Annotated in this window: 42 protein-coding genes and 1 tRNA gene (1 of these 43 running past the window's edge); 32 read left to right on the forward strand and 11 right to left on the reverse strand. The window is 59.3% G+C overall.

The features are described from left to right. The first annotated feature begins 412 nt into the window (after window positions 1-412). Window positions 413-1,351: an aldo/keto reductase gene (locus AACP59_RS06780; protein ID WP_297316631.1), complete on the forward strand. Its 939-nt coding sequence runs from the start codon at window positions 413-415 to the stop codon at window positions 1,349-1,351. 44 nt (window positions 1,352-1,395) lie between these two features. Next, entirely contained in the window at window positions 1,396-1,647 is a 252-nt protein-coding gene (locus AACP59_RS06785; RefSeq protein WP_297316632.1) for a hypothetical protein, read from the forward strand. Window positions 1,648-1,675: 28 nt separating this feature from the next. Here AACP59_RS06785 and AACP59_RS06790 read toward each other — a convergent pair whose 3' ends face one another. After that, a complete protein-coding gene (locus AACP59_RS06790) occupies window positions 1,676-2,521 on the reverse strand; it encodes a nitroreductase family protein (protein ID WP_339350434.1) in 846 nt (281 codons plus the stop codon). 252 nt (window positions 2,522-2,773) lie between these two features. Continuing rightward, a complete protein-coding gene (locus tag AACP59_RS06795; RefSeq protein ID WP_339350436.1) occupies window positions 2,774-3,136 on the reverse strand; it encodes a DUF4235 domain-containing protein in 363 nt (120 codons plus the stop codon). Between the two features lie 62 nt (window positions 3,137-3,198). On the opposite strand from AACP59_RS06795, the gene AACP59_RS06800 reads away from it, so the two are divergent. After that, complete coding sequence (locus AACP59_RS06800) at window positions 3,199-3,897, forward strand: histidine phosphatase family protein (protein ID WP_297316635.1); 699 nt, start codon at window positions 3,199-3,201, stop codon at window positions 3,895-3,897. 328 nt (window positions 3,898-4,225) lie between these two features. Continuing rightward, entirely contained in the window at window positions 4,226-6,679 is a 2,454-nt protein-coding gene (locus AACP59_RS06805; RefSeq protein ID WP_339350438.1) for a glycogen/starch/alpha-glucan phosphorylase, read from the forward strand. 55 nt (window positions 6,680-6,734) lie between these two features. Here the strand turns inward: AACP59_RS06805 and AACP59_RS06810 are convergent, their stop codons facing one another. Next, window positions 6,735-7,745, reverse strand: coding sequence for a LacI family DNA-binding transcriptional regulator (locus AACP59_RS06810; RefSeq protein WP_297316637.1), 1,011 nt, complete (start codon window positions 7,743-7,745; stop codon window positions 6,735-6,737). A 564-nt stretch (window positions 7,746-8,309) separates the two neighbouring features. Between AACP59_RS06810 and AACP59_RS06815 the strand changes: the two genes are divergently transcribed. The 18 genes from AACP59_RS06815 (at window position 8,310) to AACP59_RS06900 (ending at window position 31,532) form a co-directional block, all read left to right on the forward strand. Continuing rightward, window positions 8,310-9,659, forward strand: coding sequence for an ABC transporter substrate-binding protein (locus AACP59_RS06815; protein ID WP_339350440.1), 1,350 nt, complete (start codon window positions 8,310-8,312; stop codon window positions 9,657-9,659). A gap of 121 nt (window positions 9,660-9,780) precedes the next feature. Continuing rightward, window positions 9,781-10,635, forward strand: coding sequence for a carbohydrate ABC transporter permease (locus AACP59_RS06820; RefSeq protein ID WP_297316639.1), 855 nt, complete (start codon window positions 9,781-9,783; stop codon window positions 10,633-10,635). Continuing rightward, a complete protein-coding gene (locus tag AACP59_RS06825; RefSeq protein ID WP_297316640.1) occupies window positions 10,632-11,468 on the forward strand; it encodes a carbohydrate ABC transporter permease in 837 nt (278 codons plus the stop codon). Before AACP59_RS06820 ends, AACP59_RS06825 begins: the two co-directional genes overlap by 4 nt. A gap of 92 nt (window positions 11,469-11,560) precedes the next feature. Next, complete coding sequence (locus AACP59_RS06830; RefSeq protein ID WP_297316641.1) at window positions 11,561-12,160, forward strand: DUF624 domain-containing protein; 600 nt, start codon at window positions 11,561-11,563, stop codon at window positions 12,158-12,160. A gap of 83 nt (window positions 12,161-12,243) precedes the next feature. Continuing rightward, entirely contained in the window at window positions 12,244-13,287 is a 1,044-nt protein-coding gene (locus AACP59_RS06835) for a LacI family DNA-binding transcriptional regulator (protein WP_339350442.1), read from the forward strand. A 184-nt stretch (window positions 13,288-13,471) separates the two neighbouring features. Then, a complete protein-coding gene (locus AACP59_RS06840) occupies window positions 13,472-14,818 on the forward strand; it encodes a glycoside hydrolase family protein (RefSeq protein ID WP_297316643.1) in 1,347 nt (448 codons plus the stop codon). 182 nt (window positions 14,819-15,000) lie between these two features. Continuing rightward, on the forward strand, window positions 15,001-16,314 hold the full coding sequence (locus AACP59_RS06845; protein WP_297316644.1) for an ABC transporter substrate-binding protein: 1,314 nt from the start codon (window positions 15,001-15,003) through the stop codon (window positions 16,312-16,314). Between the two features lie 144 nt (window positions 16,315-16,458). After that, window positions 16,459-17,772 (forward strand): ABC transporter substrate-binding protein, encoded by a 1,314-nt coding sequence (locus AACP59_RS06850; protein WP_339350446.1) that lies wholly within the window; start codon window positions 16,459-16,461, stop codon window positions 17,770-17,772. A gap of 137 nt (window positions 17,773-17,909) precedes the next feature. Next, complete coding sequence (locus AACP59_RS06855) at window positions 17,910-18,764, forward strand: carbohydrate ABC transporter permease (RefSeq protein WP_297316639.1); 855 nt, start codon at window positions 17,910-17,912, stop codon at window positions 18,762-18,764. Further along, window positions 18,761-19,597, forward strand: coding sequence for a carbohydrate ABC transporter permease (locus AACP59_RS06860; RefSeq protein ID WP_297316640.1), 837 nt, complete (start codon window positions 18,761-18,763; stop codon window positions 19,595-19,597). Before AACP59_RS06855 ends, AACP59_RS06860 begins: the two co-directional genes overlap by 4 nt. 306 nt (window positions 19,598-19,903) lie before the next feature. Then, the gene (locus AACP59_RS06865; protein WP_370465994.1) at window positions 19,904-21,652 is read left to right on the forward strand and encodes a glycoside hydrolase family 13 protein; all 1,749 of its coding nucleotides are present in this window, start codon (window positions 19,904-19,906) and stop codon (window positions 21,650-21,652) included. 274 nt (window positions 21,653-21,926) lie between these two features. After that, window positions 21,927-24,047: a 4-alpha-glucanotransferase gene (gene malQ / locus AACP59_RS06870; RefSeq protein ID WP_339350450.1), complete on the forward strand. Its 2,121-nt coding sequence runs from the start codon at window positions 21,927-21,929 to the stop codon at window positions 24,045-24,047. Between the two features lie 263 nt (window positions 24,048-24,310). After that, entirely contained in the window at window positions 24,311-26,197 is a 1,887-nt protein-coding gene (gene dnaK / locus AACP59_RS06875; protein ID WP_297316648.1) for a molecular chaperone DnaK, read from the forward strand. A gap of 1 nt (window position 26,198) precedes the next feature. Beyond that, entirely contained in the window at window positions 26,199-26,990 is a 792-nt protein-coding gene (gene grpE / locus AACP59_RS06880; protein ID WP_339350452.1) for a nucleotide exchange factor GrpE, read from the forward strand. 143 nt (window positions 26,991-27,133) lie between these two features. Then, a complete protein-coding gene (locus AACP59_RS06885; protein WP_297316650.1) occupies window positions 27,134-28,153 on the forward strand; it encodes a DnaJ C-terminal domain-containing protein in 1,020 nt (339 codons plus the stop codon). Window positions 28,154-28,274: 121 nt separating this feature from the next. Then, a complete protein-coding gene (locus tag AACP59_RS06890) occupies window positions 28,275-28,844 on the forward strand; it encodes a heat shock protein transcriptional repressor HspR (protein WP_339350580.1) in 570 nt (189 codons plus the stop codon). Window positions 28,845-29,054: 210 nt separating this feature from the next. Continuing rightward, the gene (locus AACP59_RS06895) at window positions 29,055-30,692 is read left to right on the forward strand and encodes a DEAD/DEAH box helicase (RefSeq protein WP_339350582.1); all 1,638 of its coding nucleotides are present in this window, start codon (window positions 29,055-29,057) and stop codon (window positions 30,690-30,692) included. 183 nt (window positions 30,693-30,875) lie between these two features. Continuing rightward, window positions 30,876-31,532 carry a GntR family transcriptional regulator gene (locus AACP59_RS06900; RefSeq protein ID WP_339350455.1) on the forward strand — a complete coding sequence of 219 codons (657 nt, stop codon included), beginning with the start codon at window positions 30,876-30,878 and terminating at the stop codon, window positions 31,530-31,532. Window positions 31,533-31,544: 12 nt separating this feature from the next. Here AACP59_RS06900 and tkt read toward each other — a convergent pair whose 3' ends face one another. Beyond that, window positions 31,545-33,647 (reverse strand): transketolase, encoded by a 2,103-nt coding sequence (gene tkt, locus AACP59_RS06905; RefSeq protein WP_339350456.1) that lies wholly within the window; start codon window positions 33,645-33,647, stop codon window positions 31,545-31,547. Window positions 33,648-33,878: 231 nt separating this feature from the next. On the opposite strand from tkt, the gene AACP59_RS06910 reads away from it, so the two are divergent. The 4 genes from AACP59_RS06910 (at window position 33,879) to AACP59_RS06925 (ending at window position 40,043) form a co-directional block, all read left to right on the forward strand. After that, window positions 33,879-35,279: an MFS transporter gene (locus tag AACP59_RS06910; RefSeq protein WP_297316653.1), complete on the forward strand. Its 1,401-nt coding sequence runs from the start codon at window positions 33,879-33,881 to the stop codon at window positions 35,277-35,279. 110 nt (window positions 35,280-35,389) lie between these two features. Next, window positions 35,390-36,490 (forward strand): mandelate racemase/muconate lactonizing enzyme family protein, encoded by a 1,101-nt coding sequence (locus AACP59_RS06915; protein WP_297316654.1) that lies wholly within the window; start codon window positions 35,390-35,392, stop codon window positions 36,488-36,490. Between the two features lie 1,063 nt (window positions 36,491-37,553). Next, on the forward strand, window positions 37,554-38,711 hold the full coding sequence (locus AACP59_RS06920) for a hypothetical protein (protein ID WP_339350458.1): 1,158 nt from the start codon (window positions 37,554-37,556) through the stop codon (window positions 38,709-38,711). Between the two features lie 234 nt (window positions 38,712-38,945). Continuing rightward, the gene (locus AACP59_RS06925) at window positions 38,946-40,043 is read left to right on the forward strand and encodes a DUF4854 domain-containing protein (RefSeq protein ID WP_339350460.1); all 1,098 of its coding nucleotides are present in this window, start codon (window positions 38,946-38,948) and stop codon (window positions 40,041-40,043) included. A 132-nt stretch (window positions 40,044-40,175) separates the two neighbouring features. Here the strand turns inward: AACP59_RS06925 and AACP59_RS06930 are convergent. Together AACP59_RS06930 and AACP59_RS06935 are read right to left on the reverse strand one after the other, a co-directional pair. Further along, window positions 40,176-40,248, reverse strand: a tRNA-Ala gene (locus AACP59_RS06930). 190 nt (window positions 40,249-40,438) lie between these two features. Further along, window positions 40,439-41,146: a VTT domain-containing protein gene (locus tag AACP59_RS06935; protein WP_339350462.1), complete on the reverse strand. Its 708-nt coding sequence runs from the start codon at window positions 41,144-41,146 to the stop codon at window positions 40,439-40,441. 305 nt (window positions 41,147-41,451) lie between these two features. On the opposite strand from AACP59_RS06935, the gene AACP59_RS06940 reads away from it, so the two are divergent. Further along, a complete protein-coding gene (locus tag AACP59_RS06940; RefSeq protein WP_339350464.1) occupies window positions 41,452-42,891 on the forward strand; it encodes a glycoside hydrolase family 1 protein in 1,440 nt (479 codons plus the stop codon). A 94-nt stretch (window positions 42,892-42,985) separates the two neighbouring features. Here AACP59_RS06940 and AACP59_RS06945 read toward each other — a convergent pair whose 3' ends face one another. Next, a complete protein-coding gene (locus AACP59_RS06945) occupies window positions 42,986-44,548 on the reverse strand; it encodes a dolichyl-phosphate-mannose--protein mannosyltransferase (RefSeq protein ID WP_339350584.1) in 1,563 nt (520 codons plus the stop codon). Window positions 44,549-44,745: 197 nt separating this feature from the next. On the opposite strand from AACP59_RS06945, the gene rsmI reads away from it, so the two are divergent. Continuing rightward, window positions 44,746-45,720 carry a 16S rRNA (cytidine(1402)-2'-O)-methyltransferase gene (gene rsmI / locus AACP59_RS06950; protein ID WP_297316659.1) on the forward strand — a complete coding sequence of 325 codons (975 nt, stop codon included), beginning with the start codon at window positions 44,746-44,748 and terminating at the stop codon, window positions 45,718-45,720. Window positions 45,721-45,891: 171 nt separating this feature from the next. Here rsmI and AACP59_RS06955 read toward each other — a convergent pair whose 3' ends face one another. Then, the gene (locus tag AACP59_RS06955; protein WP_339350465.1) at window positions 45,892-46,161 is read right to left on the reverse strand and encodes a variant leucine-rich repeat-containing protein; all 270 of its coding nucleotides are present in this window, start codon (window positions 46,159-46,161) and stop codon (window positions 45,892-45,894) included. Window positions 46,162-46,319: 158 nt separating this feature from the next. Then, window positions 46,320-46,832: a hypothetical protein gene (locus tag AACP59_RS06960; RefSeq protein ID WP_297316661.1), complete on the reverse strand. Its 513-nt coding sequence runs from the start codon at window positions 46,830-46,832 to the stop codon at window positions 46,320-46,322. A 405-nt stretch (window positions 46,833-47,237) separates the two neighbouring features. Between AACP59_RS06960 and metG the strand changes: the two genes are divergently transcribed. The 4 genes from metG (at window position 47,238) to AACP59_RS06980 (ending at window position 55,124) form a co-directional block, all read left to right on the forward strand. Further along, window positions 47,238-49,142 (forward strand): methionine--tRNA ligase, encoded by a 1,905-nt coding sequence (metG, locus tag AACP59_RS06965; RefSeq protein ID WP_297316662.1) that lies wholly within the window; start codon window positions 47,238-47,240, stop codon window positions 49,140-49,142. A 300-nt stretch (window positions 49,143-49,442) separates the two neighbouring features. Next, window positions 49,443-52,463, forward strand: a complete 3,021-nt coding sequence (locus AACP59_RS06970) for an HAD-IA family hydrolase (protein ID WP_339350468.1) — start codon at window positions 49,443-49,445, stop codon at window positions 52,461-52,463. 192 nt (window positions 52,464-52,655) lie between these two features. Beyond that, window positions 52,656-53,696 (forward strand): glycoside hydrolase family 43 protein, encoded by a 1,041-nt coding sequence (locus AACP59_RS06975; protein WP_502260911.1) that lies wholly within the window; start codon window positions 52,656-52,658, stop codon window positions 53,694-53,696. A gap of 69 nt (window positions 53,697-53,765) precedes the next feature. Beyond that, a complete protein-coding gene (locus tag AACP59_RS06980) occupies window positions 53,766-55,124 on the forward strand; it encodes a glycoside hydrolase family 27 protein (RefSeq protein WP_339350586.1) in 1,359 nt (452 codons plus the stop codon). Window positions 55,125-55,133: 9 nt separating this feature from the next. Here the strand turns inward: AACP59_RS06980 and AACP59_RS06985 are convergent, their stop codons facing one another. Both AACP59_RS06985 and AACP59_RS06990 read right to left on the reverse strand, forming a co-directional pair. Continuing rightward, window positions 55,134-56,612 carry a family 43 glycosylhydrolase gene (locus tag AACP59_RS06985; RefSeq protein WP_339350472.1) on the reverse strand — a complete coding sequence of 493 codons (1,479 nt, stop codon included), beginning with the start codon at window positions 56,610-56,612 and terminating at the stop codon, window positions 55,134-55,136. Between the two features lie 78 nt (window positions 56,613-56,690). After that, window positions 56,691-57,671, reverse strand: partial view of a glycoside hydrolase family 43 protein gene (locus tag AACP59_RS06990; RefSeq protein ID WP_339350588.1) — the 3' portion only. It continues 537 nt past the right edge of the window; the window shows 981 of its 1,518 coding nt (coding positions 538-1,518); the start codon falls outside the window, past its right edge; its stop codon occupies window positions 56,691-56,693.

Here is a 57,671-nt window from a genome sequence, read left to right on the forward strand (position 1 = left end):
CCGCCACGCGCAATCACCCGACACGGGGAACAGCAACCCCTGCCGGGGGTACCTCCTGTCCCATCCCACACCGTCAACCCAGCCGCGACCCGGCGCAACGTCAGCGACCGGACCGACCACAACCACACCCATACACATAGCACCACCACAGGGACCAAGGACTCTTTGGCACCCACCCGAACCTCACACCTGAACAACCGGAAAACCATCCAACACCCCCTCTACCCTGCGGTCTCCACTCTTTCACGGATACCAACAGAGCACACTATTCATGCCGTCGCTGTAGATCTGAACTGATCAATCCCGGTCTCGAAGTTGGTACGGTTGTATTGTTTGGACAATTGAGAATCTGCGTCTCCGTATCATAGGGGTACGGCGATAGAATGATGGTGACTGGATTTAAGGACACAACATGAAATATATGAACATCGGCACCTCTGGTGTCAAAGCATCCCGTGTGGCTCTTGGAGTCATGCGCATCGATACCAAGTCGCCGGAAGAGGCTGCCACGATAGTGCGGACGGCCCTGGATGCAGGAATCGACTACTTCGATACGGCAGATTGCTACCATGGTGGTGAAAGCAGCAGGGTGTTGGGTCGGGCCCTGAAGGAACTCGGCATCGACCGGGCCAGTATCGGCATCCAGACCAAGGTAGGCATCTACCGCGATCCTGCCAGTGATCAGATCACACGGTACGACTTCTCTGCCAAGCACTTGATTCAGGCTGTGGACCAGGAACTGAAGAATCTGCAGACCGATTATGTCGACTACCTACTCCTGCACAGGCCGGATACCCTGGTTGAGCTGGACCAGTTGGCAGAGGCCTTCAACACGATGCAGACCTCGGGGAAGGTCCGGCACTTCGGGGTCAGCAATGTCAATCCTATGCAGGTAGAGCTCCTGCAAAGCGGAATCAGCCAGAAGTTGGATGTCAATCAGATTCAGTTCGGCCTAGGACATACGGGCATGGTTCAGCAGGAATTCCACGTCAACATGATTGACGATTCCAGCCTGGATCACGATGGCGGTCTGATTTCCTACTCCCGCCTGAAGCACATGACCATTCAGGCCTGGAGCCCCTTCCAGACGGGCTTCTTCGAGGGGGTCTTCATCGACAATCCCAAGTTCCCCGACCTGAATGATTGCCTGCAGAAAATCGCCGAGCAGCACGGCGTCAGCAAGAGCGCCATAGCCGTGGCATGGATTCTTCGCCACCCAGCCGGCATGCAGGTTCTGCTGGGGTCCATGACCCCCTCCCGCATTACCGAGATGGCAGCAGGTGCCGATGTGGATCTGACCGCCCAGGAATGGTACGACCTTTACCTTTCCGCCGGGAACGACCTTCCCTAAGACCATTCCGGTAGGTCGAGCGGCTCGGTTTCAAGGTAGTTCCCATGCACTATTTCACTCCCAAGCGATGCGCAAGCACGTCGAAGATCATGTATCATGACAAGGCAAAAGCGCTCCGTGCAGCTGATCAGAGCCTGATGGAGCGGGGTGCCCGGCTCTGGGTGTATCGGTGCCAGTACTGTGGTTTCTGGCATCTGACCAGCCATGAGCCGGGCTCTTACACCCGGGTGCCCCTCAATCAGCAGCTGAAACCCCATTCGAGGAGGAAGGGCTACAAGCCCCGGCATTTGAGATGAGGATGCCACTAGCAGGCCTGCCGCTTGGTTATCGGGTCATATCGAATCCCTGTGCCTGGATGGAGGGGAGCATCGGCTCGTGGTCCTCCTTGGGGTTGCAGGCCTTGTCCGCGATAATCCTGCTGAAAGTCTTGCGCGGAGCATCCATGTGGCGCAGGTCCCGGTAGTAAAGCTTGACCGTCTCGTCAAAGTCCTTTAGTGCCTGGTCCGGGGTGCCCGGGGTATCGGACCGGCCATAGGAGTCGAGGAATATCTGGGCCGGCCTGGGCATGCGGGGCTTCATGGGTGGATCCTGGGCAGGATGGCCTATGGCCAGGCCCAGTACCGGGTATACCAGGCGTGGCAGGTCAAGCAGGTCGATCATCCGATTCACATCATTGATGACGCTGCCGAGGATGACACATCCCAGACCCATGGAATTGGCCGCGGTTTCCATTGCATGCAGGGCGAGAACGGCATCGTTCTGGGACTGTAGGAAGACATACCCTGTGTTGAGTACGAACCCTCTGGAGTCGATATCGATACCTTCGCGCTTTGCCAGGTCCGCATTGCGGCGCTGGTCGGCCAGGAAGATGTAAAGGAGGGGAGCCTGGGCCACATAGTCCTGGTGGGCCATGTCTGCGATGGTCCTGGCCTTGGTCGGGTCAGAGATGCGGATGGCGGACCACTCGTTGAAGTACCTGCTGGTGGCGGCATGCTGGGCCGTCTCTTCAAGCAGGGCAACCGTGTCGGGATCGATTGTCTCATCGGTGAAGGCGCGGATGGTCCGACGGTTGAGCAGTGTGTTGATGGTTTCGTTGTGTATCGTGGCTTCTGGTTTGGCGGATCTGCCGCCCTTTCCGGGTCTGCCGGGGGATTGTGGTGAAGTGGTCATGGGTCCCATTGTGTCCATTGCAGCAGACGGGCACAAGACCCTGAAGGGTGTTCTTGCTGTGGGAGTAGTGACATATACCAACGCATGCCCTCCGTGCCGGCTGCTTCGGGGTGCGCAAAAGGATGTATGACGGGTTGATCCGTAAAGCCTGATTCATGGCCGTTGACCCGTAATCTTACTCATGACATCCGGGTCGGTGAAAGCCGGCTTGTGGCATGCTGGCTTATGCGAGCCCGCTGAGGGGCGTGGCCTCTACTTATGGCGCCGGTCGATCAAGGTCTGGGAACCCCGTTCGATCAGGGTTGATGCCAGTGTGGTCACGGCGGCCGAAAGGACGGCGAACAGCAAGCCAGCTGTGGCGCTCTCCTGGTCACCCTCTTCGGTGTCCACGCCACCGTTGCGTTTGCGCACCAGGCTGCTCCAGAAGGCTTGGAAGAGCTTGCCGGCCACCAGACCAGCGATGCTGGGGAGGGCAAACTTCGCAACCTTGTCCATGAGTGTTTCCGGATCCGACTCAATCGAAGAACGCATGCTGTTCACCTTTTCATCTATCCGGTGGAATACGCCGACCAGCTGGTCGGCTTGATTGCCCGGTTCCTGTCCTACCATGCTCATGAAGCCATTATTCCACGGATTTGGCTTAAAGGTGGCGCACTCGTGGGTGGTAAGATACCAGCATGATACATGCTGCGTCATCAGGCAAGGATGCCTCGAACGGCGGATATGCCGTGCTCCTGCGACACGGACAGACCGCATGGAGTGAGACGGGTCAGTACACGGGCAGGACGAATCTGTCCCTGACTGCAGAAGGCAGGAATCAGGCTAAAGCGGCAGGTGAGCGATTGCGCCTTGCCTTCCCGGATGGATTCGACCCTGAGTTTACCTTTGCCAGCCCCCTGCAGAGAGCCCAGGAAACGGCCCGGCTGGCTGGTTATGATCGGCTTGCCGATATGCCCGAGATCGTGGAATGGGATTACGGTCACGCTGAGGGACGTCGGCCTGCGGACGTGAGTGCCGAGATCGGGAGGGACTGGTGCCTGTGGGTTGACGGACCCCAGGCGCTGCGTGGCTGCCCGGCCCAGGATTGGAAGACCGAACTGCCGACTGGTAAGCGGATTAAGGTTCATGTCACCGAGGGAGAGACCCTGGACCAGGTGGCCCGACGCACCCGCAAGGTCGTGTCCCGTATCGAGCCTGTGGTCCGTGCAGGCGGACACGTTCTCCTGGTCGCCCATGCCCATGTTTTGCGTATCCTGGTCACCCAGTGGATGGACTTGGATCCGGACAAGGCCCAACTCCTCCGCATGGACACGGCCCATTACGGTGTGCTCGGCATCTACCAGGACAAGCGCGTCCTCAAGCAGTGGAATGTGTGAATCGTCGGTACCGACAGCACTCCCCGGTGCGCATAGGCTGTAGTGGCCATCGGCTCACGATACATGCAAACGGTGTCAGCTTGGTATATGTCCGAGCCTTATTGGAGATAATCAGCTTCTGTGTGATATTTTAGGGTGTCTATGATAACGTATGCAATACGGTAAGTCGTATGGCCACCATGCGGCGTCATCGGTGACGATAACGGAATAAGGCCGGTCTCCTTTCGGTATGGAATCAAGCCGAATCGCCCCTCGGGCGTACAGCTGACACAGTGTCGTGGGGAGGTTGATATGGCCGGATGTATGCAATATATGGAGGCAGCAGAAGATGGTTGATGCGACCCAGTCGGGCCTGTCGATGTCGGCAGAGGAGTTTGCCCAGGCAGTGCGTCAGAGAGTGACGAATGCCTATGGCACCGAGTGTTCCCAGGCACGCGTCGAGGACGTCTATCAGGCTGTTGCCGGCCTTGTCCGTGAGCAGCTGATGCGCTCCTGGGTCAGGAACAACCAGCGAATGGTCGAGGGTTCCACCAAGGCGGTTGGGTATTTGAGTGCCGAGTATCTGTTAGGCAAACAGCTCTCCAACGCCCTGTTGAATGCCGGCCTGACCGATCAATTCGATGAGGCCATGCAAATACTGGGTTTTGACCCCAGGAAGGTCATCGAAGCGGAGCATGAACCCGGTCTGGGCAATGGTGGCCTGGGGCGTTTGGCGGCCTGTTATGTAGATTCGCTGGCCTCCCTTGACGTACCGGCCTTTGGCTACGGAATTCGGTACGACTACGGCATATTCGAGCAGTCCTTCGACAGCCAGGGCCGACAGGTCGAGCGCCCTGACTACTGGCTGGAAGAGGAAGACGCCTGGGGTCATGAGAACCCGGGCAGGGTGCAGAGGATATCCTTCGGTGGCCGCGTGGTAAGCAAGGACGTCCGCCGGGTCTGGGAACCAGAATGGTCGGTCCGCGCCGTACCGGTCGACTACCCGGTTCCGGGATATGCATCCGGCAGGGTCAACACCCTGAGGCTGTGGGAGGCTCGGTCCTACGATGAATTCGATTTGGATGCGTTCAATAAGGCGGACTATCTCGGTGCCGTCAAGCCCCAGGTGGAGGCCGAAACCATCAGCAAGGTGCTCTATCCGGAGGATTCCACCACTGCGGGCAAGTTGTTGAGGCTCGAGCAGCAGTACTTCTTTGTGGCCGCCTCCATTGCGGATGCCATCGCCACTTTCTACCCGGGCGAGGAACATCCGGATCTCACGGGATTGTCCGATAAGATCTGCTTCCAATTGAATGACACGCATCCGGTCATCGGTATCGTTGAGCTGATGCGGGTATTGCTTGATGTCTATGGGTATGAATGGGGCCAGGCCTGGGAGATCACCCGGTCGACCTTCAACTACACTTGTCACACCCTTCTTCCCGAGGCCCTGGAGGAATGGCCGGCGGACCTCATCGCCCAGCTTCTTCCCCGTCATATGGAGATCATCGAAGACATCGATCGTCATTTTGTGGCGGAACTGCAGGCCAAGGGGGTTGGTGCCGATCAGATCGACAGGATGCGCATCGTCACCCCTGGTGATGGCCGCAAGGTCAGGATGGCCTACCTGGCCACTGTGGGTGGGCAGAAGGTCAACGGTGTGGCCGAACTGCACTCCCAGCTGCTCAGGGACATCACTCTGAAGGACTTCAACGCCGTCTACCCCCAGAAGTTCACCAATGTCACCAACGGGGTCACCCCTCGTCGGTTCATCCGCTTGGCCAACCCCCGACTGTCCGCGCTGATTACGGAAGGCCTGGGTACGGATCGGTGGATTTCCGACCTTGACAGGCTGGAGGGTCTGGAAAAGCTCGCTGATGATGCCTCCTTCGTGGATCGGTTCATGCAGGTCAAGAAGGCGAACAAGGTGGACTTCGCGGATCATGCCGAAAGGCGCTATGGATTCCGCCCGGATCCGTCGACCATGTTCGATGTCATGGTGAAGCGTCTGCATGAGTACAAAAGGCAGTCCCTGAAGATACTGTCGGTGATTGCGCAGTACAACGCCATCAGGAGTGGCGCGGTCGATTTGACCACGATGCAGCCTCGGACCGTGATTTTCGGCGCCAAGGCTGCTCCCGGCTATGCCATGGCCAAGCTGACCATTCAATTGATCAACAATGTGGCACGGGTCGTCAATGCCGATCCTCAGGTCAATGGCCTCCTGGGGGTCTACTTCCCCTGGAACTACAACATTGAGCTGGCCGAGCACCTGATACCCGCCACCGATCTGGATGAGCAGATATCGCAGGCGGGCAAGGAGGCGAGCGGCACCAGCAACATGAAGTTCGCCCTGAACGGTGCCCTCACCGTTGGTACGCTTGATGGCGCCAATGTAGAGATCCGCAACCAGGTCGGGGAAGACAACTTCTTCCTCTTCGGCATGGACGTATCGCAGGTGCAGGATCTGTACGACCGTGGGTATGATCCGCGGGCCTACTATGAAGCCGATTCACGGTTGAAGGATGCCGTGGACATGGTTGCATCGGGTGCTTTCTCGTACGGTGATACCAGCACGTACCGGGAACTGGTCCAGGACTGGTTGAACAAGGACTACTTCATGACCATGGCTGATTTCACCGCCTACATGGACATCCAGGATGACATCGAGCAAGCCTACAGGGACGATGGGGAATGGGCACGTAAGGCGATACTGAACATCGCCCGCTGCGGTACCTTCAGCTCCGATAGGGCCGTCGAGGATTACCTTGACCGGATCTGGATGACCGGACCACAGGACTGAACGGCATCGTGCGGGTGACATCCGGTTGCGACCGCATGTCACCCGCACGGGTTTCTTACGACCTGGGAGGTTTGGTCGTGTCCCTCAGCACCAGATGGGTCGGAAACATCTGGAAGCGAGTATGAGGTTCGCGGTCGGCGATAAGGTCCAGAACCTTTTCGGCCGCCGACTTGCCCATGGCGTATGGGTCCTGCCTGATGGTCGTCAGGCCCATCTGGCGGCTATAGGTGCTGTCGTCGAAGCCGATCATGGAGAGATCCTCCGGTACGTGTCTTCCGTAGCGGCGAATTCGGTAGAGGACGGGTATGGCCAGCTCGTCGGTCTGGAAGCAGACGGCCGAAGGGGCAGGGTCGAGGGCCAGCAGCTGGGAGAGTGCCGAGTTGGAAACGTCCTGGCCCGGAGGACACTGTATGGCTGTGACCTGATCGGTGATACCGGCATCCTTGCAGGCGTCCATGAACCCGGCAAGGCGTTCGTCGGCACGGTATTGGAAGGGTGAGCCGTGGCCGGCCCTGACGAACGCAATCCTGTGATGGCCGAGGCCTATGAGGTGGTTGACCGCCAGTTTCATGGAATCGTGGTCATTCACGTTGACCGCCGCGTTGAACCGGTCGGTGGCAGGTATGTTGATGCCTACGATCGGCACGTCCATATCTCCGAGTTTGGCTATCTCCTTCGGCTCGATGTTGAAGGAGCAGACGACGATGGCATCGGCGTTGCGTCGGACCGGCAGGTTGGTGAAGAAGCGGTTGCGCGCTTCAAAGGTGTTCATGGAGTAGATCGAGATGTCGTAGCCGGCATCCTGCAGAACGTCATTCAGGCCTTCGAAGACGTGGCTGTTGAACCATTTGGTGATGCTGTCGCTGATAAGCATGGCGATGCGCAGGGATTGCCCCGATTTCAAGGCCGCAGCCGACCGGGAAATCCTGAAGTCCAATTGCTCGGCCACTTCCAGCACCCGATCACGGGTGCGGCTCGACACCAACTGCGGACGGGTAAAGGACCTGGACACCGTGGAGACGGAAACCCCCGCCTTTTCGGCTACATCTTGGATTGTGGACTTCATCGACCCCCTCCGATCGGCAGGCACCTATGACGGCGGGAGAACACCTGAGACCTGAACATGGGCAAACCGACCATACCTATCCTCCCGACTACAGTGTGACAGCAAGATTTCAGCAAGGTGTCCGGTTCGGAGACAACGATAGCATCATCTTCCATACTATTGCCCTTGCAATTATATGATGACCGGCCTTTTGAGATCTGGTTCTGGATGCTATGTGGGCGTTTCACTGGTCTGCTCACGAGATGGTTACGTTTTCATTATTGAGACACACGGTGGGGTCCTTCTGGTTGGATCTGCTCTACAGTTGCAGGGATGGTCCCGAAAGTTGCATGTTGCTACATTCCATCGCCCGGATGCTGGATCCACCCGACATCTTGTCTTTCTTACGGTCTTTAGGGGACAGCCTGAATTTGGTCGAGAAGTGGCGGACCGGCATGGCACGTATGCTATCGTTTGCATTTTTTGGAAATTTGTAGACAATGGTAGATAGATCGGATTTCATGTCAACGCGGATCCAGTGCATTGGCATCATGAGGAATTCGGCACGAACAAGAGAAAGGTTCGATGATGAATCAAATGGTAACCAAGGGGGTCGGTCTTCTGGCGGCCCTGACCTTGTCGGTTGGTGCCCTTGCGGGATGCGGTTCCTCGTCTTCATCCGGAGACGACAAGGCCGATGCGGGCAAGGTGTTCTTCATGAACTTCAAGCCCGAGGCAGCGGATCAGTGGAAGGACATCGCTGACGAGTACACCAAGGAGACCGGCGTAAAGGTCGATGTGCAAACCGCCGCTTCCGGCACCTATGAGCAGACGCTCAAGTCGGAGATCGCAAAGTCACAGCCTCCGACACTCTTCCAGGTCAACGGCCCTGTGGGTCTGTCGAGCTGGAAGTCCTACACGGCCGACATGTCCAAGAGCGAGGTTTACAAGCAGCTCAACAACAAGGACCTGGCCCTGAAGTCGGACGATGGTTCCCAGGTGCTCGGTGTCCCCTATGCCATGGAGACCTATGGGTTGATCTACAACAAAAACATCCTCGGCAAATACATGAAGCTCTCGGATGCCAGGGTCAAGTCCGTCAAGGAAATCGACTCCTTCGAGAAGCTCAAGGAGGTGGCCGACGGTATCCAGCAGCATAAGGATGAACTCGGCGTCAAGGGTGCGTTCACGTCCGCAGGGTTCGATTCCAGCTCCGATTGGCGCTTCAAGACCCACCTGGCCAACATCCCCCTCTACTATGAGCTGAAGGATGAGAACGTCAAGGCACAGCCCGAGACCGTCAAGGGCACATACATGCCTCAGTTCAAGCAGATTTTCGATCTGTACCTGAAGGACTCCACCACCGATCCCAAGCAGCTGAGCTCCAAGACCGGTGATGACGCCAACTCCGAATTCGCCCTGGGTGAGGCCGCACTGTACCAGAACGGGACCTGGGCATGGTCGGACCTGGAGAAGGCGGGCATGGACAAGTCGAACGTGGGCATGATGCCCATTTACATCGGGGCACCCGGCGAGAAGAAGCAGGGACTGGCCACAGGATCCGAGAATTACTGGTGCATCAACAAGAAGGCCTCCAAGAAGGACCAGCAGGCCACTGAGAAGTTCCTGGCCTGGATGATCACCTCCGAGAAGGGGAAGAAGGCCATGAGTTCCGACATGGGCCTCACCACCCCTTTCAAGAGCTTCGACAAGGTCAAGTCCGACAACCCCCTGGTCGAGGAGGCCGTGAAGGACTCCAAGTCGGGCAAGGAGCAGGTCGGCTGGAACTTCACCATGATGCCTTCCGAGCAGTGGAAGAACGATCTGGGCAACGCAATGCTGGAATATGCCCAGGGCACCGGTGACTGGGACAAGGTCAAGAGCGCGTTTGTCGACAACTGGGCCAAGGAGTATCAGGCCAACCATAAGGCTTGAGACTCTCGATCCTGTTCCCGCAAGTGGTCGTGTGAGTTGACTCGGTCCTGCACGCCTTCCGGCCTTTGGCGCGGAAGGGGTGCAGGACAATCTGAACAGCGGGGATCGAGGAAGGATATACATGGTTTCGATGGTTGGTAGGTCTGTTCGTAGGTGGTGGGGGTTGTTTACGTTGCCTACGGTGTTGGCTTTTGTTGTTGGTTTTGTGGTGCCGTTTGTGATGGGTGTGTATTTGAGTTTCTGTCGGTTCACGACGGTGACGGATGCGCGGTTCATTGGTTTGGGGAATTACCGGGCGGCCTTGTCGGATGGTGAGTTCTGGCATGCGCTGGTGTATACGGTGGCGTTCACGGTGGTGACGACGTTGGTGGTCAATGTCGTGGCTTTCGCGGTGGCGTTCCTGTTGACGAAGGCGATCCGCGGGGCGAATGTGTTCCGTTCGGTGTTCTTCATGCCGAACCTGATCGGCGGGATCATCCTGGGGTATATCTGGTTGTTGCTGCTCAACGGGGTGTTGGCCCATTGGGGTCGTTCGATCACGTATTCGGGTGTGTATGGGTTCTGGGGGATGGTGATGTTGTATTGCTGGCAGCAGATCGGCTATATGATGATCATCTATATCGCGGGTCTGCAGGCCCTTCCCGGTGATGTGATCGAGGCGGCGCAGGTCGATGGCGCCAATGGGCGGCAGACCTTGTTCCGGGTGACGTTGCCGTTGATGATGCCCAGTATCACGGTGTGTTCCTTCCTGACGGTGACGAACGGGTTCAAGATGTTCGACCAGAACCTGGCGTTGACCAACGGGGCCCCGTCGAACACGTCCGAGTTGTTGGCGCTGAACATCTACCGGACCTTCTACGGCAGGACCGGTTTCGAGGGTGTGGGCCAGGCCAAGGCGGTGGTGTTCTTCGTGATCGTGGCGGTGATCGCGGTGTTGCAGAACAGGTTGACGACCAGCAGGGAGGTGTCGGCATGAGTGAGCGTATCAGGCATTCGTGGTTGTGGACGGTTCTGTTCACGGTGGTCTCCCTGTTGTGGGTGTTCCCGATCGTGCTGGTGGTGGTCAATTCCTTCAAGAACAAGGCGTATATCTCTCGTGACGCGTTCTCGGTCCCGCGGGGCCGGGCCTTCGTGGGGTTGGATAACTACGCGCGGGGGATCGAGCGGACGAACCTGTTGGCGAGCTTCGGCTGGACCGTGGTGGTCACGGTGGGTTCGGTGGCCCTGATCCTGTTGTGCACGTCCATGTGCGCCTGGTGGATCGTGCGGGTGGGCAACCGGGTGGCGAGGTTCCTGTACCTGTTGTTCCTGTTCAACATGATCGTGCCGTTCCAGATGGTGATGTTCACGCTTTCCAAGCTTGCGGACATGCTGGGGCTGAACACGCCCTGGGGGTTGTGGATCGTGTATCTGGGGTTCGGCGCCGGTCTGGCGGTGTTCATCTTCACGGGTGTCGTCAAGGGCATCCCGGTGGAGCTGGAGGAGTCGGCCATGATCGACGGGGCGAGCATCCCGCGCACCTTCTTCGGGATCGTGGTGCCCATCATGCGTCCCTCGATCGTGTCGGTGGCGATCCTGGAGGCGATGTGGATCTGGAACGACTTCCTGCTGCCCTACCTGACCCTGGACATGCGTAAGTACAAGACCATGAGCATAGCGATCCAGTACCTCAAGGGCGGGTATGGCAGCGTGGACATGGGGGCCATGATGGGATGCCTGGTCCTGGCCATCATCCCCATCATCGTCTTCTACCTCGTCTGCCAACGCTACATCATCAGCGGCGTCCTCGCCGGCGCCGTCAAAGGATAACCACACAGGAACCAGACAGGACCGGCCCCGGTGTATCGTCAGGATAACCGAGCCGGTCCTTCCATACCCGGCACCACACCCCGGAGGCGATCATGAACTTCCTTTCACCGGACTCCGGTTTCATGCGCGGCTTGTCCGATGCCATAGACGCCATCTGGATCAACCTCCTGATGGTGGTCACCAGCCTGCCTTTGGTAACGGTGGGTGCCGCCTTGGCGGCGGGGCATGACGCGGCAAGGCGAATGCTGGAAGGCCAGGGGAACGTCACGGCTAACTACTTCAGGGCCTTTAAGGCGAACTTCGCCAAGGCCACCCTGATCTGGCTGGTGTTCGGCCCGACCCTGGCTGTCCTGGTCTTCTCCTGGGTGGTCTTGCAGATCCCCCTGCTCCTGATCGTCAAGTTCGCCTTCAGTATCGTCTGGATCATCGGTTTCGAGTGGGTGTGGGCCCTGCAGGCCAGGTTCGAGAATTCCGTCGGGCGCACACTCTTGAATGCCATGGTTTTCGGCGTGGTCGGATGGATCAGGACCCTGGCCATGGTGGCCATGGACCTGTGCTACCTGGCTCTGGTTGCGGCATCATGGTTCTACATGCCTCAGGGGCTCTTCCTCCTGGCCATTCTTGGGTACGGGACCCTGATCACGCTGCACACCCCTCTCCTGAATGGGGCTCTTGCGCGGTACGTGTCCTGATTCCCGGTGAAAGGGGACTTTACCTATCGCCCGGGTCCGGGGCTGAGGCGGAAAGTTGTGCCGCGCGATTAGGATTGGACAGCATGGTCACATTGCAGGATGTCGCACGGGAAGCAGGCGTTTCGATTGCCACGGCATCCTGGGCGGTCAATGACAACAAGAATGTCAGGATACCGGAATCGACCAGGAAGAAGGTCAGGAAGGTCGCCGAAGACCTGGGGTATCGGCAGAATGCGATGGCTCGGAGTCTGGCCAGGGGGCGCTCCGACCTGATAGGGTTCGTCAGCGACGGCGTGGCCACGTCGCCATTTGCCGGCCAGGTTATTCAGGGTGCGCAGGATGAGGCATGGCGGAACGGCAAGATACTGCTCATCGTCGATACGCATGGCGATCCAAGCATAGAACGCAGGGCCTGTGCTTTTATGCTGGAGCGCCAGGTTGAGGGAATCGCCTACTCGTCATGGGTGCATCATGAGGTCCAGCCTCCATGCGATCTTGGCAATGTCAACGCGGTTCTGGTCAACTGCTTTGACAAGAGGGGGCGTTTTCCCGCCGTTGTCCCCGATGAGGTCCAGGGCGGACGTACCGCCACGGAGCTACTGATTGAAGCGGGACACAGGAGAATAGCCTTCGTCAATGATGTCGGAGTCTCGCCTGCTTCGAAGGGGCGACTGCAGGGGTACAAGGAGGCTCTTGCCCATGCAGGGGTGGCTTTTGACCCGGACCTGGTCCTTCAGTGCAGGGCTGACCAGGACGGTGGTTATGGGGTGATGCGGCAGGTTCTGCAAACGCAGGCCACGGCGGTGTTCTGCCACAACGACAGAACAGCCATGGGTCTGTATGACGCCATGCGTGAGCGCGGACTGCATGTGCCCGATGATCTTTCAGTCGTGGGATTCGACAATCAGGAACTTATTTCGGCCCATCTCCATCCGGCCCTTTCAACCGTCGGTCTGCCCCAGTATGAGCTGGGTGTTCTCGGCATCCGTACCCTCCTTCAGTACCAGGAGCGACGAACAGAAGGCGCGACCAAGAAGGGGGAGGGTGTCAACAAGCCTTTCTACGAGCCCATACGAGTGGTCTGCCCACCTGTCCGCCGGAGCTCAGTCAAGCCCATAGCCGACTAGTGGGTGCCAGAACGATTCCTTAGGGTTGGAGGCTCGCATTTGACTTTCGGTGTAAGGAATCTATAATAAGTGCTTAATCGCTTAAACAGAGCAGTCGAAAGCGTTGTACTGAGATATGAGAACCCGAAAGGACATAATGACGAAGCTGTACTATCAATTCCCTGGCACTTGGTTCGGTGATTGTATGCCCTTTGGGAAGGGCGATGAGTTCTACCTCTTCCACCAGCGTGATGATCGCGATCCTGTTCCCTTTGGTCAGCCTTTCGGCTGGTCGCTGGCTACGACCAAGGATTTCGTGCACTATAAGGACTGCGGTATCGCTATACCTCGGGGAAGTGACCAGGACCAGGACCAGTTCATCTATGCCGGCAGCATCTTCCAAGCCGAGGGGCAGTACCACGCTTTCTACACTGGGTATAACCGGGATTATCCAGCCCAGGGCAAGCCCTCGCAGGTGCTGATGCATGCCGTCAGCGATGACCTCCAGCATTGGCGGAAGACCCAGGACGCCCTGACCTTTACCCCTCAGGAGGGGTACGATCCTGACGATTGGCGTGACCCCTGGGTTATTCGTGATGAAGACAAGGACCAGTACCTTCTGGTGCTGGGTGCCAGGAAGCAGGGTCCGAAGACCAGGCAAAGCGGACGGACCGTGGCCTTCACCTCCAAGGATCTGAAGGACTGGCGATTCGAAGGCGACTTCTGGGCTCCCGACCTGTACACCATGCATGAGATGCCTGATCTGTTCAAGATGGGTGACTGGTGGTATCACATCGTTACCGAGTACAGCGACAAACACGGCATGATCTACAGGATGGCACCCAGCCTGGAAGGCCCGTGGACCGCCCCTGTCGACGACGCCTTTGATGGCAGTGCCTATTATGCCGGAAGGACCTTCGAGCTGAACGGCAAACGCGTCCTGTTCGGCTGGGTCGCCACCAAGGAACACGACGATGACACGAGCAATTATGAGTGGGGCGGTACATTCGTGCCCCATCAGATCATGCAGCGTCAGGATGGTTCACTGGGCGTGCAGCCGGTGGACACCCTCTGGGAGTCCTTCGACGATCGGCGTGCCCTGCCTGATGTGAGCCTGGATTCACCCGACAGGTGTTCGGAACAGGTCCTGGATGATCAGAGCGGTGACTTGATCAGCTTCGAGGCCGATGTCTCATTCTCTGCCGGTACGCGTGCCTTCGGTTTGCGTCTGTATGAAAACGAGCAGACCGGTGAATCGTACCAGTTCGATTTCAAGGTCGGTGAGAATCGTTATCTCTTTGAGGGGAACCCGAACTACCCCTGGTTCAGCAACATGAACATTGGGCTGGAAAGGCCCATAAGGCTCGAACCTGACACCGTGTACCACATGCAGCTTGTGGTCGATGACACCATAGCCACCTTATATGTTGATGGTGTTGCCCTGAACGCCCGGGTGTACCGCCATTATGGGGACGGACTGAGTATGTTCGTCACCGAAGGCTCCATCAAGGTCTCGGGCATATCCATCTCCAACACCTTGAAGGAGGTGTAGTCACTTACCAAGAACCCATCAGGTAACCGGCATCCGTCGATGACGCAGTGGATGCCGGTGAGTACGATCCCACCACCCATGAAGCGTGAGTGGAGTCTTTTTAGCTTAAGCGCTTATCCATTTGTGATTGAAGTGAATAAGCGTCCCGATAAAGTAGTCGGTCTCAAAGCAATGGAGTGAATATGAGAAGAATCATGAAGGCCACGGCGGCAGTAGGCGTCCTGGTGCTGTCCGTCAGTGGGCTTGCCGCCTGCGGAGGGTCTCAGGAGAGCGCGGATAAGGGTCACGTGTACTATCTGAGCGCGAAACCCGAGCAGCAGGATGAATTCAAGGAGCTGGGCAAGCAGTTCACCAAGGATACGGGAATCCCCGTCGATATATCAGTGGCATCATCGGGTACTTATGAGCAGTCCCTGAAGAGCGAGCTGGCCAAATCGAATGCCCCCACCATGTTTGATGTCGATAACAATGACTTCCAGAACTGGGGGGATTACTACAGTGACATGTCGGGCACCGGCATTTACAAGGATCTGAAGAACAAGGATTACGCACTCAAGCTCAATGACAAGGTCATTGCAGTGCCCTATGTCATGGAGCGCTACGGAATCATCTACAACAAGGCTTTGATGAAGCAGTATTTCGACGCAAAGTGGTCGAGCATCAAGTCCATCAAGGAAGTGAACAATTTCAAGGCCTTGAAAACTGTCGCTGATGAGATCCAGGAGCATAAGGGGGATCTGGGCGTCAAGGGCGCTTTCAGCTCGGCAGGATTCGACGCCAGCTCCAGCAAGCGCTTTGGGGATCAGCTCGCCCACATTCCCGTCTATTACGAGTACCGGGACCAGAATGCCGTGGAAGAGCCCCCGACCATTTCAGGCAAGTACATGGAGAACTTCAAGAACATCTTCGACCTGTATCTGAAGGATTCGACCACCCCGCCGACCCAGCTGTCGAGTGCGACCATGGATGACTCGAACAACGAGTTCGCCACCAAGCAGTCCGTTTTCCTGCAAAACGGTTCATGGGGGTACCCGCAGATAAAGGACCAGGACGTGCCCGATGGGGATATAGGAGTGCTGCCCATCTACATCGGTGTCCCCGGTGAGGAGAAGTCCGGTCTGACGGTCAGTTTCATGTACTTCGCCACCAACAAGAAGGCCTCCGACAAGGATAAGAAGGCGACGGCGCAGTTCCTGGATTACTTCCTGAAGAACAACAACGCCAGGAAGATCGTGACTGACGATATGGGCTTCGAGACGCCTTTCAAGTCATATGAGAAGGATGGCTTCAAGTCGAAGAACCCTGTTCAGCGGGCCAATGATGCCTACGCCAAGGCCGGTGATTACGATACGGTGATTCACCCGCTTCCCAGCGCCCAGTGGGTGGCTTCGCTCAGCGATGCCATGCTTGAGTATGCTCAGGGAACAGGTGACTGGTCCAAGGTCCAGAGTTCGTTCGTTGACGGCTGGGCCAAGGAGTACAAGACCACGCACTGACAGGAAGGCAGAAGTCCAGGGTGGGGGCGTTCCGTCGGATTCCCGCAGAACGTCCCCGCCGGCCCTACCGGTGCAGCGGTTGATGGCGAGGTACTCATTGTCGAGTGCCGTGACTGATTCCAAAGGAAAGGGATGAGGTGCGAGATGAAAGCCAAATCGATTCTGGCAGTGGCTGCTTCCTTGTGCATGATGCTGGGTGTCTCGGCCTGTGGGGGGTCATCGAATCCCTCCGCCGAGGGGCGGGTGTACATGATCAGTCAAAAGGTCGAGAACAATGATCAGTTCGTTGAACTGGGTAAGCAGTTCACCAAGGATACAGGGATCGCGTTCAATGTTGTCTCCCCTGCGGCGGACAGCTATGAGCAGACACTGAAAAGCGAGCTTGCCAAGAGCAACGCCCCGACCATCATCGGACTCGATAACAACGACTATCCGAATTGGGCGGAGTACTGTGCGGACCTATCCGGCACAAGTATGTACAAGGACCTGAAGGATCCCAATTACGTGTTAAAGACCGGCGATAAGGTCGGGGCCATACCGTTCGTTTTGGACCGGTACGGCATCATCTACAACAAGGCGATACTGGGGAAGTACTTCCACGCTTCCTGGGCCAGTCTCCACTCCGTGGATGAGATCCGTGGTTTTGATGCCTTGAAGACCGTGGCAGATGAGATCCAGGCGCATAAGGATGAACTCGGCATCAAAGGGGCCTTTACCTCAGCTGGTTTTGAGTCAAGTTCCATCCGGCGTTATGGCGATCAGCTCGTCCACATCCCCGTTTACTACGAGTATCGGGATCAGGGCAGGACAGATCTGCCTCCCACGGTATCCGATAAGTACGTACCCGACATGAAGAGGATATTCGACCTGTACATCAAGGATGAAACGGTGCCTGCGACACAGCTGTCGAGTGCCACCTTTGACGATGCGGTATCCGAATTCTCGCTTGGGGATGCCGTTTTCATCCAGACGGGATCCTGGGCGTATCCGCAGCTCAAGGGCCAGAAGGTCGAAGACAAGGATATGGGCGTCCTGCCGATATACATGGGTGTGCCCGGAGAGGACAAGGCCGGGCTGACGATCAGTTCCAACTACTTCGCCATCAACAAGAAGATCCCTGCCGCCGACAGGAAGGCGACCGAGCGCTTCCTGGACTGGATGCTGACCAATGATGGGGCCAGGAAGATCGTGACGGACACCATGGGCTTTGAGACGCCTTTCAAGTCCTATTCCAAGGCAGGGTACAAGACCCGAAATCCCATTCTCAGATCCAACGATGCCTATGCCAAGAGGCATTGCTACGACATGATCATCCGTCCTCTACCCTCGCAACAGTGGTCTCTCAGTCTTGGGAACGCCATGTTGGAGTATGCCCAGGGTACGGGGGACTGGTCCAAGGTCCAATCGGCCTTCGTCGACGGCTGGGCTTCGGAATACAAAACGACTCACCAAGGATGAGGATGCCTATGGGCGCGATTGAGCACGGTTTCAATGTTTGCTGTCGTACATATCGGCGGGGTTGTGTCTCTGGTCATCCACGTTTCTCAGTGAGACCGGACCGGGCACTGACTCGGGATATGGGTTAGGAGGTTATGGTGGTTTCGATGGTTGGTAGGTCTGTTCGTAGGTGGTGGGGGTTGTTTACGTTGCCTACGGTGTTGGCTTTTGTTGTTGGTTTTGTGGTGCCGTTTGTGATGGGTGTGTATTTGAGTTTCTGTCGGTTCACGACGGTGACGGATGCGCGGTTCATTGGTTTGGGGAATTACCGGGCGGCCTTGTCGGATGGTGAGTTCTGGCATGCGCTGGTGTATACGGTGGCGTTCACGGTGGTGACGACGTTGGTGGTCAATGTCGTGGCTTTCGCGGTGGCGTTCCTGTTGACGAAGGCGATCCGCGGGGCGAATGTGTTCCGTTCGGTGTTCTTCATGCCGAACCTGATCGGCGGGATCATCCTGGGGTATATCTGGTTGTTGCTGCTCAACGGGGTGTTGGCCCATTGGGGTCGTTCGATCACGTATTCGGGTGTGTATGGGTTCTGGGGGATGGTGATGTTGTATTGCTGGCAGCAGATCGGCTATATGATGATCATCTATATCGCGGGTCTGCAGGCCCTTCCCGGTGATGTGATCGAGGCGGCGCAGGTCGATGGCGCCAATGGGCGGCAGACCTTGTTCCGGGTGACGTTGCCGTTGATGATGCCCAGTATCACGGTGTGTTCCTTCCTGACGGTGACGAACGGGTTCAAGATGTTCGACCAGAACCTGGCGTTGACCAACGGGGCCCCGTCGAACACGTCCGAGTTGTTGGCGCTGAACATCTACCGGACCTTCTACGGCAGGACCGGTTTCGAGGGTGTGGGCCAGGCCAAGGCGGTGGTGTTCTTCGTGATCGTGGCGGTGATCGCGGTGTTGCAGAACAGGTTGACGACCAGCAGGGAGGTGTCGGCATGAGTGAGCGTATCAGGCATTCGTGGTTGTGGACGGTTCTGTTCACGGTGGTCTCCCTGTTGTGGGTGTTCCCGATCGTGCTGGTGGTGGTCAATTCCTTCAAGAACAAGGCGTATATCTCTCGTGACGCGTTCTCGGTCCCGCGGGGCCGGGCCTTCGTGGGGTTGGATAACTACGCGCGGGGGATCGAGCGGACGAACCTGTTGGCGAGCTTCGGCTGGACCGTGGTGGTCACGGTGGGTTCGGTGGCCCTGATCCTGTTGTGCACGTCCATGTGCGCCTGGTGGATCGTGCGGGTGGGCAACCGGGTGGCGAGGTTCCTGTACCTGTTGTTCCTGTTCAACATGATCGTGCCGTTCCAGATGGTGATGTTCACGCTTTCCAAGCTTGCGGACATGCTGGGGCTGAACACGCCCTGGGGGTTGTGGATCGTGTATCTGGGGTTCGGCGCCGGTCTGGCGGTGTTCATCTTCACGGGTGTCGTCAAGGGCATCCCGGTGGAGCTGGAGGAGTCGGCCATGATCGACGGGGCGAGCATCCCGCGCACCTTCTTCGGGATCGTGGTGCCCATCATGCGTCCCTCGATCGTGTCGGTGGCGATCCTGGAGGCGATGTGGATCTGGAACGACTTCCTGCTGCCCTACCTGACCCTGGACATGCGTAAGTACAAGACCATGAGCATAGCGATCCAGTACCTCAAGGGCGGGTATGGCAGCGTGGACATGGGGGCCATGATGGGATGCCTGGTCCTGGCCATCATCCCCATCATCGTCTTCTACCTCGTCTGCCAACGCTACATCATCAGCGGCGTCCTCGCCGGCGCCGTCAAAGGATAACCACACAGGAACCAGTGCGGGCCTATTTGTGTATGGCCCACTGGTATTTGAGGTTAGACCGACCCACCGGTTGCTCCTTCGAGCACGGTGGGTCGGCTTTTCTGGTTGGCGTGTATGAGGCCAGAAGATACGAGGGGGTTGGGTATTCTGTATTCCCGTAAGGACGGTGTCCGCAAGGCATCGGCCGGTCGGCTGTCTGATGGGGGCGGACCCCGTCGAAACCTTTCACCGGCTCGCGCCGATATATGGAGACGGTACTTGGTTGTTCAAGCGAAGTTGATGGAAATGCACCGGAGGAGGATGGCAGTGGATACGGATGTGCTCGAAGACGACTGGTGGAAGCAGGCAGTGGTCTATCAGGTTTACCCTCGTAGCTTCAAGGACTCGGATGGAGACGGTCTGGGGGATCTGCCGGGAATCATCGATAAGATTCCCTATCTGAAAGCGCTCGGCATTGACGCGGTCTGGCTTTCCCCCTTCTACCCGTCGGCCTTGGCCGACGGCGGATACGATGTGATCGACTATCGCAATGTGGATCCCAGGCTGGGCACGATGGGCGATTTCGACTCCATGGCGGATGCCCTCCATGCAGCCGGCCTGAAGCTGATTGTCGATATCGTTCCCAACCACACCTCCAACCTGCATCCTTGGTTCCGGGAGGCCCTTGAGGCCGGACGTGGGTCCAGCGGGCGCGATCGGTATATCTTCAGGGAGGGGAGGGGCGACCATGGCGAACTCCCCCCGAACGATTGGCGGTCCCTCTTCGGTGGTCCTGCCTGGGAACGGGTGGATGACGGCCAGTGGTACCTGCACATCTTCGCCAGGGAGCAGCCGGATCTGAATTGGAAGGATCCTCGGGTTCATGAGGACTTCCAGCGGACCCTGCGATTCTGGTCGGACCATGGGGCCGATGGTTTCCGCATTGATGTCGCCCACGGCCTGGCCAAGGAGCTGGACGACAGGCCCCTGGACCAGATGGATCCCGGTGCGGTCGGGAATACCCTCTCCCACGATGGCACAAGTCCTCTCTGGGACCGCAACGAGGTGCACGACATCTACAGGGAATGGCGGGCTGTCTTTAACGAGTACCGACCGCCCCGTTTCGCGGTCGGCGAGGCCTGGGTGGTGCCCGAGCACCAGTATCGGTATGCCTCGCCGACGGAACTCGGCCAGGTATTCAACTTCGAGTTCGCCAAGGCGAACTGGAACCGGGAACAAATGGGCACGGCGATCCGCGAGGGTATGGAGGCTGCAGACAGATCCGGGTCGACCACGACCTGGGTCATGAGCAATCACGACATTCCCCGTCATGCGAGCAGGTACGGTCTTCCCCAGGTCGATGCCACGAATTATCACCAGCTGGCAAATGATTGGATCCTCCGTGACGGCCGCAGCTACCGCGAGGACAGGGCCCTGGGAACGCGGAGGGCTCGTGCCGCCATATTGATGGAACTGGCTCTGCCCGGATCGGTGTATATCTATCAGGGAGAGGAGCTTGGCCTGTTCGAGGTTCCCGATCTTCCCTGGGACCGTCTCGAGGATCCCACCGCCCGTCGTACCCATGGAAGCGCGACGGAGAAGGGGCGGGATGGTTGTCGCGTTCCCCTGCCGTGGAGTTCCGAGGACCAGCCTGAGTCGGCTCCCTGGCAGGCAACCTTCGGACAGGGCGGGTCCTTCGGGTTCTCGCCGGACACCAAGGAGGACGGTACACCCAGCGACGATCCGCACCTGCCGCAGCCCCTGTGGTTCAAGGACTTCTGCGTCGACCTTCAGGAGGGTGACGACTCGTCCATGCTGGCCCTCTATAGGAAGGCCCTGGCCCTGCGATCCGAATGGATGAAGAAGGACCTGGCTTCGGGGCTGGACCTCGAGGAGAGGAAGGATGATGTGCTGACCTTCCGGCGTGCGGATGTCTCTGGATCGGGTGGACTCGTCTGCATGACAAACTTCGGGACCAATCCTGTCCCCGTCCAAGACGGTTCCATTGTGCTGGCTTCGGGAGCGCTCCAGGAAGGGATGATTCCAACCGATACCACCGTCTGGATCCGCTTCTGATTTCCCTCCTTCTTGCTGCAATCGAGTGCAGTGAGAAGGAGAGAATTGACATTGTTTCGTGTCAAGCGGCATAATGACTAATATCAACTAATGACAACGATTGCAATAATGCAGTCAATAGAATATCGGACCTGCCGATTTTCTGATCTTGCTGTGCGACGTGTCCGAGTGGTCGAGTGATGAGGAGACGAGTGATGCCCTACGTGGGTGATGTCCATTGTGGTCATATGCAGACGCCGAAGACGACCTGTGAGATTTCGGATGGTGCCTCGTGGTGAGTGAACAGGAAACAAGGCGTTCCGCTGACAATGCCCTGCATGAGCTGGCCGAACTGTACGGTGTGGCTAGCGAGTATGAGGACCAGCAGGGCACCCCCCGGTACATAACGGATGATGTCCTGGTGCGCGTGCTGGGGGATTTGGGTGTTTCGGCGCGGGACGAGAAGGAGGTCTCCCGGTCGCTGAAGACAGCACGTCAGGAAAAGGCTGACGAGTTCTGCCCCCCGACGATTCTGCAGATCCTGGGCGAGGAGACCAGGGTGGAACTGGGCCGGGTCGATGGGCCTGTCACGGTTAGGCTGGTGCTTGAAGACGGCAGGGACATGTCTCGGTCGGTGCGGTGTGTCTCCTCGGTGCTTCTTGTCGGGGCCGATGTTCCGATGGGATATCACACCCTGTCGGTTTCCGATGGTGCGCATGGCGCCGATTCGACGCTCATCACCGCCCCACGGCGTATACCCCTGCCGCAATCCGTCGCCGACCATCCGAGGTGGGGATGGATGGCGCAGCTGTATTCCGTCAGGTCCAAAGATTCATGGGGCATCGGCGATTTCTGCGACCTGCAGCAGCTCTTGAAGGATGCGGCCTCCAAATCCGGGGCGGATTTCATGCTTATCAACCCGATTCATGCCTCGGAGCCCGTACCACCGCTGACGCCTTCTCCCTACTTCCCGGATTCCAGGACCTTCCTCAATCCCATCTATATACGGCCGGAGGCTATTCCCGAGTTCGCCAGGCTGGATTCCACCGACAGGGCACGCATTGCGGATCTGCTGGCCAAGATTGCTCCGACTGATGCGAATGCCAACGTTCTTGACAGGGATGGGTGCTGGGACAGCAAGCAGAAGGCGCTGAGAATCATCCACGACCAGGTAAAGCTGACACCTGAGAGGGCAAAGGAGTTCAAGGGATTCGTTCAGTCCGGTGGCGAGGAACTGGAGGGCTTCGCCTTGTGGTGCCTGGCTTATAGCTGGTGGGGGGCGCCCACCCAGGATGAAGGATCCTGGTTTCGTAGGGAGAGTCCGAGCTCCCCATCCATTCAGGACCTGAAGCAGGAACACCCTGATGACTTCGGCTTCTGTCTCTGGCTGCAATGGGTGGCCGATCAGCAGCTGAGCGCAGCACAGCGTACCTCCAAGGCGGTCGGCATGGCCGTTGGGCTGATGGAGGACATGGCGGTCGGGGTCAACCCGCTTGGTGCCGATGTCTGGTCCCATCCCAGCCGGTATGCTTCCGGGGCCACGGTCGGGGCGCCCCCTGATGCCTTCAACCAGCAGGGACAGAACTGGATGCAGCCGCCCCTGGATCCGAATGAGCTCAGGAAGAGCGGCTACCGCGCCTACAGGCAGCTGGTCCATGGCATGTTTGCGCATTGCGGGGCCATTCGAATAGACCATGCCCTGGGGCTGTTCCGGTTGTGGTGGATTCCGAACGGCTCGCCTGCAAGCCAGGGGACCTATGTGTACTATGACCACGATGCGATGCTCTCCATTCTGGCCATCGAGGCCACCCGTGTGCAGGGGATGGTCATCGGTGAGGACCTGGGCGTGGTGCCAAGGTTCGCTTCCAAGGCCCTGGCCGACCGCGGGGTTCTCGGTACGATCATCGAATGGTTCGAGCAGGCAGACGGGGAGTTTGTGGATCCTGCCCGCTACCGGACCTACGCCCTGGCTGCAGTGACGACCCACGATCTGCCGCCGACAGCCGGCTACCTGGAGTATGAGCACGTCAGGTTGCGTGAGGATCTGGGTCTGCTCGTCACATCTCCCGAGGAGTTCGAGCGTTCGGCCCGGCAGGAACATGCCGCGATGATCCGTTTCCTTGTTTCCCACGGCTGGTTGTCGCCTCGGGTGGCTGGGGACGAGGAGGGGCATCTGCAGGAAATCGTCGAGGCCATGCATCGTGCCATCGTCCACTCTCCCTGCCTGCTGAGAGTGGCCGCCTTGGTCGATGGTGTTGGTGAAAAGCGCTCGCAGAACCAACCGGGCACCGTCGACGAGTACCCGAATTGGCGTGTGCCCCTGGCTGACGGTGATGGAAAGGTCGTGTATGCGGATCAGGTCTTCGATCTTCCCCGCATCCAGTCCCTAGCCGCAGTAATGCGTGGGGAGGACTGAACCGGTGACCTCCTGAGTGGGATTGCTTCCTACGGGTTCCTGCATCATGACGGTTTCGACATCTTCTTCGGGGAACGGGAATAATAGTTGCCGAAAGAAGTTGAGTGATGTAGGCTCAAGTTTTGGAGTGGTCAGGATGGCTGCTTACCGGGGCCGACGGAGGTCGGCCATCGGGGCCACGAACGAAGCGCGAGTGGAAAACGTAGAAAGCAAGGGGTGCAGGCACAGGTCCTGCACCGGAACTCATCAGGAGGTAATGAGTTATGGCACGTGCAGTTGGCATTGATCTGGGAACCACCAATTCCTGCATCGCAACACTCGAGGGCGGAGAGCCCACGGTCATCGTGAACGCCGAGGGCGCCCGCACCACACCGTCGGTGGTGGCGTTCAGCAAGTCCGGCGAGATTCTGGTCGGCGAGGTGGCCAAGCGTCAGGCCGTCACCAACGTGGACCGGACCATCAGCTCGGTCAAGCGCCACATGGGCACCGATTGGTCGGTCGAAATCGATGGGAAGAAGTGGACCCCCCAGGAGATTTCGGCGCAGATTCTGATGAAGCTGAAGAGGGACGCCGAATCCTATTTGGGAGAGCCGGTCACCGATGCGGTCATCACCTGCCCCGCCTACTTCAACGACGCCCAGCGCCAGGCCACCAAGGACGCAGGCAAGATCGCGGGTCTGAACGTCCTTCGTATCATCAACGAGCCCACTGCGGCCGCTCTGGCCTATGGTCTGGAGAAGGGCAAGGAGGACGAGCGCATCCTGGTCTTCGATCTGGGTGGCGGCACCTTCGATGTCTCCCTGCTGGAGATCGGCAAGGATGACGACGGCTTCTCGACCATCCAGGTCCAGGCCACCAACGGCGACAACAAGCTGGGTGGCGATGACTGGGATCAGAAGATCATCGACTGGTTGGTCGGCGAGGTCAAGAACAAGTACAACGTGGACCTCTCCAAGGACAAGATCGCCCTGCAGAGGCTGAAGGAAGCGGCGGAGCAGGCCAAGAAGGAGCTGAGCTCCTCCTCCTCCACCAACATCTCCATGCAGTACCTGGCCATGACCCCCGACGGGACCCCCGTCCACCTGGACGAGACCCTGACCCGCGCACACTTCGAGGAAATGACCTCCGACCTGCTGGGCCGTTGCCGCACGCCCTTCAACAACGTGCTGCACGATGCCGGCATCTCCGTCCAGGACATCGACCACGTGGTCCTGGTCGGCGGCTCCACCCGTATGCCCGCCGTCAAGGACCTGGTCAAGGAACTGACCGGCGGCAAGGAAGCCAACCAGACCGTCAACCCCGACGAGGTCGTGGCCGTTGGCGCCGCCGTCCAGTCCGGCGTCATCAAGGGTGACCGCAAGGACGTCCTCCTGATCGACGTGACCCCGCTCTCCCTGGGCATCGAGACCAAGGGCGGAATCATGACCAAGCTGATCGACCGCAACACGGCCATCCCGACCAAGCGTTCCGAGGTCTTCTCGACCGCCGAGGACAATCAGCCATCGGTGCTGATCCAGGTCTACCAGGGTGAGCGCGAATTCGCCCGTGACAACAAGCCCCTGGGCACCTTCGAGCTGACCGGCATCGCGCCGGCTCCCCGTGGCATCCCTCAGATCGAGGTCACCTTCGACATCGATGCCAATGGTATCGTGCACGTCTCCGCCAAGGACAAGGGCACCGGCAAGGAGCAGTCCATGACCATCACCGGCGGATCCGCCCTGCCCAAGGACGAGATCGACCGGATGGTCAAGGAGGCCGAGTCCCACGAGGCCGAGGACAAGCAGCGTCGTGAGGATGCCGACACCCGTAACGCCGCCGAGTCCGCCGCCTACCAGACCGAGAAGCTGGTCAACGACAACAAGGACAAGATCTCCGATGAGGTCGCCAAGGAGGTCACCGACAAGGTCAACGCTCTGAAGGAGGCTCTGAAGGGTGACGACATGGACAAGATCAAGAGCGCCCAGAGCGAGCTGATGACCTCCGCCCAGAAGATCGGTGAGGCCCTCTACTCCCAGCAGGCGGCTGACCAGGCCGCTGGTGCACAGGGAGCCGCAGCGGCCGGGGCCGGCCAGGCTTCCGGTTCCTCCGATGACGACGTGGTTGACGCCGAGGTCGTGGACGACGATGACAAGAAGAAGGACGGCGAGTGATATGTCAGCCTTTGACAAGGATGACTATCTGACCGGCATGGATGATGCCGAGTCGCTCGAGGGCGATGCGGCCTCGTCCGGCCGGGCCGGGGGTTCCCCTGGCAGCGGGTCCGACCAGGATCCGAGTGAGGGCCAGGGCCGGCAGGACCCGACCGGGAATGATGGCACCCCCAAAGGATGCCACGCCGCCCAGTCGGACGAGGCGCAGGGCCAGGGGACCGATGGCCAGGCTTCCGGTGGCGCGGCCCCGGGCGACCAGGCCAAGGGCAGGCACCAGGTCCCGGAAGATGGTGATACCCCGGTCCGGGATCAGGAAGGTCGGAGCCAGGACGGCGATTCCGCCGATGACGATGGTCTGACCCCCCTGGGCAAGGCCAAGAAGGAGGCCGCCGACTACCTGGATGCCCTTCAGCGTGAGCGGGCCGAATTCGTTAACTTCCGCAACAGGACCAAGAAGGAACAGGACCTTTTCCGCCAGCACGGCATCGTGGATGTCCTCACTGCCCTCCTGCCCGCCCTGGACGACATCGATCGGATCCGGGAGCACGGCCAGATGGACGATTCCTTCCAGGCCGTGGCCAACAGGATCGACAAGACCTTCGAGAAGTTCGGGGTCGAGAAGTTCGGAGAAAAGGGTGAGGACTTCGACCCCACCAAGCACGAGGCCATCCTGCACAAGCCCGATCCCGAGGCCAAGAAGGAGACCGTCGATACGGTCGTCGAGGCCGGGTACCGGATTGGCGACAGGGTGATTCGGGCCGCCAGGGTGGTGGTGACGTCGCCCGGACAATAGGCGGCTGGTGATCGTGGACGATCCACACAGTGAATCGGCGCCCGGGCATGCGGCGGCGAGGCGGGCTGATTCCGCCCGCCGCCGCACGCACAGGTGGCGGTTCCTATCCGATATTCGTTTACTTATGAGGAAAGGAGACATGGATGGCTGAGAATGAATGGCTGAGCAAGGACTATTACAAGGTCCTTGGTGTCTCCAAGGACGCCAGCGATGCGGAGATCACCAAGGCATACCGCAAGCTTGCCCGCAAATACCATCCCGATCTCAATAAGACCAAGGAGGCCGAGGAGAAGTTCAAGGACATCTCCGAGGCCTACGACGTGCTCAGCAACAAGGAGCAGCGTCAGAAGTACGATGCCATCCGCCAGTTCGGCATGGGGGGCGCACGCTTTTCCGGGGGTTCCGGACAGGGAGGGTTCAGCACCGATGCCTTCTCCGACATCTTCGGCTCCATGTTCGGCGCAGGTGGCGCCCCGGGAGGCAGCAGGATCCGCTTCAGCACCGGAGGGGGTCAGCCCGACTTCTCCGACATCTTCTCCGCCTTCGGCGGGGGTGGGGCCCCGAGCGGCAACACGTCAGGCTATGGCGGGTATGAGACCCGGCAGGAGGCCAGGCCGGTCAAGGGTCGGGACCGCAACTCCTCGATCAGCCTCTCCTTCCGGCAGGCTGTAAAGGGTGCCACGGTCTCCCTGAGCGTGGGCGGGTCCAAGTTCAAGACCCACATCCCCGCCGGGGTGCGTAACGGGCAGAAGATCCGTCTGCCCGGCAAGGGCAGGCCAGGAAGCAATGGGGGCGCCAGTGGCGACCTCTACCTGCAGATCGAGGTCAAGCCCAGCACCCGCTTCAGCATGGACGGGCGCGATCTGGTCATGGACCTCCCGGTCACCGTGTCCGAGGCGGCCCTGGGAGCCAAGGTCCGGGCGCGCGATGTGGACGATCAGGTGGTCACCTTCAAGGTGCCGGCCGGGTCATCCAGCGGTGACCAGGTCAAGGTGGCCGGTCGTGGCGTCCAGGACAGGCGCGGCAACGGCGATCTGGTCGGCCGCATCCAGATACGGATGCCCGACAGGATCGGCATGGCCCAGAAGAAGGCCCTTCGGGAGTTCGCCAAGGCCAGCCAGGACTTCGATGCCCAGGTGGCCGATGACCGCCTGAAGATCTGAACGGGCTGGTATTCGACAGGAGTTATATCCGTTTCCCTTCCGGTTCCCGCCGGAAGGGCACCCGGTGGGGTCCGATGCATCGGACCGGATTGCGCCAGGGAAGGGAAAGGGGATGAAGGCCATGACGCGGATAGACAGGGAGACCCGGCATATGTACCTGGCCTGTGCCCAGGCCCTGGTCCGGGACGAGATGAATCTGGATGCGGCCGACGATGCCGGGATGGACATCGAGTTGCCGGTCTTCAGCGTGGGCCAGGTGGCCGACCTGGCCGATATCCACCCGCAGACCCTTCGCCAGTATGACCGCCTGGGCCTGATTGTGCCCAAGCGGACCGAGGGGGGAGCGCGACGCTACTCCCTGCGCGATCTGGACCGTTTGACCCGGGCCCAGCACCTGAGCCAGGACGAGTCCATCAATCTGGCGGGGGTGACCAGGATCCTGGCCCTGGCCGAGGAGAACCGACAGTTGCGTCGTCAGCTCAGGCGGACCAGGCAGGCCGAGGAGCCCAGCATGTTCGCTGCCGCAGCGGACGGCCGGGTGGTTGAGATCAAGCGTTCCGGCAGCGCCCGTCTCTGGCGCCAGGAGATCATGCACGAGTATGATCGGTACCCCAGCGGGGAACCCGTCCGGAGGGGCAAGAAGCCTGTATCCACCTCCAAGTCCCTGATCATATGGGGCATGCGTTCCTGATTCGTTGGTCGGGCTCGTGGTTCTGTGGTATTGTTGACAGGTTGGCCGGTTCTGTCCAGGAATGCAGACCAATCGTCGCCTGAATGCTGTGATTGCCGGGAAATGCTACGCGCTTCCGCGAAATCTTCTGCTTTGCTCGCGGCTCGCGGGCTGTCAACCGATATGCCCGTTGTTTTCCCATTTGAAAGGCTATCCTTGACTTCTCACGTCATGCCTGAAACTGCAACTTCATCCACACCAGCATCCAAGACCGGTACCAGCTTCGCCGATCTAGGCGTTCCCGAGGCCCTGGTCAGCGTCCTCGAGGCCGACGGGAAGACCGAGGCCTTCCCCATCCAGGAAGACACCCTGCCCGATTCCCTGGCCGGGCGCGACATTCTGGGCCGTGGCCGGACCGGATCCGGCAAGACCCTGGCCTTCGCGATTCCACTGGTGGCCCGCCTGGCCCTGGATAGGACCACCCTGCCCAAGGGGTCCAAGGAAGCCGACCGTGGCCGTGGCCGCAAGCCCCTGCCCCATCCGCGTGGCCTGGTCCTGGCTCCCACACGTGAGCTGGCCAACCAGATCGACGAGGTCCTGGCACCCCTGGCCAATGCCTACCACATGCGGACCTGCACCGTATACGGTGGGGTCAAACAGGGCCGTCAGGTCGATGCCCTCAAGCGCGGTGCCCAGATCGTCGTGGCCTGTCCGGGCCGTCTGGAGGACCTTCTTCAGCAGAAGGTGCTTTCCCTGGAATCAGTCAGCATCGCCGTCCTGGACGAGGCCGACGAGATGGCCGATATGGGCTTCCTCCCCGCCGTCGAGCGCATCCTCTCCCAGGTGAGGCCAGGCGGTCAGCGCATGCTCTTCTCCGCAACACTGGATCACGGGGTGGATGCCGTGGTCAGGCGCTTCCTCAGGAACGCCAAGGTCCACGAGGTGGATTCAGCCACCCAGCATGTGGATCAGATGACCCACCACATCTTCGAGACCACCCAGGATGCCAAGCATGACCTGGTCCGCCGTCTGGCCTCCGGCCAGGGAAAGCGCATTCTCTTCACCCGTACCAAGTTCCAGGCCAAGAAGCTGGCCAAGAACCTCATCACCAACGGGATCCCGACAGCCCAGCTGCACGGCAATCTTTCCCAGAACCAGCGTGACCGCAACCTGGAGGCCTTCTCCAAGGGTGATGTCCGTGTCCTGGTGGCCACCGACGTGGCCGCCAGAGGCGTCGATATCAGTGATGTGGACCTGGTGGTCCAGGTGGATCCTCCGGCGGACTCCAAGTCCTTCCTGCACCGTTCCGGGCGCACGGCCCGGGCCGGCAGGGCCGGCGACGTGGTCACCGTGGTCCTGCCCGATCAGCGGCGTGACGCCAAGCGGATGCTCCGTATGGCCCATATCGATGCCAAGCCCGTTCATGTCACCGCCTCCTCGTCCGAGGTCGACGAGCTGGTCGGCCAGGCGGCCGAACCAATTCAGGGCTGGTCCCTGGAATCCTCCACCCCAGGCCGATCAGGCGAGGGGCGCAAGGAGGGTTCCCGTGGTCGTTCCTCCGGTGCCCGTGGTCGTAGTCGCGACCGTGATCGGCGATCCCGCGATGGGGGACCCCGTCGGGGAGGCAACCGTCCGGCGCGCTCGCCTCGTAATGACGACTTTGCAAGCCAGGAGGGGCCCATTGATGCCCGCACTCGCAGAGGGCGTGGCCGAAACCGTCGTAAAGACGGCGCTGGTTGGTCGGAGGGGTCCGGGCGTGGTCGGAGGACCGGCCGTGACCGGACCTCCGGCAGGTCTGCCGGTTTCCGGCATGTACCACATCGGCATCATAACAGTTCCAATCCCTTCAGTTCCTCTCGGAGTCGCTGATTGGACCGGAACCCAGCAATGCGTCGGATCGTGGTAACTCTGACGTAGGTCGTTTCAGGTGTCATACTCGTCCAACACCCGTAGGGGAACTTTTCCGGGTGCCTGCTGATTGGTTTTCCGATGGCATAGCATCAGTACTGTTTGGTATTCTCCCGGAGAACATGTATGCAGGAAGGTAATTGGATGGAGACAAGCAAACGTAATCAGGCTTACGATTATTTGCGTAAACAGATTGTTTTCTGCAAAATGAGACCCGGAGACACCATTAGCGAGAAGATTGTTGCTCAAGAGCTTGGTTTCAGTCGGACTCCGGTCAGGGAGGCCATTAACAAACTGGTCGAAGAGGGGCTGGTGCAGGTATTCCCGAGAAAAGGTATCATTGTCAGTCAAATCTCCCTGCATGGTCTGAACGATATGCTGAACAGCCGCCTTTTGGTGGAGCCTTACCTGATGCACTGTGCCTTCGATAAGCTGGATTTGGAAGCTCTGCGAACATACAGGAAAGATGCTCTAAGCCGCGTTGAACGGGATTGTTTCGAAGTCGTTTCCATTCAGGATGACTTCGACTACAGTTTTCACATGTATTTTGCACGTCTGGCGGGAAACCGGTATCTCGAAGGTTTCATGGATACGCTGCTTGCTCTGAGCCAACGGACGCGCATATTCCTGCCATCCCAGCAGGAACGGAATGCAGCTTCCAACCGTGAGCATCTTGCAATCATCGATAGAGCCATTGCCGGGGATGAAGAGGGCGCGGTCCAGGCCATCCGCACCCATCTCGAAAACTCGCGGATCAGTTATATGGAGGCCAGCCAGGTGCAGGCTGACTATTTCTGCTGACCCCCATTGAAGTCAGAACACTCCCGAGGAGGCCAGTGACGCTTTTGCCGCATTGATTACATGGTCGGTGGTGATGCCGAAGTCGATCAGATTCTGTTCTCCTTCCCCCTGTAATCCAAAAGTCTCCACTGAAACAGCCTGACCGGCATCACCAAGATACCGATACCATGACAGGGCTAGACCAGCTTCGATGCTCACACGAGCCTTGACTGAGGTGGGCAAAACCCAATGACGGTATTCTTCTTCCTCCTCCTGGAACCACTCCATGCATGGCATTGAGACCACCCGCGCGTTGATTCCTTCCCTGGCCAGTGTCTCTGCGGCTTTGATGGCCAGCTGCACTTCGGATCCTGATGCCATCAGGATAAGGTCGATGTGTCCCGTCGGATCGCTCAGGATGTAGCCGCCATGGCGTACGCCTTCCCGTGCTCGTTCCGAAGTCTGCTGAAGATTGGGGAGCGGTTGTCTGCTAAGCACCAGTGCGGTCGGATGTGTATTGCCCTTTTCAAAAAAATGTCGGTAGGCTTCGGCCGTTTCAAATTCATCCGCTGGTCTGACAACCTCCAGATTCGGTATGGCCCGCATGGCGGCGAGGTGCTCGACCGGTTGATGAGTAGGACCATCTTGACCGAGTGCGATCGAATCATGCGTCCAGATGTACAGGTTGGGAATGTCCATCAATGCCGCCAGGCGGACCGCAGGACGTTCATAGTCGGAAAACTGGAAGAAGGTGCTGCCGAAAGGTCTGGTATCCGACCCGAGAAGGATTCCATTGGTGATGGCACCCATGGCGAACTCACGGACGCCGAAGTGTAGTTGCCGTCCGAATGGACTGGCTTCAGGACATTGTCGGGTGGCATGACAGGCTGGCGAGAATGAAGCTGCGCCATCTATATCGGTCATGCAGGCTCCTCCGAGGTCTGCCGATCCACCCCAAAGTTCAGGCATGATGGGCGCTACGGTGTTGAGTATCCGACCGGAGGCATGGCGTGTTGCGACATCCTCGCCGATTGTAAAGCTGGATTCCAGCGTGTCGATGGTGTCATCAAATTCCTCGGGCAGGTCGCCGTGATGGATCCTGTCATAAAGATCGGCCTTATCCGGGTTATCCATCCTCCAAGCCCTGTACAGTTGATCCCATCTTGCGTGGTCTTCGAGACCACGTTTACCGACCTGCCTGGCGTGGGCCAGTGCTTGTTGGTCCACTTGGAAGGTTTGATCCGGGTCCAGACCGAGGATGGATTTCAAACTCGCTACCGCTTTCTCGCCCAGGACAGATCCATGGGCTTTGGCCTCATTGGTCATGCCGGGAGTGGGCCAGGCCATCAGCGTGTCAACCTTGATGAACTTTGGTTTGTCGGTTATGGACTCCGCTCTGTTCAAGGCTTTGGACAGGGCGGATAGGTCTTCCTTGTAGGATCCATTGGGCTGAATGAAGCTGACGGTGTCCGTGTACCAACCGTAGGCATCAAATCGGGCAATCACGTCTTCATTGAATACCATGTCCGTGTCGCCTTCGATTTGGATATGGTTGGCGTCGAAGATGACGGTCAGGTTGTCCAAGGCCATGTTTCCGGCCAAGGAGCAGGCTTCGGACGTTACCCCCTCCTCCAGGTCCCCCTCCCCGCAAACCACCCACACCCTATGATCGAACGGCGATGCATCTCGCGCCGCATAGGGGTCCAGAAGGCCGCGTTCGTACCTTTGCCCACACGCGAAGCCAACCGCTGAAGCCAGTCCCTGTCCCAACGGTCCGGTTGTCATTTCCAATCCGGGTGTCACCCCCAATTCAGGGTGGCCGGGGGTCCTGGTCCGGGCGTCCGCCCGATAGTTCATCAGGTCATCCAATGTCAGACCGTATCCCGACAGGTAGAGCTGAAGATATTGAGCCAGCGAGGCGTGCCCTCCTGACAGGATGAATCTATCCCGTCCCGGCCAGTCCGGATCGGCGGGGTCATGCCGGATATACCTTTGATAGAGGGTGTAGACGATCGGCGCCAATGAAATTGCCGAACCGGGATGTCCGTTACCTGCCTGTTCCACAGCGTCAGCCGTCAGGGCCTTGGCCATATTGATGGCCCGTCTGTCCAAATCATTCCACGTTGCATTAACCATCACTTGTTAGCCGCCTTTCGCGGGTATGTTTCCCAAGGCTTCGTTTTCCTGGTGTCGGGAGCATCGGTGCCGTTCTGCTGAATGGGTAAGCCGCCTGAATATCGCAAATTGACATCAACGTCGAACAGCTTTAATATATCAGAAGTATTTCAGAGTTGCAAAGTGGCAATGCAGTAATACCCGGCGCAGTTGCCGGTGATACCGCACTGGAGTCATTAACGGAGGAGATCAATGACGGATCTATCGATTTATGAGACCTTGGATCATGCCAAGGCCATTCTTGACCGGCAGGAGGCCAAGCATGCATCGCGCGCCGGCTGGCTTATGGTTACGGCGCTGCTGATTGAATCCTGGGATATTTACTCCATGTCCTTCATCATGACCCATCTGAAGGATGTTTTCCACCCCAGCAGCTTCCTTCTGGGCTTTGCAGCTGCAGGTACCCAGTTAGGTGCCATCATTGGTTCGATCCTTGGTGGTTGGCTTACCGACAAGTTCGGTCGTCGGAATATATTCCTGGCATCAATGAGTATGTTTGCTCTTTGCGCTGTTCTTCAGGCCCTTTCCCCCAATATGTGGGTCTTGGCCATCATCCGCTGCTTTGCTGGTTTGCCAGTGGGCGCTGATGTGGCTAATGGATTCACCTACATGATGGAGATACTGCCCAAAGGCAAACGAGAGATTATGGGTAATCGTTGGCAGTTCATGTTTTCCTTGGGTATCCTCTGCGCCATCCTTTTGGTGACCGCGTTCGAACTGAGCAAGATACCGGCCAATCTGACCTGGCGATTCGTTCTGGCTATTCCAGCGATTCCGGCTGGTCTGCTTCTTCTTGTCCGTTCGGGCCTGCCCGAGACCCCGGTATGGTTGGTCGAGCATGGCGACTTCGTCAAGGCTCGCAAGGTGGCCGATGACTATTACGGCAAGGATGTCCTGGCAGGCGTGATTCCTGATCACGATGTCAAGATTCCTCAGCCTACATGGGGAGAGGCCATAAGAGACCTTTTCAGCGACGACTTCAGTCGGAAGAGCACGATTTTCGCTTGGATCTCCTGCTTTGTACAGGCGTTTGAGAATTATTCGTTCTCCTTCTATCTGCCAACCATCCTGGCGGGTCTGGGTATTGCAACGCTGGTGCAGAACAACATGGCCATGTTCGCCGTTTATGTGCTTGCGGCCATCTCGGCTTTCGTGGGACCGTTGACTTTACCGCGTCTTGGCCACAAGGGTTTGAGCGAGTGGGGATTCGGCTTGGTGACCATTGGTATATTGGTTATGGTCTTCGGGATTACCAGGACCAATATGGCAATCATCATTATTGGCTCCGGAATCATGCTTTGGGGACATTACTGGTCATCCGAAAGCGGTATGACAATAGCGTCCTTAGTGGCTAAGCCCGCCTATCGTGGTGCAGCTTCGGGTATCGCTTATGTATTTGTCAAGCTGGCATCTTTCCTCACGTTGTGGGTCTTCCCCACTCTCTATGACAAGTTGGGGGTTCCCAAGGCGACGCTCTTGATTGCCATTGGACCCGTCATCGCCTTCCTGGCTGCCGTTTTCGTCCTGCCGGAGACGTTCGGACATGCCGTCAATGCGGAGGTAATCAGGTCTGCCGAGGCTGCAGAAGACTAATTCCCTAACCTTGCGGTCCTATCCGCTGTTTACTTGACTGGTCTGGGAGAGAACAATCAACTTGGGATAGGTCCGCCATATAAATGTCAACAATCAGAAAGGAATCTCCCATGTTTGAAGTCCCCGCGATAAAGAGCGTCAAGCTCACCACTGCACGTGTACCGTTGCCGGAAGGCCCTTGGGGCGACCAGATTCACCATGTCGAGAACATCGAGGTGATTGTGGCCGATGTCACCGGGGACAATGGAGTGACCGGTACTGGTTTTAGCCATACCTCGGGTTGGTGCGGAGCTACTATAGCGACCTTGGTCAAGGAGATGATCCCCGATGTGATAGGGCTGCCTGTTTCGCCAAGGGCCCTGTGGAACCGTTCTTACAAGTACATTCATGATGTCGGCGGGGCTGGGGTAACGACCCATGCCCTATCCTCGTTGGATATTGCCTATTGGGACCTCTTGTCCAAGTCCTTGGACATCTCCTTGTATGACATGCTGGGTAAAGTGCGCGACAGGGTTCCACTGTACGGTTCGGGCATTAATCTGAATCTCTCCATCGACGAGGTTATCGAGCAAGTCAAGCGTTGGAAGGCCAAAGGCTACATTGCCGCCAAAGTCAAAGTGGGTAAGCCGGATATCGAGGAAGACGTCGAGCGGCTCAAGGCCATTCAGGAGGCTGTACCTGGATACCCGCTGGCTGTGGATGCGAACCAGGGTTGGAATCTTCCCGCAGCCTTGCGTGCATTCAAAAAGTTCGACGACCTCGATCTGTTGTGGATTGAAGAACCGCTTCCGTCCGACGATATCGTCGGGCATAAGGTTTTGCGTGAGCGGGTGAACACGCCTATGGCCATGGGGGAGAATATATACAATCTGAACCAATTCAACCAGTATTTCTCGCAGGGATCCTGTGATTACGTACAGGCCGATCTGGGACGAGTCGGAGGGATAACGGGATATCTCGACATCGCTGCTGCAGCGCGTGCTTATAACCTGCCTATGACTCCCCACTTTGTTTTCGAGTTAAGTGCCAGTCTGCTCTCCACCATCCCCAATGTCTACGCCTCGGAGGTTACCGATGGTGGTACATGGAGCGATTTACGCATCTTCAAGTCATCCGGTCATGTTGACGAGGATGGTTTCTGGGTTCCTCCGTCCGGACCGGGCCATGGTATCGAGGTCGATCGGGATTATCTGGATGACCACCGCTTCTAGTCATCTTTGAAATACACCGATTTCATGTCCCCATCCCGGTTGAGAACAGGCCGGGATGGGGTACGTCTGGAAAAGTATCTGGACAACAGGCAACCATGGGTGGAATCATTGTAAACAGGTCGGAACTCACGGATTAATGGACCATATGCTAATCACAGCCGCAGGACCGATTTTCCTGTTTTCAACTTCTGCACGATGGAGGATTCTGCGCAGATCATAAACACGATTCCGAGAGATTAACTGTTCTTGTCTTCAAGGGGCATTCTGTCCGATTTGGCGACTGGGTGGAACTCTTTCGGCAATTGTAATGTGCTCAGCACAACACTGTGGGGCATGATTTCCCTTGTCGTCTCCTGCAATTGGTCTGACGGTGAGGTTTTTTTTTTTGCTTCCGTTGCATGACAACCTCTTCCAGAACCAGCGTGACCACAACCTGGAGGTGGCCGTCCGGCGCCCATGCCGTGATGATGACTTTGCATCGGGCCACGAGTGGCCCATTGATGCCCGAACCCTCACAAGTCGTGAAGGAAGACGTCGTGGAGACGGTGCCACTGGGTCGGGGGGATTCGGACGTGACCCAGGGTGGTCGCCGGAACGGTCGGGGTGCCGGTCGTCACCGGACTTCCAGCAGGTCCGTCGGCTTCCGGCACGGACCACATCGACATCGCAGGGCCTCCAATCCCTTCCGTTCCTCCCGAAGTCGCTGATTGAACCAGGGGGGCCGGGTCATACCAGTACAGGCGACCCGGCCCCCTTGCATATCGCCCAGAGCAGCACGGCATCTTCAGCCCAAGAGCGATACGACGCCTGGCATCGGTACCTCGAGGGATGCAGGCGAGAAGGAACGGTGGGCGACGGTTCGCGAAGCTTGAGCAATGATGGTTTCGGCAGCCAAGATTCGTACCACGGCGAGACGGTCGGCAATCCTGACTGTGGGCATCCGGGCGTTCAGATGAGTCTACGACTGGTGGGGGCTCCCGGACGCATAACTGATACCCTTGATGACCACGAGAAGGTGTCCTGATCGGGATTCCTGTCGGAGCACTGGAAGAAAGAGATGCTGATGAATACTGACCCGAACCACGACCCCCAGGATCCCAATCCTGTAATAGGTGAGGACCAGGCTGGGGTTGCCCCCGGCCAGGCCTCGGCGGCCCCCTCCGATCAGACTCCGGAGCCAAGCACTGATTTCGTTGTCATGGTGGATGGGCAGACAGTTGAGAGCGAAGCTGGACAGGACTCCCCGTCATCCCCTATCGGTGAGGAGCCCCAAGAGGTTGCTGTGATCGGTACCGATTCGTCGGTTTCCCGATCTGATACGCCCCAGGCGGGCCAGCAGTCCGATCCTTCCCGGGTCGATGCCCAGCCCGCTGCCTTGCATACCGATTCGCAGCCGGGTACTGCTGAGACGGATCCTCAATCCGTGGCCCCCCAATCGGCAGATTCACCGGAGGGCTATCAGTTCGGCCCCCAGCGTGCCGACCCGGCGTATGATGCTTCGCAGGCTGGTTCTCAATTTGATTCCCAACAGTTTGAGCCGCCACAGACCGGTCCGCAGTTCGATGCCTCTCAGGCTGGTTCCCACCAGGCGGTTGGGCCACAGTTCACCCCCCTACCTGGTGCTGTTCCAGTAGGCGTGCAGCCTCAGCCCGAGGTTCCACAATTCGGTGCACAACCTCCCGCTTCGCAGTTCGGAGGACCGCAGGGTGGGCAGAATCCCATCCCTGGAGGGCAGGCCTATCCTGCACCGGCGCCATACCCTGCTCCGAATCCGTATATGGCCCAGAACCCGTATGCGGGTCAGTTCCCGCAAATGGCCCCGCCGATTCAGCAGGACAGCGGCAAGGCGAGTGGTCTGGCCATCGCATCCTTGATTCTGGCCATCCTCTTCTGGCCCATCGGTCTGATGGTTTCCATCATCAGCGTTTGCCTCTCATCCGGCCGCGAGAACAGGACCAGTAGGATCCTGTCCCTTGTCGCCTTGGGAATCTCCCTGCTGGTATTCCTGTTCAACGTCATCATATTCGTCGTGGTGTTCCACAGCACGGTGGATTTCTTTGAGAATCATATACCGGATCTTATTGATCAGTCCTATTCCCAGACTGCCGATGACAATGGACAGGATGATGGCGAGGACCGGGAGAGCGGCCTTCGGTATTCCGAACATGCTGCAATCGACCCCATCTGCGATCTGACCAACGGTCTGGAGTTCATCGCCTAGGAGTGTTCGGAAGACGGTCCTGGTCCAGCCGCGGAACAATCCTTGCGACGTCGTGATCATATGGGATTCAGGGCCGTAGCCCCGACTCGAATGAGATATGGGTTCGGCCGTCGTCCTCGCGGTTCCGGGATGGTAGTATTTCCTGGAGAGTATTGGATATCGCAGTATATAACTCTTGACAAGTCATTGATGGTATATACCGGCTGAAGTGTGCCCCGGGAAGAGAGAATGATTATGAGCGACGATGCGCAGAATACAGGTACTCCCGGGTTCAATGGTCCGGGTCCGGACAACCGGGACTCTGAGAATGACCGGCTCTCGGGTGCGGGACAGTCGGGATACAGGCGGCAGGCAGATCCCACCCCGGACAATCCGATGCCGGGCACGCCTTATGAGCCGCCGGCTGCGGTGCCGGAGCAGCCTGCTCAGACCTATGGTCGGCCGGACTATGGAGCAACCCCGACTCCGGGCCGGCAGCAGACGCAGTATTACAACAGCCCGCAGGCACAGCCTTCTGGGTCCATGCCGGGTCAACCGACCCCGGGAATGCCTCCGGCCCAACCGATTCCGGGTGCCCCCATGCCGCAGGGCCAGCCCTTCGCCCCCCAATATCAGCCCCAGGGTTATCAGCAGCCGTTTTATGGGCAGGGCTCCACGGATGAGTCCTACAGTGGCCTGTCGATCGCGGCCATCATTACCGCCGTTCTTTTATGGCCGGTTGGCCTGATCCTGTCAATCGTCAGTCTTTTCACCTTGCGCAAGGACGGGCGGGAAAAAGGCAGGGGCTTGTCGATCGCCGCCTTGATCGTCTCCATCGTCATCGGGATTGTTTCGATTCTGCTGGTGGTGGAAGGGGTGCACTTCGTTGATCGTCTTGTCTCGGATGCACAGAGTCAGGCACAATCGCAGTATTCTGCGCCTACGGATGAAGGCGATGGTTCCGCCGATACACAATCGGGGACATCCAAGCATTACAAGAGCATTCAGGACTGGCTCGACCACTCTCCGCGTGGCAGGCAAGCCACGAAAGAGCTAAGGAAACAGAAGGAACAGGGCAACGAGGATGGATACGCTGTCGAGCTGAAGGACGGTGGCGACCAGAAGCTGGTTATGGATATAACCTATGAAGATTCATCCAGTGATGAATCAGACAGCTCTGGTGTAGATATGACGGATGCGATCATGGACGCATTCGAGCCGACCATGAAAGCCCTGGCGCTCTCGCTTCAACAGGAGGGGTTCGATCACCCGACCGTTGAGCTGCTCTTGCACAGTCCCGACAACTCATTCCAGCGTAGCGCCACCTATGACACGGATGGCAAGATTTCCTAACAGGAAAGCCCAAGCTGCCGACGCGAAGAGGTGAAAGACGTCTGCGGGCCGCATTGAGGATCTGCAGGCGTCATTTGTACCAGGCGCATTCAGGGAAACAGACAAGCACAGGTTAGATGGTCGATGGACCTGTGGAGCTGAGGGTAGTCGAAACCCCGACCTCTTCGATGCGAACGAAGCGCTCTACCAACTGAGCTACAGCCCCAGGCGTTGCCCGACCATAGCCGAACAACAGATGATACTTTAGCGCGGGGCCCTCCCAAACGCAATTCAATACGGGGAGGGGCGGCGGATAAGGAGGGTTCCCGTCTGCATGTCTGCGGTTCTTCCTTGTGAAGGGGCCCATGCCGGCGCGTGAGTAGCCTCCCTATAATTACAGCGCGGGAAGTCGGGTGTCACTCCATCCGGTTTACCGCCTCCTCTGTCTCTTCCTTTTCGTCGGCCTCGGTCTCCTTGCCCTTCCTGCCGAACCTGGCCCTGATGAGGCCGATGACGGTGGGCAGGACGGAGATGACCAGAATGAAGATGACGACCAGCTCGAAGTGCTCCTGAACGGCCGGAATACCACCGAAGAAGAAGCCCAGGAGGGTGAAGACGGTGGACCAGACCAGGCCGCCCAGAACGCTGAAGGGCGTGAAACGCCGCCACTTCATACCCGAAATGCCGGAGATGAAGGGCATGAAGGTCCTGATGAAAGGAAGGAAACGGCCCAGGACGACGGCCAACGGACCCCACTTGTCGATCAGGTTCTCGGTTCTGGCGATCCGCTCAGGTGTCAGTGACCTGACCCTACCGGAACGGACGATGGCCCGCCCGAAGAAGTGCCCGATGAAATAGTTGCTCTGGTCGCCGACGATGGGGGCCAGCCATACGATGGGCAGGAGGACATCCAGCTTGAGACCGCTGGAGGGGTCGTGGGCGAAGACACCGGCCGCAAAGAGAAGGGAGTCCCCGGGCAGGAAAGGCATGAAGACCACGCCGGTCTCGACGAAGATAATCAGGAAGATGAACGCATAGGTAGGCCCCAGGCCCATGGCGATCCATCCGGCGATGGCGCTGCGAGGGTCCTTGAGCAGGTTCAAGAGCCAGTTGATGACACCCATGTGTGAGGCCGTCCCGTCCGTTGAAGTTCGAGTAATGCAAAACCGACTCACACTCTAACAAGGCGGACCCGTGTTCGTCAGTCATGGCGGACATTCCTTGCGGGGATAACACAACCGACCGGCTGCCCGGATGCGAGGAATCGGGAAATCAATGCCAAACGGTATGCCTTGTGGAAAGTCGGACTTCGGTATCGGATAAGGTGGGGAAGGCAATATCGATTTCATGGTAGAAACCGTGTGAGGTTTCCGGCTCCATGTACAGGGACGCAGGAAACGGAGCGGACATCCGCAAGGGAAAGGTAAGTATGAGCGATACGCATAGATTTGAATTGCCGGCGGACTTTACCTGGGGAACGGCCACCGCCTCATTCCAGGTGGAGGGGGCCGCCAGGGAGGACGGCCGCGAGGATTCCATCTGGGATACCTTCTGCCGCGAGCCGGGGAGGATCCTGGATGGGTCCAACGGGGACCAGGCCTGTGACGAGTACCATCGCTACCCCGAAGACATCTCCCTGATGAAGGAGATGGGGGTGGGGGCCTACCGTCTCTCGGTGGCCTGGCCGCGCATCTTCCCCAGCGCCCAGGGCAGGTTGAACCAGGCCGGACTGGACCACTACCGGAGAGTTCTGGACATGCTGCGCGACCAGGGCATCAAGCCGGTGGTGACCCTCTACCACTGGGATCTGCCCCAGTACCTCCAGGATGCAGGCGGCTGGCCCAACCGGGATACGGCCAAGCGCTATGCCGAGTATGCCGGTGTCCTGGCCCGAGCCTTCGGTGATTCGGTGGATACCTGGACCACACTCAACGAGCCATGGTGCACGGCCTATCTGGGGTACGGCAACGGTGCCCATGCGCCGGGAATACGGGATTACGACCGGGCCCTGGCAACTGTTCACCACCTGAACCTGGCCCACGGTCTGGGTGCCCAGGCCATCCGGGCGGAGCTGGGTGACAAGGCTTGGGTTTCGGTCACCCTGAACCTGCAGGTGAACCGGGCCGAGTCGGGAAGCGAAGAGGACCTGGCGGCCAAGACCCGGGCGGACCTCTTCGCCAATGAGGTCTGGCTTGGCCCCATGCTTGCCGGGACCTATGACCAGCGCATCAGGGAGGCGGCCCAGGGAATCACCGACTGGCGGTTCGTGCGGGAGGGAGACCTGGAAACCATCCATCAGCCTCTGGATGTGCTCGGTATCAACTATTACTCAACCAACCATGTACAGGCAAGACGGATCGGTGAGGGTTCAACCCAGGCCGGTGTCGGCCCCCAGGGCAGTCTGCCCGACCAGGAGGCCAACGCCATGCCTGCCCAGGAGTCGGTGGAGACACTGCCTCCCCGGGGTGAGCTGACTGCCATGGGATGGAACCAGGAACCCCGGGGGTTGACCGACCTCCTGCTTGAGGTTTCCCATCGTTTCCCCGACCTGGACCTGATGGTGACCGAAAATGGTTCGGCCTGGGAGGATGAGGTCAGCCCGGATCCTTCCCAGCCCGGTGGGAAGATTGTGCACGATCCCAAGCGGGTGACCTACTTGGAGCAGCATGTCAGGGCCGTGGCCAAGGCCATCCAGGATGGCGCCAGGGTCACCGGCTACTTCGCATGGTCCCTCCTCGACAACTTCGAGTGGGCCCTGGGCTACACCAAGCGGTTTGGACTGATCCGTGTGGACTACCCGACACAGGAGCGGATCTGGAAGGATTCCGGCCGCAGATATGCGCGGATCGTCAAGGATAATGCCATCTGAGTAGGAGACTTCCGTATAGGCCCGGTGCATCTCTCCGTTCCCGGATAGGTCCGGGACCGGGAGAAGTACCGGGGCTTCGGTTTTCCGGGTCCGCCTATATCCAGCTGGGGAGCCACATGTGGATGCGCCAGAACCAGTAGGGGACCGGCATGGCCGCCCAGAGAGGGTAGAAGAAGAGTGAGGTCATCCCCAGGATGATCATCGTCGTGCACATCATCTGCCGGTAGACCAGCTGGCCGGTGTCGTGACGGACACGGTCGGCCATGTAACAGATTCCCAGAATCATCCAGGGCAGGATGACGATGGAGTAGAAGGTGAAGGTGGTCCGGTTCAGGTATTGGATCCAGGGGAGCCACCCGCCCAGGAGGCCGGCCAGCACAGCCCAGAGGCGCCAGTCGCCTCTGTGGGCGCGTAGGCAGAGACCGATGGCTATGAGAATACAGGCCGAACCCAGCCACCAGATCAGGGGGTTGCCCAGGGAGGTGACGGCAGCGACACAGGGTGAGTCGGGGCTGATGGAGCACAGACCGGGATGGTCGGTGAATCTCTGCCAGTAGAAGCTGGTCGGGCGCACCTGCAGGGGCCAGGTCAGGGGGTTGGCCATGTAGGGGTGCGAGGCATCCAGGGTGGTGTGGAACTGCCACATCTCGCGGTGATACTCGACCAGGGAACGCAACCCCTCAGGCAGCCAGGTCAGGCCCTGACCGGGGTGGCCGCCCGCCCACCCGTGCATGTAGGAGTCGCTGTGCCTGAACCATCCGATCCAGGAGGCCAGGTAGGTGCCTGCCCAGAGGGGGATCATGACCAGGGCGGCGGGAATCCCGTCCTTGAGGATGCCCGCCTTCAGCCATGATCCGTACCCGACCTTGTGGCGCTCCCAGGCATCCCAAAGGACAGAGATCAGGGCGAAGACCGCGAAGAGATAGGCCCCGGACCATTTGGTGCCCGTGGCCAGCCCCAGGAGGACGGCGGCACCGGTTCTCCACCAGGACCAGGCGATGAAGGGGCCGGTCGTCTCGGTGGCCAGGATCCAGCCATCGTCCTTTCCCTGCGCGGGCCAGGGGAGGGGAGTGCGGATCCGGTAGTGGAGCCTTTCAATCCTCCAGTCCGTCTTCCAGGCGGCCCGAAGGCGGGCCCGGGCCCAGTCACGGTGTCCGAGGAGACAGAGGAAGGCGGCCAGGGCGAAGACCATGATGAAGTTGTCCAAAAGACCGGTGCGGCTCATGACGATGCCCAGGCCGTCTATGGACATAAGGAACCCTGCCATCATGGCGATGGGCAGATTGCGGAAGAGTCTGAGGGCCACCCGGCAGAGGAGGAGGATGGCGATAGTCCCCGCAATGGCGGTGGCGACCCGCCAGGCGAAGGGGTTGTCGGCCCCGCCGAAGAGCTTCAATCCCAAGGCGATGCACCACTTGCCTATGGGTGGGTGGACCACATATTCGGCCTGGTCCAGCCACTGGTTCACGTCACCTTGGGCGAAGGCCTGGTCGATGGGAATCTTGTTGGGGGGCAGGACCTTGGGCCAGATCCTGGGTTCGCCCGTCTTCAGCATGGTCCAGGCGTCCTTGACGTAGTAGGTCTCGTCGAAGACGACGGCGTGGGGGGAGCCGAGCCTGATGAAGCGTAGGAGCCCGCCCAGGAGGGCCATGAGCATGCATCCCAGCCATTCCGTCTGGCGCCTGGTCAGGCTGTGCAGGTACCGGAATCCGTGCAGCTGCTGGAGCCGACCGCCGGATACGGGTGGATGACCCGTGCGACGGGCGGCACGCCGACCATGCCTGGCGGAGTGATGCTGCGAAGAATTGCTGAGGATGGATGCCATCACCACCAAGATTAGGACATACTGAAAGCATGATGAGGAATGACGATCAAACCCTTTCCCGGACCGACAAATCCCCAGAGGGACCTGGCGGAGATCCGGAGGGCGGGCCGTCCTATGTTTCACGTGGAACACTGTTCCTGGCTGCCACTCCCATAGGCAATACCGGGGATGCTTCCGCCCGGTTGACCTCCCTCCTGGAGTCGGCCGACCTGGTGGCCGCGGAGGATACGCGCAGGCTTTACGACCTGGCCAACAGGCTGGGTGTGCGGGTATCGGGGCGGGTGGTGGCATACCACGACCACAACGAGGACCACATGGCCGATCCGATCCTGGACCAGGTACGGGATGGGGCCTGTGCCCTGGTGGTATCCGATGCGGGCATGCCCACCATCAACGACCCGGGCATGGCCATCGTCCGGCGGGCCATCGAGCGGGGGGTCCCGGTCACCTGTGCCCCGGGGCCCAGTGCTGTTCTGGATGCCCTGGCCCTGTCCGGACTGCCTACGGACCGGTTCTGCTACGAGGGTTTCCTGCCCAGGCGGCATGGCGAACGCATCCGCCATCTGCGCTCGCTCAGGAATGAGCCACGGACCATGGTCTTCTACGAGACCACCCACAGGATCGACCAGGCCATGCAGGATCTGGATGAGGCCTTCGGGGCGGACCGCCTCATGGCCCTTTGCCGGGAACTGACCAAGGATCACGAGCAGATTCGACGGGGGACCATTGCCCAGATCATCGAATCCATGGCCCAGGACCCACCCCGGGGCGAGATGGTCCTGGTGGTGGCAGGTGCCGGCTCCGACCAGGTCCAGGCCGGAACTTCGGAAGTCCTTACAGACCATGCCCTGGCCGTCATGGCCAGGCAGCGGGCCGAGGAGGAGGGCGTCAGGATCAAGGACGCCATCGCCCGGGTGGTCGCCGAACACCCCCTGCCGGATGGGTCCCTGCCCAACCGCAAGAAGGTATATGCGGCCACCCTGGAAGACCGCCGGGAGGACTGAGGTCTGCCGGCGGTTCGGGGATGGGAACGGTATTCGTTCTCCTGCCGGTATTCTTTTCCTCCGGGTTTTCGGCAGTCTTAAACTACGGGACGGCTGTGATTGAAGGGCATTGGCTTTGGTCTCTGGTCCGGGTGAGTGGTCTGGGGAGTGGCTCGAAGTGCTCGCGGAATCTCATGAATCCTCCAAGAGAATCTCCAAGGACCGTTTCACACCGGGGCCGCCCAGCTGGGAGACGGTTTCCAGGAGGGCCGGGGAGGCAGCCGGATTGGCGGCCAACCAACGGCGCAGTTCCGGGTGTTCCCTGGCTATGAGCCAGAGGATGTCCGTCGGGGTCTCTGGGTCGGTGGCCATGGCGGGGGTCGGGACCAGGGGCGGTTCAGGTGGTCCGGATTCATGACTTTGACTGCACAGGGCATATGGGGTGCTTATGACCGCCGACATTCTCGTGGCCTTGTTTCGTCGGTTTGCGCGTCGGCTTTTGTACCTGCGCCCCTTGATTGCTGGTCCCAGGGGCCCTGGGGATTCCACTTTGCTGCCGCACCGGAACGCTGAGAGCAGGCCGGGATTGGAGCCGGACCCTTGCTTGTGGCGGCTGGGCATCAGAAGAAGGCCTTGAGCCCGGTGATGGTCTTGATGCCTGTGGCGTGTCCCGGCCAGCGGGGGTTGGCGGCAAGGAGATCCAGACAGTCGGAACAACTGACCTGGTAGCGGTCCATGAGTTCGTGGATTCGCTCCTGTCGAGCTTCGCCCCTGCTCAGGGCCTGCTGCTCCTCACAGGCCAGGTCGCAGGCGGTCCACAGGGGGGAGGTGACCCAGAGCCTGCCCAGTCGCATCAGGTATTGGGGATTGAGCTTGCGGTTGTGGGGGCGGAGGGGACGTCCAAGGACGGGTGCGCGGAAGTGGGAGTTGGAGATGACATCGAGGGTCTCCGGGAATGTGCCGTTGAGCCAGATCCAGAGGGCCAGGGATCCGCAGGCTGCCGCCCCGAAGGGAAGCAGGGGAAGGATGATCGAGGCGCGTCCGAAGATGCCTTCGGCGTCGTCATTCCGGTAGCAGGTTGCAGGGTCCAGGACTGTGACGATACCGAGCCGAACCAGTAGGTTCAGGCTCAACCGGCCTGGGAGGTCACCAACTTGTATCAGACCCGGTGAAGAGGGGAGATCTTCGGCTGCCGACAGCGATTCATGGTGCCGGGGTGCGACGGTTCCCGGGCGGTCTTCCGTCTTGCCGCCCGGCCTGGCGGGGGGTCTGACCAATGTGCGGGAGGCATGGCCCATCCTGACTGGCGACAAGGTCCGGTCTCCCCCGAAGACATGTTCTCGAGTCATGGTCCCGACACTAGGAGGGGCCACTAGGACTGGGACGCAGGCTGTTTGGAGTGGGGCAGTTGTGGATAAGTTCGATGGCAAAAGCATTCAATGTGTACAAAACGGGCCTGGGAAGGGGGCATGTGGACGAAGGGCGGAATTCCATGGAAGGCCGCCCGGTTGTAGGCCGAAAACGATACCCTTGCAACTATGAGTCATATTCTTGTTTCCGTTGCCTGGCCCTATGCAAACGGGCCCCGTCACATCGGTCACGTGGCCGGATTCGGCGTACCTTCCGATGTATATGCCCGCTACGAGCGCATGAAGGGCAATGATGTCCTCATGGTCTCGGGCACCGACGAGCATGGCACCCCCATTCTGGTGGAGGCCGATGCCGAGGGTGTGGGTCCCCAGGAGATTGCCGACCGCTACAACCGGGTCATCGCCAAGGACCTCTGCGACCTGGGCTTGAGTTACGACCTCTTCACCCGCACCACCACCGGCAACCACGAGCATGTGGTCCAGGAGCTCTTCAGGCAGTGCCTGGAGAACGGCTATATATACGAGGGAACCCAGAAGGTGGCCATCTCCCCATCCACCGGCCGCACCCTGCCCGACCGCTACATTGAGGGCACCTGCCCCATCTGCGGAGCCGATGGCGCCCGGGGTGACCAGTGCGACAACTGCGGCAACGAGCTGGACCCGGACGAGCTGATCAATCCGGTCTCCAAGATCAACGGGGAGACCCCCCGTTTCGAGGAGAGCAAACACTTCTTCCTGGACCTCCCGGCCCTGGCCGGGGCCAACCTGGCCTGGCTGAAGACCCGGGAGGGTTGGAGGAGCAACGTCCTCAACTTCTCCCTGGGTCTCTTCAAGGAGGTCAAGCCCAGGGCCATCACGCGTGACATCGACTGGGGCATCCCGGTTCCGGTGGATGGATGGATCGACAATCCCAACAAGAAGCTCTACGTCTGGTTCGACGCGGTGATCGGTTACCTGTCGGCATCCATCGAGTGGGCCCGCCGTCAGGGCGATCCCGAGGCCTGGCGCAAGTGGTGGAACGATCCCGAGGCCCCTGGCTACTACTTCATGGGCAAGGACAACATCACCTTCCACTCCCAGATCTGGCCCTCGGAGCTCCTGGCTTACAACGGCAAGGGGTCCAAGGGCGGCAAGGCCGGCGAGTACGGCGAGCTCAACTTGCCCGAGCAGGTGGTGGCCAGTGAGTTCATGACCATGGAGGGCAAGAAGTTCAGTTCCTCCCGGGGCATCGTCATCTATGTCAAGGACATCCTGGCCCGCTACCCGGTGGACGCGGTCCGCTACTATATTTCGGTGGCCGGCCCCGAGACCTCGGACTCCGACTTCACCTGGTCCGAGTTCGTGCGCCACAACAATGAGGAACTGGCGGCATCCTGGGGGAACTTGGTCAACCGCGTGGCCAACCTTCTCAACAAGGACTTCGGCTGCATCCCCGAGATTCAGGATTCCTGGCTGACCGAAAGGGACCGTGCCCTTCTGGACGAGAGCCTGAAGGCTTTCGACATCGTGGGCGGGCTGATCGAGCGTCACCGTCAGAAGGCGGCACTGGGCGAGGCCATGGGCCTGGTGGGTGACATCAACAAGTACATTTCGGCCCAGGAGCCTTGGAAGATCAAGGATGATCCGGATCGTCTGGCCACCGTGCTCCACACGGCCGCCCAGGCAGTGTGTGATGCCAATACCATGTTGGCCCCCTTCCTGCCCCATGCCTCCCAGAAGGTCTATGAGGCCATGGGTGGTACAGGCACCTTCTCCCCCCTGCCCCACCTGGAAGAGGTGGAGGACCTGGACAAACCCGGCTTCACCTACCCGATCATCACCGGCACCTACAAGTTGGGTGAGAACGTCCACTCCTGGGCTCGTGAGTCCATCAAGGACGGCACACCCATCGCCAAGCCTTCGCCGATTTTCGCCAGGATCCCCAATGAGGCCGTCCAGGAGGAGTTGCATCGATTCCAGACCCAGCTTGACGAGCGCAAGGCCAAGGAGCGGGAGCGCTTTGAGGCGGAGCAGGCCAAGCTCAAGGAGCGGTCCGGGAACCGAGAAACATGGAGGGACGAACCCCGGGTCTGATTCACAGACAATTCTAAGGTTATGGGGTACTTTCCTTAAGGTGGGCCTGCTTATATAAGAAGCATCGGTTGAAGTACTGACCGACGGGGTTGTTACAAACCTCACAATTGAACCCCTTCTTCTTCCCCTTCTCTTCTCTCCTGGCGACCTTTCCCGGTCGCCAGGTTCTTTTTTGCGGGGTATGACTCCGAGCCATCACGATCGATTACATGCCGGTGACTTGTTCGTCTTGTGCAGAACGGCCCCAACAGTGCCTGCAGTGCGCGTCTTCGTCACACACGGGCAATAGGATGAAGTCTTATGGAAATCAGTCGATTCGCCTGCGTCCTTTTCGATCTGGATGGGGTGCTCGTACCCACCACCAAGCTGCACAAGGCGGCTTGGAAGCAGCTCTTTGATAAGGTCCTGCCCAAGGGTTCCGAGCCCTATACCGAGCAGGACTACTACACCTATGTGGATGGCAAGCCCCGTTATGACGGAGTCGATGCCCTCCTGAGGAGTCGGGGCATCGAGCTGGACTGGGGGAGCCCGACCGATGGACCGGATGCCAAGACGGTCTGCGGGTATGGCAATCGAAAAAACTCCACCTTCGAGCGTCTGCTCAACGAAAAGGGCATCAACCCCTACCCCGATACGGTGGACGTGCTGCGTCACCTGACCACCAATGGGAAGCGCCTGGCCGTGGTCTCCAGTTCGAAGAACACGGCCGCGGTCCTGGAGGCCGCCGGCATCGCAGGGTTCTTCGAGACGGTGGTGGACGGGAACACCAAGAGCGAGCAGGGTCTCAAGGGCAAGCCCGCCCCCGACACCTATGCATATGCAGCCAAACTGCTGGGTTTGCGCAACCAGGATGCCATCGTGGTGGAGGATGCCCTCTCCGGGGTGGAGGCTGGCCACGCCGGTCGGTTCGGTCTGGTAGTCGGCGTGGACCGGGGGGCAGGTCGGCAGAACCTGCTGGACTCGGGTGCCGATACCGTCATCGACAATCTGATCGAGCTGATCGAGGACGACGGGGGAGAGCGCCGGCTCGGGGAGAATCCCGACCTGGACCCGGACCGGTACCCCATCGATGAATGGGCCTTCACCGAGGTGGGTCGCCCCAACACGGTCAGCGCCACCAACTTTTCGGTGACCAACGGCAACATCGGTGTCCGTGGCCAAGGCGACGGCACCCGCTGCCTGGGAAGTGGAACCTTCCTGAGCGGCTTCCACGACACCTTCGACATCACCCACCCGGAGGGGGGCTACGGGTATGCCAAGGTGGGCCAGCTGATTCAGGGTGTCCCGGACGCTTCGGACTTCACCTTCAAGGTGGAAGGAATCCCCCTGAGGCATCCCCAGGAGAACCGGCAGAGCCTGGATTTCCGCTCCGGCATCTGCACCACCACCTACCGATACCAGCTGGATGACGGAACCCGTCTCACAATCAGCCTGGAACGGATGGCCTGTCTCTTCGACAGGAGTCTGACCGTCACCATGGTCCAGGTGGATTCCCCGGACCGCGACATGACCGTGGTGGTGGATGGCGCCGTCAACGCCGATATGCCTCATCGTTCGGTGACCGATGACCCCCGCAAGTCCCAGATCATCGACGGGTGTGGTATCCACGAAGTCCTCGACAACGAGGTCTACCCGGCGGCCGGCGGCGACTGCCGGGTCTACCGGTGCAACAATTCGCGGTTGAGTGTGGCCCTTGGAATCAGACAGACCAAGAACGGTCAGCCGGTCGACGGCCAGTCCTGGCGCCTGGACATCAAGCGCGGCGGTTCCGCCCGCCTGGTCCGCTATGCCGTCTACCAAAGCCATCCCATCCTGCCCCAGGGCACCACCGGCAACGGCCTGGTCGTCCAGACCCAGAGGGAGGGCACCCGCAACCTGGTCGAGGATTGCCGCGACATCCTTGATGAGTTCAGTGCCCAGGACCTCCAGGATCTGAAGGACCGCCAGCGCGAATGGCTGGACAGGTTCTGGGAGCGCGAGGACATCCGCGTGGAGGCCAAGGATCAGGGCCGCACCCAGCAACTGGTGCACTGGGAGCTCTTCCAGCTGGCCCAGTCCACGGCACAGATCACCAACGGGGTCGGCGCCAAGGGGTTGAGTGGGTCCGGTTACAGCGGCCATTACTTCTGGGATACCGAAATCTACATTCTCCCCTTCCTGACCTATTCGGACCCCAAGCGGGCCAGGTCGGTGCTCCACTATCGTTACCTGATGCTGCCGGCGGCCCGTCGCAGGGCCGCAGCCCTGAACCTGGGCGGGGGCCTCTTCCCCTGGCGGACCATGAACGGGGAGGAGGCCTCGGCCTACTTCCCGACGGGTACTGCCCAGTATCATATCGATGCCGACGTGGCCTACGCGGTGGCCCAGTATGTGCAGGTCAGCAATGACCAGGACTTCCTGGAGACCGAGGGAATCGACATTCTCGTCGAGACCGCCCGCCTCTGGATGAGCCTGGGACGGTACAAGGCCGACGGCCGCTTCCATATTCACTGTGTGACCGGGCCTGACGAGTACACCGTTCTGGTGGATGACAACCTCTACACCAACGAGATGGCCAGATTCAACCTTCTGGCCGCTTACCGGGCCTATGAGTACCTGCGCAAGAACCGTGTGGATCTGATCGGCTCCATCCGCACGCGTCTGCACTTCGAAGATGACGAGGCCCAGGAGTGGATCCGGGCCGCCGAAGCCATGTTCGTCCCCTACGACAACAACGAGGGGGTGCACGCCCAGGACGCCCAGTTCATGGAGCGCCCCATCTGGCACTTCGACCGGTTCACGGCCCGTCCCCTCCTGCTCTACTATCACCCGTTGGTGATCTACCGGCATAAGGTCCTCAAGCAGACCGACGTGGTCATGGCGCTCTACCTGCTCAGCTCCTGGTTCACGCCCGAGCAGAAACTGGCCGACTTCGACTATTATGATCCGCTGACCACCGGGGATTCCACCCTTTCCGCGGCCTCCCAATCCATTGTGGCCGCCGAGGTGGGTCGGGATGACCTGGCCATGAAGTACTTCCGGCAGTCCCTTTTCACCGACGTTTCCGACATGCATGCCAACACCGCGGATGGAATCCATCTGGCGGCCTGCGGCGGGGTGTGGTCCGCGCTGGTCTGTGGTTTCGGTGGTCTGCGCGACACCGGCGGTACAAGACTGAGCATCGATCCCCACCTGCCCAAGGAGTGGGATTCCCTGTCTTACCAGCTGACCGTGGGTGAGACCCGGTTCAGAGTCTCCGTCACCGACGGGGGTGTTGACCTGGAACGGCTCGCGGGGCCGACAATCACGGTCAAAGTACAGGGCCATCCACGCACGGTCTGATGACTCTCCGCCCTGGTTGAGACCCGGTGCACATACACAGGCTCAATCCTAGTCGCATCGCGACATAAGGAATGCTGTAAACTGACCGGTGTGAACGTGGAATCACGGGTCGTGTCCGGCGTCGGAGCCAGGTCACGGACGAGGTGGAAGTGCAAGGGAGCAGATGTGGTCAATGCGCGCGGATGGTCGACGGTGGGGCGTGATTCATACGGGTATCTCATGGTGCATTTTATTGAGGACCCCAATGGTTGCAAGGAACGCATCTATTTCGATCTGTCACAGGGGGATGACCCGCTTCGGTGGACACCCTTGTTTTCCGGCAATCCACGGTTAACCTCTCAGATCGGTACCACCGGTTTACGTGACCCGTATATTGTCCGTGATCCCTGCACCGGTCGCGTTTATGTGATGGCCACGGATCTTAGGGTGTTCGGCGGAGACCGAAGTCAGGGGGAGGGATGGGATTATTGGTCCCACCATGGCAGCACCAATCTGATGATCTGGTATTCAGATGATCTCATCGAGTGGACAGGTCCCAGCCAGCTTGACGTTTCCCTTCGTAAGGATGGGACTCGGATGCAGCTCGGTATGGCCTGGGCGCCGGAATGTCTGTGGGTGCCGGATTACGACGGCACTGGTCATGGCGCCTTCATCCTGTACTGGTCTTCGAAACTGTTTGCCGATGATGATCCTGATCACAAAGATCCTCATGCCCATGACCAAGTGGTATGGGGGGTGACCACTGACTTCACGCAGGAGAATTTCACCTGCGGGGGGACGTTCGTCGATACCGGTCGAGACTGCATCGATACCACCATGATTCAGCGGCACAAACCGAATGGGGGAATTCGCACCTATCGTGCCACCAAGGATAACGGCTTCGGCAGGGGAATCTGGTTGGAGCGTACTGATGAGCGCGAGTGGTGGAAACCCGATACGCACTGGGTCACCATCCAAGATAAGATAGGTGCGGCATGGGCCTTGGGCCAGGAAGCCTCAGGTGTGGAAGGTCCGGCTCTGTATGCCGATCATGCCCGAGATCGCTGGTATCTTCTGGTCGACGTGATACCTTCCGTCGGATACCGTCCCATGGTCTCTGATGACCCTGATGCAGGATTCGAATGTGCCCCTGCTGAAGATTTCCTCCTCTCTCCGCATACCAAGCATGGTGGGGTTCTCTCCCTGACCAGGGAGGAGTATGAACGTCTGAGGTCCCAGGAAGACGGCTCCTGATCAAGGCCTGGCGAGGCAATCAACCGAGTATGCAAAGGAGCACATATGAGTAAGGCCTGGAGGCCCCCCATGGGCTGGAACAGTTGGGATTCCTATGGCACCACCGTGACGGAAGAGGAGGTGCTCAGCAATGCGGTGGCCATGCATGACAACCTTTTGGCGGTCGGATGGGACACTGTGGTTGTGGACATCGCCTGGTACGACCCCACGGCCCGGGATCATGGGTACAACGAGAATGCGCCACTGGTCCTGGACGGGTACGGCAGACAGCTGCCAGACCCCGCACGTTTCCCCTCGGCCGCCGGCGGCAAGGGATTCGGTCCTCTGGCCGACAAGATCCATGCTCTGGGACTGAAGTTCGGCATTCACGTCATGCGTGGTATTCCGCGCCTGGCCGTGGAACGTGATCTTCCCGTCCTTGGTACTTCCTATACCGCTGGTCAGATTGTAGATAGGGAGCATGTCTGCAGCTGGAATCCCGATAACTATGGGCTGGACCACTCCCATCCGGGGGCTCAGGCCTGGTACGATGCCCAGGTCGATCAATTTGCCGCATGGGGGGTTGACTACCTCAAGGTGGATGACATGCAGACCCCCTTCTACAGTGATGAAATCGCAGCTTATCATCGGGCCATCAGTAAGGCGGAGCGTACCTCTGGTCGTGATATTGTCCTTTCCCTGTCGCCCGGTGGATGGCTGCCGACCACTCATCTCGACTTCCTGCGCGCCAATGCCGAGCTATGGAGGATTTCGGATGATTTATGGGATCGGTGGTCCGATGTGCATCATCAGTTCACCCGTCTTGCTCGGTGGGCACCGCTGCAGTCACAGGGACACTGGGCCGATGCAGACATGCTTCCCCTGGGGCATATCGGGCTGAGGGCCGAACGGGGAGCGAATCGGCAGTGTCTCCTTACCCCGGATGAACAACGGACCATGCTTACTCTGTGGTCCATGGGGCGTTCACCCCTGATGGTTGGCGGCGATTTGCCGACCAGTGATGCCTCCACCATCGCCATGCTGGGTAATCCCGCCCTGATCGAGGTAACGGCAGGATCCCGGGAGAACCGCGAGCTTATCAGGGAAGGCGTCTACGGCGATTGGTCCGATGAGTCCTCCTACCTGGGTGATGTCATCGTGTGGAAGGCGGAGTCTGCGGACTGGGCGGATGGGACACCTTCCGCGCACCCTCAGGGTGTGTATGTAGCACTGTTCTGGACCGGACAGACAGAGCGAAGGGTAAGTGTCGCCTTGAAAAGCCTGGTCGGTATCGAGGCTGCCGACAAGGAGTGGGGACTGTCCGATCTGTGGGAGGGCAGTTCCGGCACCTCACTCCAGGCCCGTCTGGAGGGCCGAGGGGCGGATCGTGATCTGGTTGCTCAGGTACCGGGTCACGGGGTTGCCTGGTTGGTCCTGGATCCCAGCTGATCGTTGTTGTCAGGCCGTTCTGACCGCCCATATGGATTGGTTCGAACCTATGGCGCTCAGGCAGATGCGAATGTCGTGGTTTCGGTCATCCGGCAGGTGGGTAACGGTTCCAAGATAGGTCGAGTCGGCCAGGTGCAAACTGATGCCACCGGTCTCGCGGTCATAGGACCAGGTCCCATCCGTCAAGTCACGGTTACCGACCGGGCCGATGCATGTGCCCTGCTCGGTAAGCGTCATCTCCTCGGCGTGGTTGACCCCACGATAATCCCCCTGGTCATCCGTCTTGTCGCCGGTGAAGTAGTCCGACTTGCGATGGATGACCACCTGCCAATGACCGATTAGCTCGCTCTGGTCTGGTCCACCCTCACCTGGGTGAGATCTGATGCCCTGATATTCAAATGGGGCAGCGGTCAGCCAACCGTCGCTCGTGGGAAGGAGCTGGCGAATACGGGTTTCGTAGTCATCCTCGCCACGATTGATGAATCTGGTGTGGTAGACCATGAAGAGGCAACCGTCATTGTCTCTGAAAGCGGAGTTGTGTCCTTGAGCCACCTCGATGTCGGCGTCCTCGGACGGACCTGCCGGCCAGCGGCAGGTGCTGAGAAGTCGTATCCCCTTCTCGCCTGTCCAGTTATGGTCCTGTTCAACCGCGGACAGGTCGCCGGCGGCGATTGCGGGATTGCCTGCCTGATCAAGGTAGGGACCGTTGATCTTTTTGGATCGGAAGAGTCGGATCTGGTAGCCACCCGTACGATTCAGGCATCCATTCGAGAGGAAGAGGTACCACCAACCCCCCTGGTGTAGTAGGTAGGACCCCTCGCCCGACACCCAGTGCCCACCGGCGAGCTTGTAGCCATAGTAGGCATCGGACTCATCGGCCACCGTGGGGTAGGAACGGTCATAGCGGCGCAGCCCGGTGGACGGGTCCAGCTCCAGCAGCCAGATGCCACCGAACCAGGATCCGAAATTCATCCAGAGCCGTCCTTCTTCATCAAAACCAACTCCGGCATCTATTGCGTTTATCCTGGTGTCTTTTAGGGAACGGTACCGGTTCAGATCAGGCTCCGGCCCCAGGACCCGGGGAACATCGGTGGCCTCCGCCGTTTCTTGGTCGAAGCCCGAGTACACAACCGGGCCGACCAGATTCCAGTGCCCATTCAAGTGATCGGCGGTGAGAAGGACGATGAGGGATCGGTAGTGGTCCCCGTTGACGCTCATGTACATGCACCACTTGTGCATGACAGGGTTCCATATCAGATCCGGGGCCCACATGTTCCCCTTGAGGTCCGGGTTGCCGGGCTGTTTCGGCCAGCTCTGCCAGACGTCCCGGAAGAGCCTTTCGTAGTCCCTGGTGATGTTGCAATCCAACCCTTCCCAGTTGATCAGGTCATGGCTGATCGCAAAATGGCGGTGTGTGCCGAAGATGTAGTAGTTTCCACCTTCCAGGGCTATGGCCGGATCATGGATGGCGGCATGGTGAGGTGTCATGGGACCCTTGTTGCCTGTGTCGGTTGTTTGGATGGACATGGGACTCCTGGTCTGGTCAATCGGATAGGTGGTGGGGACTCAGACCTGTGATCCCCAGATGCAGGTGTTGTCCCCAAGGGCTGTGAAGGTCATGACTTTCCTGTGATCCTTATCTCTGGGGAGCATGGCCGTGATTCCTTGATAGGTTGCCGGGTATGGGTCATCTTCGATGGTGATGGTGATCCTGTCTCCCCGATCGGACCTCCAGGTTCCCTTCCGCTCTCCGGTTACCCTTCCGTCGGGCCTGAGCACGATGTTCACGGCCTTGTTCACCCCCCGGTACCGGGTGCTCTTCGTGTCGGTCACCTTGCGGGTGCCGCGGAAGTAGGTGGTGGGGTCATGGGTGACCAGTTCATATCTGCCGGATTCCTCCTTGGCCGTGTGTGGCCTTCCCATCTTGGTTCCCAGATATTCGTAGGGGGCGGCCACCAGCCACCCGTCGGACGTGGAAGTGAGTTGGCGGACTCTGAGTTGGTGTTCTTCCCCTCGATCGGAGAATCTGCTGTGGTATACCAGATAATCGGCCCCGTCCTTGTCGTGAAGGATCGAGTTGCCACCCTGGGAAACCTCGATGTCGCCCTTTGGGTCCCCGCTCCACTGGTATGAGCCCATGAGTCGGATTCCTGTCCTGTCGGTCCAGTTGTCGGCTGCGGAGGCAGTGGAGATGGCCGGGGTGCCATGTTGGTCAAGGTAGGGACCGGTGATGGTATCGGCGCGGAACTCACGCATCTGATAGCCGCCGGTCTGTTCCAACTTTCCGTAGGAGAGGACCAGGTACCAGTGGCCCTTGGTGTGGATAAGGGCTGAACCCTCGCCCGAATTGCCGAAGCCTCCTGCGAGTTTGTGCCCGTAATAGGCGTCGGAGGTGTTGGGCTTGGTCGTGTAGGTGGTCCCGTAGTCGCGCAGCCCGGTGGCCGGGTCCAGTCTGATCATCCAGATGCCCCCGAACCAGGATCCGAAACTCATCCACAGGCCGCCCTGACCATCATCCCTGACACAGGCATCGATGGCGTTGATACC

This window comes from Bifidobacterium indicum (assembly GCF_036987015.1).
Classification (GTDB): domain Bacteria; phylum Actinomycetota; class Actinomycetes; order Actinomycetales; family Bifidobacteriaceae; genus Bombiscardovia; species Bombiscardovia indica.

Coding starts and splice junctions, on each gene's coding strand:
- AACP59_RS06780 (WP_297316631.1), top strand. CDS start 413: ATGAAATATATGAACATCGGCACCTCTGGTGTCAAAGCATCCCGTGTG.
- AACP59_RS06785 (WP_297316632.1), top strand. CDS start 1,396: ATGCACTATTTCACTCCCAAGCGATGCGCAAGCACGTCGAAGATCATG.
- AACP59_RS06790 (WP_339350434.1), bottom strand. CDS start 2,521: ATGACCACTTCACCACAATCCCCCGGCAGACCCGGAAAGGGCGGCAGA.
- AACP59_RS06795 (WP_339350436.1), bottom strand. CDS start 3,136: ATGAGCATGGTAGGACAGGAACCGGGCAATCAAGCCGACCAGCTGGTC.
- AACP59_RS06800 (WP_297316635.1), top strand. CDS start 3,199: ATGATACATGCTGCGTCATCAGGCAAGGATGCCTCGAACGGCGGATAT.
- AACP59_RS06805 (WP_339350438.1), top strand. CDS start 4,226: ATGGTTGATGCGACCCAGTCGGGCCTGTCGATGTCGGCAGAGGAGTTT.
- AACP59_RS06810 (WP_297316637.1), bottom strand. CDS start 7,745: ATGAAGTCCACAATCCAAGATGTAGCCGAAAAGGCGGGGGTTTCCGTC.
- AACP59_RS06815 (WP_339350440.1), top strand. CDS start 8,310: ATGATGAATCAAATGGTAACCAAGGGGGTCGGTCTTCTGGCGGCCCTG.
- AACP59_RS06820 (WP_297316639.1), top strand. CDS start 9,781: ATGGTTTCGATGGTTGGTAGGTCTGTTCGTAGGTGGTGGGGGTTGTTT.
- AACP59_RS06825 (WP_297316640.1), top strand. CDS start 10,632: ATGAGTGAGCGTATCAGGCATTCGTGGTTGTGGACGGTTCTGTTCACG.
- AACP59_RS06830 (WP_297316641.1), top strand. CDS start 11,561: ATGAACTTCCTTTCACCGGACTCCGGTTTCATGCGCGGCTTGTCCGAT.
- AACP59_RS06835 (WP_339350442.1), top strand. CDS start 12,244: ATGGTCACATTGCAGGATGTCGCACGGGAAGCAGGCGTTTCGATTGCC.
- AACP59_RS06840 (WP_297316643.1), top strand. CDS start 13,472: ATGCCCTTTGGGAAGGGCGATGAGTTCTACCTCTTCCACCAGCGTGAT.
- AACP59_RS06845 (WP_297316644.1), top strand. CDS start 15,001: ATGAGAAGAATCATGAAGGCCACGGCGGCAGTAGGCGTCCTGGTGCTG.
- AACP59_RS06850 (WP_339350446.1), top strand. CDS start 16,459: ATGAAAGCCAAATCGATTCTGGCAGTGGCTGCTTCCTTGTGCATGATG.
- AACP59_RS06860 (WP_297316640.1), top strand. CDS start 18,761: ATGAGTGAGCGTATCAGGCATTCGTGGTTGTGGACGGTTCTGTTCACG.
- dnaK (WP_297316648.1), top strand. CDS start 24,311: ATGGCACGTGCAGTTGGCATTGATCTGGGAACCACCAATTCCTGCATC.
- grpE (WP_339350452.1), top strand. CDS start 26,199: ATGTCAGCCTTTGACAAGGATGACTATCTGACCGGCATGGATGATGCC.
- AACP59_RS06885 (WP_297316650.1), top strand. CDS start 27,134: ATGGCTGAGAATGAATGGCTGAGCAAGGACTATTACAAGGTCCTTGGT.
- AACP59_RS06890 (WP_339350580.1), top strand. CDS start 28,275: ATGACGCGGATAGACAGGGAGACCCGGCATATGTACCTGGCCTGTGCC.
- AACP59_RS06895 (WP_339350582.1), top strand. CDS start 29,055: ATGCCTGAAACTGCAACTTCATCCACACCAGCATCCAAGACCGGTACC.
- AACP59_RS06900 (WP_339350455.1), top strand. CDS start 30,876: ATGGAGACAAGCAAACGTAATCAGGCTTACGATTATTTGCGTAAACAG.
- tkt (WP_339350456.1), bottom strand. CDS start 33,647: ATGGTTAATGCAACGTGGAATGATTTGGACAGACGGGCCATCAATATG.
- AACP59_RS06910 (WP_297316653.1), top strand. CDS start 33,879: ATGACGGATCTATCGATTTATGAGACCTTGGATCATGCCAAGGCCATT.
- AACP59_RS06915 (WP_297316654.1), top strand. CDS start 35,390: ATGTTTGAAGTCCCCGCGATAAAGAGCGTCAAGCTCACCACTGCACGT.
- AACP59_RS06920 (WP_339350458.1), top strand. CDS start 37,554: ATGAATACTGACCCGAACCACGACCCCCAGGATCCCAATCCTGTAATA.
- AACP59_RS06925 (WP_339350460.1), top strand. CDS start 38,946: ATGAGCGACGATGCGCAGAATACAGGTACTCCCGGGTTCAATGGTCCG.
- AACP59_RS06935 (WP_339350462.1), bottom strand. CDS start 41,146: ATGGGTGTCATCAACTGGCTCTTGAACCTGCTCAAGGACCCTCGCAGC.
- AACP59_RS06940 (WP_339350464.1), top strand. CDS start 41,452: ATGAGCGATACGCATAGATTTGAATTGCCGGCGGACTTTACCTGGGGA.
- AACP59_RS06945 (WP_339350584.1), bottom strand. CDS start 44,548: ATGCTCATGGCCCTCCTGGGCGGGCTCCTACGCTTCATCAGGCTCGGC.
- rsmI (WP_297316659.1), top strand. CDS start 44,746: ATGATGAGGAATGACGATCAAACCCTTTCCCGGACCGACAAATCCCCA.
- AACP59_RS06955 (WP_339350465.1), bottom strand. CDS start 46,161: ATGTCGGCGGTCATAAGCACCCCATATGCCCTGTGCAGTCAAAGTCAT.
- metG (WP_297316662.1), top strand. CDS start 47,238: ATGAGTCATATTCTTGTTTCCGTTGCCTGGCCCTATGCAAACGGGCCC.
- AACP59_RS06970 (WP_339350468.1), top strand. CDS start 49,443: ATGGAAATCAGTCGATTCGCCTGCGTCCTTTTCGATCTGGATGGGGTG.
- AACP59_RS06980 (WP_339350586.1), top strand. CDS start 53,766: ATGGGCTGGAACAGTTGGGATTCCTATGGCACCACCGTGACGGAAGAG.
- AACP59_RS06985 (WP_339350472.1), bottom strand. CDS start 56,612: ATGACACCTCACCATGCCGCCATCCATGATCCGGCCATAGCCCTGGAA.